This is a genomic window from Streptomyces sp. NPDC001914 (assembly GCF_042891215.1).
In the GTDB taxonomy this organism is placed as follows: domain Bacteria; phylum Actinomycetota; class Actinomycetes; order Streptomycetales; family Streptomycetaceae; genus Streptomyces.
Genome location: NZ_JBIASW010000005.1, coordinates 521,248 through 576,718, shown reverse-complemented (window position 1 = coordinate 576,718; position 55,471 = coordinate 521,248). Strand labels below are relative to the sequence as shown.

At 71.8% G+C, this 55,471-nt stretch carries 56 protein-coding genes (1 of these 56 cut by a window edge); 20 read left to right on the top strand and 36 right to left on the bottom strand.

What is annotated here, in order from left to right; translation table 11 throughout:
- On the bottom strand, positions 1–144 hold the 5' portion of the coding sequence (locus ACFYYF_RS18150; RefSeq protein ID WP_103552418.1) for an ATP-dependent Clp protease ATP-binding subunit. The gene continues 2,382 nt to the left of window position 1, outside the view; the window shows 144 of its 2,526 coding nt (coding positions 1–144); it begins with the start codon at positions 142–144; its stop codon lies off the left edge, out of view.
- Positions 145–575: 431 nt separating this feature from the next.
- Here ACFYYF_RS18150 and ACFYYF_RS18145 point away from each other — a divergent pair, with 431 nt between their 5' ends.
- Positions 576–1,169, top strand: coding sequence for an SCO3374 family protein (locus ACFYYF_RS18145; protein WP_388776688.1), 594 nt, complete (start codon positions 576–578; stop codon positions 1,167–1,169).
- Here ACFYYF_RS18145 and ACFYYF_RS18140 read toward each other — a convergent pair.
- The 10 genes from ACFYYF_RS18140 to ACFYYF_RS18095 all read right to left on the bottom strand — a co-directional run bounded on the left by ACFYYF_RS18140 (position 1,148) and on the right by ACFYYF_RS18095 (position 9,692).
- Positions 1,148–1,483: an Lsr2 family protein gene (locus ACFYYF_RS18140; protein ID WP_361684743.1), complete on the bottom strand. Its 336-nt coding sequence runs from the start codon at positions 1,481–1,483 to the stop codon at positions 1,148–1,150. The genes ACFYYF_RS18145 and ACFYYF_RS18140 overlap by 22 nt on opposite strands.
- Positions 1,484–1,712: 229 nt before the next feature.
- Complete coding sequence (locus ACFYYF_RS18135) at positions 1,713–2,282, bottom strand: amino-acid N-acetyltransferase (RefSeq protein WP_361684745.1); 570 nt, start codon at positions 2,280–2,282, stop codon at positions 1,713–1,715.
- A 9-nt stretch (positions 2,283–2,291) separates the two neighbouring features.
- Positions 2,292–2,744: a BlaI/MecI/CopY family transcriptional regulator gene (locus tag ACFYYF_RS18130; protein ID WP_361684747.1), complete on the bottom strand. Its 453-nt coding sequence runs from the start codon at positions 2,742–2,744 to the stop codon at positions 2,292–2,294.
- Between the two features lie 153 nt (positions 2,745–2,897).
- Positions 2,898–3,083 (bottom strand): hypothetical protein, encoded by a 186-nt coding sequence (locus tag ACFYYF_RS18125; protein WP_388776684.1) that lies wholly within the window; start codon positions 3,081–3,083, stop codon positions 2,898–2,900.
- A 55-nt stretch (positions 3,084–3,138) separates the two neighbouring features.
- A complete protein-coding gene (locus ACFYYF_RS18120; protein ID WP_388776786.1) occupies positions 3,139–3,735 on the bottom strand; it encodes a hypothetical protein in 597 nt (198 codons plus the stop codon).
- A gap of 477 nt (positions 3,736–4,212) precedes the next feature.
- Positions 4,213–5,010 (bottom strand): type III pantothenate kinase, encoded by a 798-nt coding sequence (locus tag ACFYYF_RS18115; protein ID WP_361684753.1) that lies wholly within the window; start codon positions 5,008–5,010, stop codon positions 4,213–4,215.
- Positions 5,011–5,018: 8 nt separating this feature from the next.
- Complete coding sequence (gene nadC / locus ACFYYF_RS18110) at positions 5,019–5,996, bottom strand: carboxylating nicotinate-nucleotide diphosphorylase (protein ID WP_361684755.1); 978 nt, start codon at positions 5,994–5,996, stop codon at positions 5,019–5,021.
- Positions 5,997–6,001: 5 nt separating this feature from the next.
- On the bottom strand, positions 6,002–7,768 hold the full coding sequence (locus ACFYYF_RS18105; RefSeq protein ID WP_388776681.1) for an L-aspartate oxidase: 1,767 nt from the start codon (positions 7,766–7,768) through the stop codon (positions 6,002–6,004).
- Positions 7,765–8,757: a pantoate--beta-alanine ligase gene (gene panC / locus ACFYYF_RS18100; RefSeq protein ID WP_388776678.1), complete on the bottom strand. Its 993-nt coding sequence runs from the start codon at positions 8,755–8,757 to the stop codon at positions 7,765–7,767. The genes ACFYYF_RS18105 and panC overlap by 4 nt, the downstream gene beginning before the upstream one ends.
- Positions 8,754–9,692 (bottom strand): Rossmann-like and DUF2520 domain-containing protein, encoded by a 939-nt coding sequence (locus tag ACFYYF_RS18095; RefSeq protein ID WP_388776676.1) that lies wholly within the window; start codon positions 9,690–9,692, stop codon positions 8,754–8,756. The genes panC and ACFYYF_RS18095 overlap by 4 nt, the downstream gene beginning before the upstream one ends.
- 219 nt (positions 9,693–9,911) lie before the next feature.
- On the opposite strand from ACFYYF_RS18095, the gene ACFYYF_RS18090 reads away from it, so the two are divergent.
- Positions 9,912–11,207: a threonine aldolase family protein gene (locus ACFYYF_RS18090; RefSeq protein WP_388776674.1), complete on the top strand. Its 1,296-nt coding sequence runs from the start codon at positions 9,912–9,914 to the stop codon at positions 11,205–11,207.
- A 119-nt stretch (positions 11,208–11,326) separates the two neighbouring features.
- Here the strand turns inward: ACFYYF_RS18090 and ACFYYF_RS18085 are convergent, their stop codons facing one another.
- A complete protein-coding gene (locus ACFYYF_RS18085; protein ID WP_365479636.1) occupies positions 11,327–11,536 on the bottom strand; it encodes a hypothetical protein in 210 nt (69 codons plus the stop codon).
- Positions 11,537–11,693: 157 nt separating this feature from the next.
- Between ACFYYF_RS18085 and ACFYYF_RS18080 the strand changes: the two genes are divergently transcribed.
- On the top strand, positions 11,694–12,803 hold the full coding sequence (locus ACFYYF_RS18080) for a DUF5937 family protein (protein WP_361684767.1): 1,110 nt from the start codon (positions 11,694–11,696) through the stop codon (positions 12,801–12,803).
- Between the two features lie 363 nt (positions 12,804–13,166).
- On the opposite strand, the gene ACFYYF_RS18075 is transcribed toward ACFYYF_RS18080, so the two are convergent.
- Genes ACFYYF_RS18075 through ACFYYF_RS18065 form a run of 3 tightly spaced genes read right to left on the bottom strand, consistent with a single transcriptional unit; the run spans position 13,167 to position 15,768 of the window.
- Positions 13,167–13,799: an AAA family ATPase gene (locus ACFYYF_RS18075; RefSeq protein ID WP_388776671.1), complete on the bottom strand. Its 633-nt coding sequence runs from the start codon at positions 13,797–13,799 to the stop codon at positions 13,167–13,169.
- A 39-nt stretch (positions 13,800–13,838) separates the two neighbouring features.
- Entirely contained in the window at positions 13,839–14,510 is a 672-nt protein-coding gene (locus tag ACFYYF_RS18070; protein ID WP_361684771.1) for a response regulator transcription factor, read from the bottom strand.
- 52 nt (positions 14,511–14,562) lie between these two features.
- Entirely contained in the window at positions 14,563–15,768 is a 1,206-nt protein-coding gene (locus tag ACFYYF_RS18065; RefSeq protein WP_361684773.1) for a sensor histidine kinase, read from the bottom strand.
- A gap of 151 nt (positions 15,769–15,919) precedes the next feature.
- Here ACFYYF_RS18065 and ACFYYF_RS18060 point away from each other — a divergent pair, with 151 nt between their 5' ends.
- On the top strand, positions 15,920–17,053 hold the full coding sequence (locus ACFYYF_RS18060) for an SAM-dependent methyltransferase (RefSeq protein WP_388776665.1): 1,134 nt from the start codon (positions 15,920–15,922) through the stop codon (positions 17,051–17,053).
- Here ACFYYF_RS18060 and ACFYYF_RS18055 read toward each other — a convergent pair.
- Complete coding sequence (locus ACFYYF_RS18055; protein WP_388776662.1) at positions 17,018–18,169, bottom strand: NADH-quinone oxidoreductase subunit D; 1,152 nt, start codon at positions 18,167–18,169, stop codon at positions 17,018–17,020. The two genes, ACFYYF_RS18060 and ACFYYF_RS18055, sit on opposite strands and share 36 nt — an antisense overlap.
- Before the next feature lie 31 nt (positions 18,170–18,200).
- On the opposite strand from ACFYYF_RS18055, the gene ACFYYF_RS18050 reads away from it, so the two are divergent.
- Entirely contained in the window at positions 18,201–18,704 is a 504-nt protein-coding gene (locus tag ACFYYF_RS18050) for a PH domain-containing protein (RefSeq protein WP_388776659.1), read from the top strand.
- 104 nt (positions 18,705–18,808) lie between these two features.
- Positions 18,809–20,089, top strand: coding sequence for a PH domain-containing protein (locus ACFYYF_RS18045; protein WP_388776784.1), 1,281 nt, complete (start codon positions 18,809–18,811; stop codon positions 20,087–20,089).
- Between the two features lie 149 nt (positions 20,090–20,238).
- Here ACFYYF_RS18045 and ACFYYF_RS18040 read toward each other — a convergent pair whose 3' ends face one another.
- Both ACFYYF_RS18040 and ACFYYF_RS18035 read right to left on the bottom strand, forming a co-directional pair.
- Positions 20,239–22,005: a hypothetical protein gene (locus tag ACFYYF_RS18040; RefSeq protein ID WP_388776657.1), complete on the bottom strand. Its 1,767-nt coding sequence runs from the start codon at positions 22,003–22,005 to the stop codon at positions 20,239–20,241.
- A 328-nt stretch (positions 22,006–22,333) separates the two neighbouring features.
- Complete coding sequence (locus ACFYYF_RS18035; RefSeq protein ID WP_388776654.1) at positions 22,334–23,464, bottom strand: alpha/beta hydrolase-fold protein; 1,131 nt, start codon at positions 23,462–23,464, stop codon at positions 22,334–22,336.
- Positions 23,465–23,687: 223 nt separating this feature from the next.
- Between ACFYYF_RS18035 and ACFYYF_RS18030 the strand changes: the two genes are divergently transcribed.
- The 6 genes from ACFYYF_RS18030 (at position 23,688) to ACFYYF_RS18005 (ending at position 28,791) form a co-directional block, all read left to right on the top strand.
- Positions 23,688–25,493: a phosphatidylglycerol lysyltransferase domain-containing protein gene (locus tag ACFYYF_RS18030; protein ID WP_388776651.1), complete on the top strand. Its 1,806-nt coding sequence runs from the start codon at positions 23,688–23,690 to the stop codon at positions 25,491–25,493.
- 121 nt (positions 25,494–25,614) lie between these two features.
- Entirely contained in the window at positions 25,615–26,526 is a 912-nt protein-coding gene (gene folP, locus ACFYYF_RS18025; protein WP_388776648.1) for a dihydropteroate synthase, read from the top strand.
- Positions 26,523–27,017 (top strand): nuclear transport factor 2 family protein, encoded by a 495-nt coding sequence (locus ACFYYF_RS18020; RefSeq protein WP_361684789.1) that lies wholly within the window; start codon positions 26,523–26,525, stop codon positions 27,015–27,017. Before folP ends, ACFYYF_RS18020 begins: the two co-directional genes overlap by 4 nt.
- A 245-nt stretch (positions 27,018–27,262) precedes the next feature.
- Positions 27,263–27,622 (top strand): dihydroneopterin aldolase, encoded by a 360-nt coding sequence (gene folB, locus ACFYYF_RS18015; RefSeq protein ID WP_361684791.1) that lies wholly within the window; start codon positions 27,263–27,265, stop codon positions 27,620–27,622.
- Positions 27,619–28,230 (top strand): 2-amino-4-hydroxy-6-hydroxymethyldihydropteridine diphosphokinase, encoded by a 612-nt coding sequence (gene folK / locus ACFYYF_RS18010; RefSeq protein ID WP_361684793.1) that lies wholly within the window; start codon positions 27,619–27,621, stop codon positions 28,228–28,230. Before folB ends, folK begins: the two co-directional genes overlap by 4 nt.
- A gap of 72 nt (positions 28,231–28,302) precedes the next feature.
- A complete protein-coding gene (locus ACFYYF_RS18005) occupies positions 28,303–28,791 on the top strand; it encodes a DUF3180 domain-containing protein (RefSeq protein WP_361684795.1) in 489 nt (162 codons plus the stop codon).
- Between the two features lie 199 nt (positions 28,792–28,990).
- Here ACFYYF_RS18005 and folE read toward each other — a convergent pair whose 3' ends face one another.
- The 6 genes from folE to dacB form a co-directional block, all read right to left on the bottom strand.
- Entirely contained in the window at positions 28,991–29,596 is a 606-nt protein-coding gene (folE, locus tag ACFYYF_RS18000; RefSeq protein WP_361684797.1) for a GTP cyclohydrolase I FolE, read from the bottom strand.
- A 145-nt stretch (positions 29,597–29,741) separates the two neighbouring features.
- A complete protein-coding gene (gene ftsH / locus ACFYYF_RS17995) occupies positions 29,742–31,769 on the bottom strand; it encodes an ATP-dependent zinc metalloprotease FtsH (protein WP_361684902.1) in 2,028 nt (675 codons plus the stop codon).
- Between the two features lie 200 nt (positions 31,770–31,969).
- Positions 31,970–32,530 (bottom strand): hypoxanthine phosphoribosyltransferase, encoded by a 561-nt coding sequence (hpt, locus tag ACFYYF_RS17990; protein ID WP_359023416.1) that lies wholly within the window; start codon positions 32,528–32,530, stop codon positions 31,970–31,972.
- A 165-nt stretch (positions 32,531–32,695) separates the two neighbouring features.
- On the bottom strand, positions 32,696–33,859 hold the full coding sequence (gene tilS, locus ACFYYF_RS17985; protein ID WP_388776645.1) for a tRNA lysidine(34) synthetase TilS: 1,164 nt from the start codon (positions 33,857–33,859) through the stop codon (positions 32,696–32,698).
- A 194-nt stretch (positions 33,860–34,053) separates the two neighbouring features.
- Positions 34,054–35,202, bottom strand: coding sequence for a zinc-dependent metalloprotease (locus ACFYYF_RS17980; RefSeq protein WP_388776642.1), 1,149 nt, complete (start codon positions 35,200–35,202; stop codon positions 34,054–34,056).
- Between the two features lie 147 nt (positions 35,203–35,349).
- Positions 35,350–36,843: a D-alanyl-D-alanine carboxypeptidase/D-alanyl-D-alanine-endopeptidase gene (gene dacB / locus ACFYYF_RS17975; protein WP_388776639.1), complete on the bottom strand. Its 1,494-nt coding sequence runs from the start codon at positions 36,841–36,843 to the stop codon at positions 35,350–35,352.
- Positions 36,844–36,985: 142 nt separating this feature from the next.
- Between dacB and ACFYYF_RS17970 the strand changes: the two genes are divergently transcribed.
- Both ACFYYF_RS17970 and ACFYYF_RS17965 read left to right on the top strand, forming a co-directional pair.
- Entirely contained in the window at positions 36,986–37,477 is a 492-nt protein-coding gene (locus ACFYYF_RS17970) for an inorganic diphosphatase (RefSeq protein ID WP_037625961.1), read from the top strand.
- Positions 37,478–37,633: 156 nt separating this feature from the next.
- Positions 37,634–39,292, top strand: coding sequence for a threonine/serine exporter family protein (locus tag ACFYYF_RS17965; protein ID WP_388776637.1), 1,659 nt, complete (start codon positions 37,634–37,636; stop codon positions 39,290–39,292).
- Between the two features lie 85 nt (positions 39,293–39,377).
- Here ACFYYF_RS17965 and ACFYYF_RS17960 read toward each other — a convergent pair whose 3' ends face one another.
- On the bottom strand, positions 39,378–40,643 hold the full coding sequence (locus tag ACFYYF_RS17960; RefSeq protein ID WP_388776634.1) for a VTT domain-containing protein: 1,266 nt from the start codon (positions 40,641–40,643) through the stop codon (positions 39,378–39,380).
- A 140-nt stretch (positions 40,644–40,783) separates the two neighbouring features.
- Here ACFYYF_RS17960 and ACFYYF_RS17955 point away from each other — a divergent pair, with 140 nt between their 5' ends.
- A complete protein-coding gene (locus ACFYYF_RS17955) occupies positions 40,784–41,149 on the top strand; it encodes a YbjQ family protein (RefSeq protein ID WP_361684809.1) in 366 nt (121 codons plus the stop codon).
- A 58-nt stretch (positions 41,150–41,207) separates the two neighbouring features.
- Here ACFYYF_RS17955 and ACFYYF_RS17950 read toward each other — a convergent pair whose 3' ends face one another.
- Positions 41,208–41,975 (bottom strand): MerR family transcriptional regulator, encoded by a 768-nt coding sequence (locus ACFYYF_RS17950; protein WP_388776631.1) that lies wholly within the window; start codon positions 41,973–41,975, stop codon positions 41,208–41,210.
- Positions 41,976–42,112: 137 nt separating this feature from the next.
- Here ACFYYF_RS17950 and ACFYYF_RS17945 point away from each other — a divergent pair, with 137 nt between their 5' ends.
- Together ACFYYF_RS17945 and ACFYYF_RS17940 are read left to right on the top strand one after the other, a co-directional pair.
- Positions 42,113–43,399 carry an ion channel protein gene (locus ACFYYF_RS17945; RefSeq protein WP_388776628.1) on the top strand — a complete coding sequence of 429 codons (1,287 nt, stop codon included), beginning with the start codon at positions 42,113–42,115 and terminating at the stop codon, positions 43,397–43,399.
- Between the two features lie 67 nt (positions 43,400–43,466).
- Positions 43,467–44,873: a glutamate decarboxylase gene (locus tag ACFYYF_RS17940; protein ID WP_361684815.1), complete on the top strand. Its 1,407-nt coding sequence runs from the start codon at positions 43,467–43,469 to the stop codon at positions 44,871–44,873.
- A gap of 52 nt (positions 44,874–44,925) precedes the next feature.
- On the opposite strand, the gene ACFYYF_RS17935 is transcribed toward ACFYYF_RS17940, so the two are convergent.
- The 6 genes from ACFYYF_RS17935 to ACFYYF_RS17910 all read right to left on the bottom strand — a co-directional run bounded on the left by ACFYYF_RS17935 (position 44,926) and on the right by ACFYYF_RS17910 (position 50,716).
- Positions 44,926–45,654, bottom strand: a complete 729-nt coding sequence (locus ACFYYF_RS17935; protein ID WP_388776781.1) for an ABC transporter permease — start codon at positions 45,652–45,654, stop codon at positions 44,926–44,928.
- A gap of 113 nt (positions 45,655–45,767) precedes the next feature.
- A complete protein-coding gene (locus ACFYYF_RS17930; protein ID WP_388776626.1) occupies positions 45,768–46,721 on the bottom strand; it encodes an ATP-binding cassette domain-containing protein in 954 nt (317 codons plus the stop codon).
- 224 nt (positions 46,722–46,945) lie between these two features.
- The gene (locus tag ACFYYF_RS17925) at positions 46,946–47,587 is read right to left on the bottom strand and encodes a PadR family transcriptional regulator (RefSeq protein WP_361684819.1); all 642 of its coding nucleotides are present in this window, start codon (positions 47,585–47,587) and stop codon (positions 46,946–46,948) included.
- A 25-nt stretch (positions 47,588–47,612) separates the two neighbouring features.
- Entirely contained in the window at positions 47,613–48,161 is a 549-nt protein-coding gene (locus ACFYYF_RS17920; RefSeq protein ID WP_388776624.1) for a DinB family protein, read from the bottom strand.
- Positions 48,162–48,295: 134 nt separating this feature from the next.
- Positions 48,296–49,756, bottom strand: coding sequence for an aldehyde dehydrogenase family protein (locus tag ACFYYF_RS17915; RefSeq protein WP_388776622.1), 1,461 nt, complete (start codon positions 49,754–49,756; stop codon positions 48,296–48,298).
- A 135-nt stretch (positions 49,757–49,891) separates the two neighbouring features.
- A complete protein-coding gene (locus ACFYYF_RS17910) occupies positions 49,892–50,716 on the bottom strand; it encodes a helix-turn-helix transcriptional regulator (RefSeq protein WP_361684906.1) in 825 nt (274 codons plus the stop codon).
- Between the two features lie 338 nt (positions 50,717–51,054).
- On the opposite strand from ACFYYF_RS17910, the gene ACFYYF_RS17905 reads away from it, so the two are divergent.
- Complete coding sequence (locus tag ACFYYF_RS17905; RefSeq protein WP_388776619.1) at positions 51,055–51,576, top strand: ATP-binding protein; 522 nt, start codon at positions 51,055–51,057, stop codon at positions 51,574–51,576.
- 136 nt (positions 51,577–51,712) lie between these two features.
- On the opposite strand, the gene ACFYYF_RS17900 is transcribed toward ACFYYF_RS17905, so the two are convergent.
- The 4 genes from ACFYYF_RS17900 to ACFYYF_RS17885 form a co-directional block, all read right to left on the bottom strand.
- Positions 51,713–51,997 (bottom strand): DUF397 domain-containing protein, encoded by a 285-nt coding sequence (locus ACFYYF_RS17900; protein ID WP_388776617.1) that lies wholly within the window; start codon positions 51,995–51,997, stop codon positions 51,713–51,715.
- Between the two features lie 206 nt (positions 51,998–52,203).
- Positions 52,204–52,710: an SRPBCC domain-containing protein gene (locus ACFYYF_RS17895; protein ID WP_388776614.1), complete on the bottom strand. Its 507-nt coding sequence runs from the start codon at positions 52,708–52,710 to the stop codon at positions 52,204–52,206.
- Positions 52,707–53,114: an ArsR/SmtB family transcription factor gene (locus ACFYYF_RS17890; RefSeq protein WP_388776611.1), complete on the bottom strand. Its 408-nt coding sequence runs from the start codon at positions 53,112–53,114 to the stop codon at positions 52,707–52,709. The genes ACFYYF_RS17895 and ACFYYF_RS17890 overlap by 4 nt, the downstream gene beginning before the upstream one ends.
- 314 nt (positions 53,115–53,428) lie before the next feature.
- The gene (locus ACFYYF_RS17885; RefSeq protein WP_365479563.1) at positions 53,429–53,815 is read right to left on the bottom strand and encodes a VOC family protein; all 387 of its coding nucleotides are present in this window, start codon (positions 53,813–53,815) and stop codon (positions 53,429–53,431) included.
- Between the two features lie 196 nt (positions 53,816–54,011).
- Here ACFYYF_RS17885 and ACFYYF_RS17880 point away from each other — a divergent pair, with 196 nt between their 5' ends.
- A complete protein-coding gene (locus ACFYYF_RS17880; protein ID WP_388776607.1) occupies positions 54,012–54,518 on the top strand; it encodes a hypothetical protein in 507 nt (168 codons plus the stop codon).
- A gap of 272 nt (positions 54,519–54,790) precedes the next feature.
- Complete coding sequence (locus tag ACFYYF_RS17875) at positions 54,791–55,348, top strand: DUF4232 domain-containing protein (RefSeq protein ID WP_388776604.1); 558 nt, start codon at positions 54,791–54,793, stop codon at positions 55,346–55,348.
- The last annotated feature ends 123 nt before the right edge of the window (positions 55,349–55,471 follow it).

Sequence of the window (55,471 nt, the reverse complement as noted above, 5' to 3'; positions counted from 1 at the left end):
GGCCTTAGCGGCGACACCCTCACCCTCGTGGATCAGGCCCAGGAGGATGTGCTCGGTGCCGATGTAGTTGTGGTTGAGCATCCGGGCTTCTTCCTGAGCCAGGACGACAACCCGCCGCGCGCGGTCGGTGAACCTCTCGAACATCGTTAATCGCTCCTCAGAGCGGTCAGGCAGTAAGGGGACGCTCCCCTCCCTGTCCTTCCGCAGCTTAGTCCCGCAAGCGGGGACCGCTCATTCCAACTGCCGACACCGTCCTTGGCCTCCTGACCCCGAACGCCGACATCTGCTCCAACCTGATGGTGCGAGACGATGTTCCCGCAGGCCAGGCAGATACCCTCTCCCGCTGTACGCCGATGGCGAACGTGAGATGCCCGAGCCCTGCGTGTCGCCCCTCCCCACTAGGCATGTCTTACCCGCGCGCACTGACAGTCCATGCCGCGCGCACCGTTTCCCTCCGCTACGGGCGAACATCCATGCCCGGCGAAACGCTCCCGCACGCCCCTTCACAAGGAACTCTGTGCGGTTGCGTGAACACCCAGCGTAACTCCGGGGGTCTTTTGACGGTTGCTCCTTGCATGGTTCCCACCGTCCCCGCCCCCCGTCGGCCGTCCGATCCGGGTGATCCGGTCGATCCGGTGTGCCGGTGGTACGAGAACGAACTGGGCTGGGCGGCAGTGCCCGGGCCGCCGGTACGGCTGGTCACGGGGCTGCGCTTCGACGTCCTGGAGGTGCCGGCGGAGGCGGGATTCCCGGCGCTGCGGCATCTGGGACCGGCTTCCCCGGTGGTGCTTCACGGGGAGCGGATGCGGCTGCTGGTGGCCGCGGGGAGCGCGGAGGAGCTGCCGGGGCTGCTCGACTGGCTGGAGTGGGGCGCTCTCGCGCTGGATCTCACGGCGATCGGCGCGGGCGGAAGCATCGAGGCTCCCCCGCCCACGGCCGGTCCGGAAACAGCCAGTGGCCCACGAGGGGCCGTCCGCTGGCTGCGGCCCCCGGAGCCCGGCCGCGCGGTGGAACCGGCGTTGCCGACACTGTCGGCGCTGGGCGGTGGGGCCGCCGGCGGGGGCGTTGGGGGCGCCCCCGATCTCGTACGACTGGTGCAGACGATGGCGACGCAGTGCCATCGGGTAAGACTGCGGCGAGCGCGTGCTCAGCCGTTGGCCTTCTCGTAGGCCTCGCGAATGGTCGCGGGAACACGGCCGCGGTCGTTGACCTCCAGGCCGTTCTCCTTTGCCCAGGCGCGGATGAGCGCGGTGTCCTGGGCGCCGCCGGAAGCGACGCGGGCCTTTCCGCGTCCGCCCGAAGCACGGCCACCGGTACGACGGCCACCCTTGACGTAGGCGTCGAGAAGGCCACGGAGCTTGTCCGCATTGGCGGTCGTGAGATCGATTTCGTACGTCTTGCCGTCCAGCGCGAACGTCACGGTCTCGTCCGCCTCGCCACCGTCGAGGTCGTCGACAAGAAGGACCTGAACCTTCTGTGCCACCGGATTTCCTTTCATCGATAACTTCAAGGGCAAGGAGGGCCCCGCGGCGTCCGCCGTTTCGCCGTCCCTTGTTATATGCAGTACTGCAGTACGTCGGAAAGCAAACCGCTTTTGCCGGAAAAACACAAACCCCTGGCAGGGACTCAGTGGACTCGGCCCGCCCGGAAACGTGCGCGTTTCGGACATAGGGAACGTGGGCAACGCACTCCGCCGGAATAGCCGGTCGCGATCACAGATGCAGAAGCATCCGACTGTTGCCCAAGGTGTTCGGTTTCACTCGTTCGAGACCGAGGAACTCCGCGACGCCCTCGTCATAGGAACGCAGGAGCTCGGCGTAGACATCGGTGTCGACGGGTGTCTCACCGATCTCCACGAAGCCGTGCTTCGCGAAGAAGCCGACTTCGAAGGTCAGACAGAAAACCCGCCGAACACCGAGCCAGCGGGCGGTCTGGAGCAACTTCTCCAGCAACTGATGACCGACGCCCAGGCCCTTGACCGTGGGGTTCACCGCGAGAGTGCGGACTTCCGCGAGGTCTTCCCACATCACGTGGAGGGCGCCGCAGCCGACCACCTCGGCGTTGTCGTCGCGTTCCGCGACCCAGAACTCCTGGATGTCCTCGTAAAGGGTGACGGTGGCTTTGTCGAGCAGGATACGGCGGCGCACGTTCGCGTCGAGGAGTCGGCGTACGGCCGGGACATCGCTGGTCCTGGCCCGCCGGACGGTGACGGCTTTTGCGCTGACTTCGGGATGCTCCGCCGGAAGCCCTGCCGGAACCTCCGCGGGATGCTCTGCTGACATGAGCGGACGCTATCGCCCGGAGGCGTCCCCGTCAGCGGCGGGGTTCTCCTCGGAGGGCTCGGGCGCCGGTGGCCTTTCGGCGGCTTCGGGGGCTCGCGGTTCCGGCCCTTGCACCATGCGTACGGCATCGCTGAGGGCCACGCGCTGTTCCGCGCTCATCATCCCGAAGAAGGCGACGAGAGCGGCCGCCGGGTTGTCGCTCTGCGACCAGGCGTCGTTCATCAGGGCCGCCGAGTAGGCGGCCCGTGTGGAGACCGCCTCATATCGATAGGCCCGGCCTTCCGCCTCGCGGCGGACCCAGCCCTTCTGATGGAGATTGTCCAAAACGGTCATCACCGTGGTGTAGGCGATGGACCGTTCCTGTTGAAGGTCTTCCAGGACTTCCCGAACGGTCACCGGGCGGTTCCACTTCCACACCCGCGTCATGACCGCGTCTTCGAGTTCTCCCAATGGGCGAGGCACAGTTCAGAACAATAGTGGGAGAGGGGCAACAAAAAGGGCGTACGACTCGAAGGACGCAGGAAACGTCCGAGTCGTACGCCGTGACGGCGGGGCCGGTGCGGTGCGGGCCCGCACCGGGGGATGCCGGCGGGAGCCGCGCGGGCCCCCCGGGGATCAGGCCCCGGAGTCCTTGGGGGCCGAGGTCTGCTGGGCGGACTCCACGCGCGCGAGCGCGGCGTCGACGGCCCCGTCCTCCTTGGCCTTGTTGGCCCCGCCCTGACTCTTCACGATCGTCACGATGAGCCCGATGAAGAACACGGCCATCACTACCGGGGGCACGAGCGCGGAGACGTAGTCCATGCCACCAGAGTAGCCAGCGGGCACCGTTGGGCTCAGCCGGGGTCCGTGACGGCGCCTAGCCCGCGGCGAGGTGCTGCGGCGGGTCCGCCGGAGGGGGGCCGGGCTTGCGCCGGGGCGGGAAGACCTCGCCCGGGGTGGGGATCGGCCGGTCCGGGCGGGGCGACCGGGCCGGCGGCTGGGGCTGCGGCCTCGGCTCGGGCCTCCTGTCGGGCTCCTCGGCCGCGCGGCCGCCGGGCAGGGCCAGCAGACGGGTGCGGGACGGGGGGACCGGGACGACCGCGCGGCCCGCGAGCCGGGCGCGCACGTCCTGCTCGGCGAGGACCCGGCAGCGCTCCAGGAGAGCGGCGGCCGCGGGGTTGCCGCGCAGCGCGCGCAGCGCCGCGAGGTCGTCGGGGTTCGGCCGGTATCCGGAGGCGAGGACTTCCTCCAGGAGGGCCAGATAGCCGGCGACGGTGCCCGGCAGGGCGGCCCGGTAGCGGGCGAGATCGGCCACCAGGAAGGCCCGGAGCCTGGCCCCCTCGTGGGCGGCCTCGTCGACGGACTCGGCGAGGCGGAGGCAGTCCTGGACGTCCTCGGCCGAGACGGGGCTGGGGTGCAGGGCGAGGGCGAGGGCACGGCGGAGCACACGCAGCTCCTCCGCACCGAACGCCATGCCGCCGTGGGATCCGTAGGGCGTGGGCATGGGGCGACGATACGTGCTAATCAGACAAAATCCGCATAGCGGAAGAAATGTGGCGCGTCCTGCTATGGCCGGGGGCGCGTCCTGCTGTGACCGGGGGCCGAGTGCCGGGCGCCCGGTACGGGGCCGAGTCCGGGACAGGGGCAGGGGCAGGATCCGGGGCAGGGCCCGGGTGCGGGTCCGGGTGCCGGGGCGGGGTGCGGGTGCCGGGTGCGGGTGCCGGGTCTGGGTCCGGGTGCCGGAGCCGGGTGCGGGTGCGGAAGCCGGGTGTGGGGCCAGGCGCCGGGCGCCGGGGTCAGAGGCCGGATCCGGGCGCCGGGGCCAGGTACTGGCTGGGGAATTCCGTTCGGGAATCCGGAAACGCGTCGGCCCCGGCGGAGCGGAAACGGAAAGGGCCCCGCGGACGCGGAGCCCCTTCGATGCCGGCTGCCCGCCGCACGCGGGCGGGTGTCACATGCGCGAGACGTTCCGCTCGTACACCAGACGCAGCCCGATCAGCGTCAGCCAGGGCTCGTGCTCGTCGATCACCGAGGACTCGCCGAGGACCATCGGGGCGAGTCCACCGGTGGCGATGACGGTGACGTCCTCGGGGTCGTCGGCGAGCTCGCGCGCCATCCGGTTCACGACCCCGTCGACCTGGCCCGCGAACCCGTAGATGATGCCGGACTGCATCGCCTCGACGGTGTTCTTGCCGATCACCGCACGCGGCCGGGCCACCTCGATCTTGCGGAGCTGCGCGCCCCTGACGCCGAGGGCCTCGACGGAGATCTCGATGCCGGGCGCGATGACACCGCCGATGTACTCGCCCCGCGCGCTGACCGCGTCGAAGGTGGTCGCCGTACCGAAGTCGACGACGATCGCCGGTCCTCCGTACAGCTCGACGGCCGCCACGGCGTTGATGATCCGGTCGGCGCCGACCTCCTTGGGGTTGTCCGTCAGGATCGGCACGCCCGTCTTGACCCCGGGTTCGACCAGCACGGCGGGGACATCGCCGTAGTAGCGCCGCGTCACCTCGCGCAGCTCGTGCAGCACGGACGGCACGGTCGCGCAGATCGCTATGCCGTCGATGCCGTCGCCGAGCTCCTCGCCGAGCAGCGGGTGCATGCCCATGAGGCCCTGGAGCAGCACGGCGAGTTCGTCGGCGGTGCGGCGCGAGTCGGTGGAGATCCGCCAGTGCTCGACGATCTCCTCGCCGTCGAAGAGACCGAGGACCGTGTGGGTGTTGCCCACGTCGATGGTCAGCAGCATGGCCGGGGTTACTCCGCCGCTCGCAGGTCGAGGCCGATGTCGAGGATCGGGGAGGAGTGCGTGAGCGCACCCACCGCGAGGAAGTCGACGCCCGTCTTGGCGTAGGCCGAGGCGTTGGCGAGGGTGAGCCGGCCGGACGCCTCCAGCAGGGCACGGCCGGCAACGAGGGCGACCGCCTCCTCGCACTCGACCGGGGTGAAGTTGTCGAGCAGGATCAGGTCGGCGCCCGCGTCCACGACGTCGCGCAGCTGGTGCAGGGTGTCGACCTCGACCTCGACGGGGACCTCGGGGAACATCTCCCGTACGGCCTTGAAGGCCTCGGCCACGCCGCCCGCGGCGACCACGTGGTTGTCCTTGACCAGCGCGGCGTCGGACAGCGACATGCGGTGGTTGACGCCGCCGCCGCAGCGCACCGCGAACTTCTCCAGGGAGCGCAGGCCCGGCGTGGTCTTGCGGGTGTCCCGCACACGCGTGCCGGTGCCCTCCAGGGCGTCCGCCCACGCGCGCGTGGCGGTCGCGATGCCGGACAGGCGGCACAGGAGGTTCAGGGCGCTGCGTTCGGCCGTGAGCAGGTCGCGGGTGCGCGTGGTGACGCTCAGCAGCTTCTGGCCGGCCTCGACCAGGTCGCCGTCCTCGACGTGCCGCTCGACCTCGAACTCGTCGGTGCAGACCACGGACAGGACGGCCTCGGCGACGCGCAGGCCCGCGACGACGCCCGCGTCCCGGGCGGTGAAGTCCCCGGTGGAGACGGCGTCCTCGGGGATGGTCGCGACGGTCGTCACGTCCACGCCGTGGTCGAGGTCCTCCTGGATCGCCACGTTCGCGATGTCCTCGACCTCCAGGGGGTCGAGCCCCGCGTCGGCGAGGAGCTGGGCCAGAGCGGGATCGAGACCGCACTCCAGGTACGCCTCGTCCATGTCTGCGCCGCAGCCGCAGCCGTCGCCGCAGCCGCCGCTCTCGGCGAGGGGAAGGTCGTGGGTGCTCACTTCGGTCACTGCTCCTGGGGACGGGACGGGGGCGCCGGGTGGGGCTGCCGGGATGTCGGGGGGAAGTCTGCGGTATCGGTGGTGCGCACGGCGAGGGTCCGGTCGGGATTCAGCCGTACGACGATGTGACGGCGCCACTCGTCGTCCCGGTCGGCGTGGTCCTCCCGCCAGTGGCAGCCGCGGGTCTCCTCGCGCAGCAGGGCGGCGGCGACCAGGACGCGGGCCACGCACAGAAGGTTGGTGGCCTCCCAGGTGTCGACGCCGGGCTCGGAGGTCTTGCCGTTCTCGTCGAGGGCGTCCCGCGCGTCGGTGTGCAGCCGCTGGAGCTGTTCCGCCGCGGCGGCGAGGGACTCGGCGGAGCGCAGCACTCCGGCGCCGCTCGTCATGATCCGCTGGATCGCGAAGCGGGTCTCGGGGGCGAGCAGCGGGTGCGCGGGCGTCTCGGGGTGCGGCACCGGCTGGGGCACGCGTGCGTGCAGGCCGTCCTCGGCGTGGCGCGCCGCGATGTCGGCGGCGATCCGCTCGGCGTAGACCAGGCCTTCCAGCAGCGAGTTGGAGGCGAGCCGGTTGGCGCCGTGGACGCCCGTGCAGGCGACCTCGCCGCACGCGTACAGGCCGGGGACCGTGGTGCGGCCCCGGGCGTCGGTGCGGACGCCGCCGGAGGCGTAGTGGGCGGCCGGGGCGACCGGGACGGGCTCGGTCACCGGGTCGATGCCGTTGGCGCGGCAGGCGGCGAGGATCGTGGGGAAGCGGTGCTCCCACATGGCGGCGCCGAAGTGCCGGGCGTCGAGGAACATGTGCTCGGCGTCCTGCTCCAGCATGCGGCGCGTGATGCCCTTGGCGACGATGTCCCGGGGCGCCAGTTCGGCCAGCTCGTGCTGTCCGACCATGAAGCGCACGCCGTCCGCGTCGACCAGGTGGGCGCCCTCGCCGCGTACCGCCTCGGAGACCAGCGGCTGCTGGCCCTCCGCGTCGGCGCCGAGGAAGAGCACGGTCGGGTGGAACTGGACGAATTCGAGGTCGGAGACCTCGGCGCCCGCGCGCAGGGCGAGGGCCACGCCGTCGCCGGTGGAGACGGACGGGTTGGTGGTCGCGGAGTAGACCTGGCCCATGCCGCCGGTCGCGAGGACCACGGCGGGGGCGTGGACGGCACCCACGCCGTCGTGCTGGCCCTCTCCCATGACGTGCAGGGTCACACCCGCGGTGCGGCCCTCCGCGTCCGTCAGGAGGTCCAGGACGAGGGCGTTCTCGACCGTGCGCAGGCCGCGCGCGCGGACCGCCTCGACGAGGGCCCGGGAGATCTCGGCCCCGGTCGCGTCGCCGCCCGCGTGCGCGATGCGGCGGCGGTGGTGGCCGCCCTCGCGGGTGAGTTCGAGGCCGCCCTCGGAGGTCTCGTCGAAGTGGGCGCCGGTCGCGATGAGCCGGCGGACGGCGTCCGGGCCCTCGGTGACGAGGATGCGCACGGCCTCCTCGTCGCACAGGCCCGCGCCCGCGACCAGGGTGTCGTCCAGGTGCTGCTCGGGGGTGTCGCCCTCGCCGAGCGCGGCGGCGATGCCGCCCTGCGCCCAGCGGGTGGAGCCGTCGTCGAGGCGGGCCTTGGTGACGACGACGGTCCGCAGCCCCGCGGCCTCGCAGCGCAGGGCGGCGGTGAGCCCGGCGACGCCGGAGCCGACGACCACGACGTCCGCGCTCAGGGCCCAGCCCGGGGCGGGCGCGTGCAGGCGTATGCCGGTTCCGGTGGCGGTGTCTGAACCTGTGCCTTTGCCGGTCACGAGGCGGCTCCGAAGGTGAGGGGAAGGTTGTCGATCAGCCGGGTCGTCCCGACCCGGGCGGCGACGGCGAGGACCGCCTCGCCGGTGAAGTCGTCCGGGACCTCGGTGAAGTCGTCCGGGTCGACGAGAGCGAGATAGTCCAGGACCAGCGGCGGCCGCAGGCGGGCCGCCTCGTCGAGGACCAGCCGGGCGGCCGAGCGGACCCCGCCCGGCCAGCCGGGGACGGCCTTGGCGACGGCGTGCGCGTCGGCCGCGGCCCGGGACTCGCCTATGGCGCTGAGGGCTTCGGCGCGCTCGCGCGTGGCCGGCACCTCCAGGGCCCGCGCGCGCAGTGCCTCCTGGGCGGCGTGCCGGTCCCGGCCGGCGAACAGGGCCTGGGAGAGGGCGAGCGCGGTGCGCCGCTCCTCGGCCGAGAGGTAGCGGTTGCGGCTGGAGAGGGCGAGCCCGTCCTCCTCGCGCACGGTGGGGACGCCGGTGATCTCCACGCCGAAGTTCAGGTCCCGTGCCATGCGCCGGATCAGGGCGAGCTGCTGGGCGTCCTTCTGGCCGAACAGGGCCACGTCGGGCCGGGTCAGGTGCAGCAGCTTGGCGACGACGGTGAGCATGCCGTCGAAGTGACCGGGCCGCACGGAACCCTCCAGGCGCTCGCCCATCGGTCCCGCGGAGATCCGGACCTGGGGCTCGCCGCCGGGGTAGACCTCGTCGACGGACGGCGCGAACACGACGTCCGCGCCCGCCTGTTCGGCGATCTTCAGGTCGGCGTCGAGCGTGCGGGGGTAGCGGTCGAGGTCCTCGCCCTGGCCGAACTGGAGGGGGTTCACGAAGACGGTGACGACCACCTCGCCGCCGTCGCCGACGATCTCGCGGGCGGTGCGGATCAAGGTGGCGTGGCCCTCGTGGAGGGCGCCCATGGTCATCACGACGGCTCTGCGGCCGGTCCTGGCCCGCGCGGACAGTTCGCCGGCGGTGCGCAGCAGGGCGGTGGTCATCGGGTGTCTCCCTCGGTCCCCTGGGTCGCGTCCGTCCCGGCGGCGAGTACCCCCAGGAGGTCCTCGGCGAGTTCGGGCTTGAGCAGTCCGTGGGCGAGCGCGCGGTCGGCGGTCGCGCGGGCCATCGCCAGATAGCCGGCGACGGTGCCCGGGGCGTGCCTGCGCAGTTCGGCGACGTGCGCGGCGACCGTGCCCGCGTCCCCGCGCGCGACGGGTCCGGTCAGGGCCGCGTCGCCCGACCTGAGCGCGTTGTCCAGGGCGGCGCCGAGGAGCGGGCCGAGCATGCGGTCGGGGGCCTCGACACCGGCGGTGCGCAGCAGTTCCATCGACTCGGCGACCAGGGTCACCAGGTGGTTGGCGCCGAGCGCGAGGGCCGCGTGGTAGAGCGGCCGGGACTCCTCGGCGATCCACTCGGGCTCGCCGCCCATCTCGATCACGAGGGCCTCGGCGGCGAGCCGGAGCTGCTCGGGGGCGGTGACGCCGAAGGAGCATCCGGCGAGCCGCTGGACGTCCACGGCGGTGCCCGTGAAGGTCATCGCGGGGTGCAGGGCCAGCGGCAGCGCGCCCGCCCTGAGGGCCGGGTCGAGCACGCGCGCGCCGTACCGTCCGGAGGTGTGCACCAGGAGCTGTCCCGGGCGGACGGCGCCCGTCTCGGCGAGTCCTTCGACGAGGCCGGGGAGCGCGTCGTCGGGAACGGTCAGCAGGACGAGGTCGGCGCGCTGGAGGACCTCGGCCGGGGACAACAGCGGGACGTCCGGCAGGAGCTGTGCGGCCCGCCGCCTGGAGGCGTCGGAGACACCGGAGACGGCCACCGGGCGGTGTCCGGCGAGCTGGAGCGCGGCGGCGAGCGCGGGTCCGACGCGGCCGGCGCCGACGACGCCGACGGTCAGCCGCGCGGGGCGGTCCTTGGGCTCTGGCTGGGGGTACGTACTCACGCGACGGCGGCCTTCCGTTCCAGTCCGCTCGGGGTACCGGACGATTTCTCGTCATGTTAACGCGATTGGTCCGGGGGGAGCCCGGCCGTCCACAGGCTGTGGGTTTCCGTGCGCCGCGACACCGCCGGGGTCCCGGGCCGGGTGACCGGGATTTCCACAGGTCACCGGCGTGCGGAATTGGAGGTGACCGGCCGGGTCCGCTCGGGACATGATCCTGGGATGAGCGATACGGCGGCACGAAGCGGTGCGGACAGCGGTACGGACCCCGCGGAGCGGGGCGGGAGCGGCCTCGCGGGGCAGGGCGGGAGCGGCCTCGCGGGGCAGGGCGGGAGCGACCCCGCGGGGCAGGGCGGGGAGGGGGCGGCGGGACTGGCCCCCAAGGAGCGGTTCGAGCGGCGCGTGGCGGCCTGGAAGGCGGCCGGGCGGGTCCTGTGGCGGCCCGGCTACCAGCTGACGCTCCGTGAGCGCCTGGCGTGGCTGAACGAGGGCGCCGGCGACGTGTCCGACCTCGACGGGCGGGTCGACATGTACGGCGACGGCCTCGTCGAGACCCTGGAGGAGCGGGTCGCCGAACTGCTGGGCACGGAGGCGGCGGTCTTCTTCCCGACCGGGACCATGGCCCAGCAGGTCGCCCTGCGCTGCTGGGCGGGCCGCACCGGGAACCCGACCGTGGCCCTGCACGCCCTCAGTCACCCCGAGGTCCATGAACGGCAGGCGTTCAGCCAGGTCAGCGGTCTGCGCCCGGTCCGTCTGACGGACGAGCCCCGGATGCCGACCGCCGAGGAGGTACGGGACTTCCCCGAGCCGTTCGGCGCGCTGCTGCTGGAGCTGCCTCTGCGGGACGCCGGTTTCGTCCTGCCCACCTGGGAGGAGCTCACCGAGGTCGTGGAGGCGGCCCGGGAGCGGGACGCGGTGGTCCACATCGACGGGGCCCGGCTGTGGGAGTGCGCCCCGCACTTCGGCCGTTCCCTGGAGGAGATCGCCGGTCTCGCGGACAGCGTGTACGTCTCGTTCTACAAGTCGCTCGGCGGGTTCGGCGGTGCCGCCGTCGCGGGACCGAGGACGCTCGTCGACGAGGCGAAGACCTGGCGGCACCGGTACGGCGGCATGATCATCCAGCAGTTCCCGACCGTCCTGTCGGCGCTGATCGGCCTGGAGCGGGAGCTGCCCCGGCTGCCGGAGTACGTCGCCCACGCGCGCGTGGTGGCCGGCGCCCTGCGCGAGGGCTTCACCGAGGCGGGGGTCCCCTGGGTCCGTGTCCACCCGGAGGAGCCGCACACCCACCAGTTCCAGGTCTGGCTGCCGTACGACCCGGACGTCCTCGGGGACGCGGCGCTGCGGCAGGTCGAGGAGACCGGGACGGGCCTGTTCGCCCAGGGCTGGAACCGGGGCGGCCCGGGACTCGCGTACACCGAGGTCACGGTGGCCGAACCGGGGCTGGAGTGGACGGCGGAGGACGTGAAGGCGGCGGCCCGCGCGTTCGTGGGCATGCTGCCGGACCGGAAAGCCTCGTAGGACGGGGGCTCGCGCGGCCCCGCATGGGACCGGGGCTCGTGCGGTCTCTCCTAGGACGCGAATCCTGGAAGGCGCGGCACGGGGTCCGGGCGGGGCGGGCCGGGCGGGCGCTGCGGGTCTCAGTGGGCCGGCCGCCCGTGCAGCCAGCGGGTCAGGGCTCCGCGCAGGCGGCCGTGGGCCGGACGTCCGGCCACGACGGCGCGGAACCGGCGGTGGTCACGCACCGCGCGCGCGGTCTCCCAGTCGTGGCTGCCGGGTGCCGGAGGAGCGGCCTCCCCGTGCTGCGAGGACCGGTAGCTGTCCAGGAAGTACTGCTGGGTGATGCTCATGACCGACCGCCTCTCGGGAGAGGGATGGGGTCCGAAGGCCCCGTGCGAACTGCCCGGTCGTCCCAGGTTGCGCCTGATCACAGCGGCTGTCGCTCCGATTGACGGCCGTCGTCAATCGGCGGCGGCCGCTGTCGGTGGCGGGGTGCACCATGGGGGCATGAGCGTGCACATCGACATCGGCGGCCTGCGGCCGGAGCGGGTCGCCGTCGTGCCCTCGCCGCTCGCCGAGCTGGGGATGGCGCTGCACGCACTGGCGGAACCGGGGCACCACCCCGGGCTGCAGGGCTGGACGACGGGGGTGACCGCCGGGCTCGACGCCCATCTCGCGGACCGGATGTGCGAGGCGGACTTCCTGTGGCGTACGACGTTCTCGGACCTGTTCCTGCCGTGCGCGGGCGTGCCGGGCGGGGCCTCGGTGCCGGGCGCGACGCTCGCCGAGGACCTGGATCTGCTGGACAAGCTGACCGACGAGCAGTTCGTGGACGCGGCCCTGGAGTTCACCTGCGCGCTGGCCTACGGGACCGAAGGGCCGCACGCCCTCTCCGATCCCGAGGTGCGGCGCCGCGCCGTGGATCTGGCCGCCTCGCGGGGACCGCAGCAGACGCGGTTCACGGAGCGGCTGCTGGTGGACCCGCCGGGCGTGCGGGCCTGGCTGCGGCAGTTCCTGGAGGACTGCGACGAGGCATTCTTCGCCGAGACCTGGTCCCGGCTGCGCCACCCGCTGGCCGCGGAGGCCCGCCACAAGACGGACCTGCTGCGGCACAAGGGACTGTCCGAGGCGCTGGCGTCCGTCTCCTCCGCCCTGTCCCTGGACGAGGCGGCGCGGATCATCACCGTCGACAAGCTGACCGAGGGGAACACGAGGGTCACGGCGGACGGCGGTCTGCTGCTGGTCCCCACCAGCCTCGGCCGTCCGCACCTGATGGTGCTGCACCGCTATCGGTGGCAGCCGGTGCTGCACTACCCGGTCAGCTCCCCCGAACTCGCCGCTCCGCCTTCCGTCGAGCAGCTCACCCTGCGGATGGCCGCCCTGTCGCACCCGGTCCGGATGCGGATCTGCCGTCACCTGGCCCGCAGCGCGTACACCACCGGCGAGCTCGCCCAGGTGCACGGCATGACCGCGCCGGAGATATCCCGGCATCTGAGCGTGCTCAAGAAGGCGGGTCTGATCACCACGCGGCGGCGCGGGCGCTATGTGCTGCATCAGCTGGACGTCGGTGTGGTGGCCCGGCTGGGCAGCGACTTCCTGGAGGGGATCCTGCGCTGAGGTGCGCCGCCCCGGGTTCGGTCCGGTGGGTGGGTCGGGGCCGCGCCGGTGCATCAGGCCGCCGCTGTCGGGCAGAGAAGTGACCGTTAGTGGCGACGGCCACCGATGTACCGGCACGTCCCCTTCCGCCGGATCCCGACTGCGGGTGCGAGATCCGTCCGCACGGGCAACGTTTCGGGCGTGGGGCAAAATCCAGCTCCGGCCGACGAAGCTTCCAACCCCTGCCGGGAACATCCAGCCCCGGCCAGCAAAAGTCCAGCCCCTCCGGCGATTGAGGAGCGGGGTCTGGGGCGGAGCCCCAGGCACGGGACGGGTAGGGGCGGAGGGGGCGAGAGACGGTGGTGGCGCTGGCCCGGGGGCCGGTCAGTCGAGGCGGATGTGGCGCACGCTCGTGCGTGCCCGCCGCAGGCGTCCGCGCAGGGCACCGTCACGGTTCGGCGCGAGCGTCAGCCCCGCGAGGACGGCTATCCGGTCGGCGGTCCTGGCGACCGTGGTCTCGTCGGTCCAGAGGTGCTCGGCGAACTCCGGCTCCCTCAGCCGCTCCAGGCAGTGGTCGAGCCGCCCCACGGCCCAGCTCTCGCGCCGCAACGGGGCGTTCTTCCCGGCGACATGGCCCACGAAATGCCCGAAGCCGCGTTCGCGCAGCCGCCGCAGGACGGTCTCGCGCTCGGCGAGCAGCGTGAAGTGCCGTACGTCGTGGCCCCGTTCACGCAGCAGCCCGACCGTCTCCGCGAAGTACACGGGGTTCGTGATCGTCATGGGGGCGATGACGACACCGTCCCGCTTGCCGAGCGCGAGGTCCAGCACCTCGACCACACCCCGCCGCCAGGACACCAAGTCCTGGAAGTCCCCGCGGAGTTCGGGCGGCAGCATGCGGTGCAGGCCGAAGCCGGCGTGTTCGGGGTCGCAGATGACGCTGCCGGGCAGCCGGCGCCGGATCTCGTGTGCGGTCTGTGTCTTGCCGCCCCCGAAGGGCCCGTTGATCCACAGGAGCATGCGCAGACCCTAGTGCGCGCCGGTCACGTCCCGGTCACGTCAGCCGAGGCCGCCCGCGCGGACGAGTCCCGTCTCGTAGGCGAGGACGACCACCTGGACCCGGTCGCGCAGGCCCAGCTTGGTGAGGATGCGCCCGACGTGGGTCTTCACGGTGGCCTCCGAGAGGACGAGACGAGCCGCGATCTCCCCGTTGGACAGGCCCTGCGCGACGAGGATCATGACCTCGCGCTCGCGCTCGGTGAGCCGTTCGAGGCCCTTGTGCTGGGGCTCCTTGCCGGCGTTGGGCAGCAGCGGCGCGAACCGGTCGAGCAGCCGCCGGGTGGTGGACGGCGCGACCACGGCGTCGCCGCTGTGCACGGAACGGATGGCGGCGAGCAGTTCGCCCGGCGGCACGTCCTTGAGCATGAAGCCGGAGGCGCCCGCCTTCAGTCCGGAGAACGCGTACTCGTCGAGGTCGAAGGTGGTCAGGATCAGCACCTTCGGCGGGTTCGGGTCGGAGCAGATGCGGCGGGTGGTCTCCACGCCGTCGAGCTTCGGCATGCGGACGTCCATGAGGACCACGTCGACCTCGGTGGCGGCCAGCACCTGCAGGGCCTCGACGCCGTCGCCCGCCTCGGCCACGACCTCCATGTCCGGCTGGGCGGCGAGCACCATCCGGAAGCCGGTGCGCAGCAGCACCTGGTCGTCGACGAGCATCACGCGGATCGCCATCGGGGGCCTTTCACTTCGTCAGGATCGTTGGGGGGTCGGGTGTGTACAGGTGTCAATGGGCCGCTTTGAGCGGCAGCAGGGCGCTGATGCGGAAACCCCCGCCGGGCCGCGGCCCCGCGTCCAGGGTGCCGCCGACCATGCCGACGCGCTCCCGCATGCCGATCAGGCCGTGGCCCTGCCCGTCGGCGCCGCCCTCCTCGTACAGCTCGTGGGGGGCTCCCTTGCCGTCGTCCTCGACGAGCAGACCGAGGCCGTCGTCGAAGTAGACCAGACGCACGCTCGCGCCCGCGTTCGGGCCTCCGTGCTTGCGGGTGTTGGTCAGCGCCTCCTGCACGATGCGGTACGCCGTGAGCTCCACGCCGCTGGGCAGCGGGCGCGGGGTGCCCTCCACCTTGAAGTCGACGGGCAGGCCCGAGGTGCGGCACTGCTCGATGAGGTCGTCGAGCTGTTCGACGTCGGGCTGCGGCACGTACTCGCCGACCTCCTGGTGCTCGCCGGTGCGCAGCACGCCGAGCAGCCGGCGCATCTCGGCGAGGGCCTGCCTGCCGGTCCCCGAGATGGTCTCCAGCGCCTTCCTGGCCTGCTCCGGGGCGGTGTCCATGACGTACGCGGCGCCGTCGGCCTGAACCACCATCACCGAGACGTTGTGCGCGACGACGTCGTGCAGCTCGCGCGCGATCCGGGCGCGCTCGGCGGCGACCGCGACCTTGGCCTGCGCCTCGCGCTCCTTCTCCAGGCGGGCGGCGCGCTCCTCCAGCTGCGCGAGGTAGGCGCGGCGGGTGCGGATCGAGTCGCCGAGCACCCAGGCGAGCGCGAACGGGACCGTCTGGAAGATCGCTATGAAGACGCCGCCGGGCCCGCTGGCCTCGGTGGCGGGCCAGCGGAGCTGCGCGACGGTGCCCGCGCACAGGCCGCCGATCAGCGCGAGCCGGGAGGCCCAGCGGGCTCCGTTCGCGGCGACCGTGTAGATGATCACCAGCATCGCGAAGTCCTCGGGCGCCGAGGGGACGTCCAGGACGAGCTGTGCGAGGCCCGCGGCCACGGCCAGGAGCAGCATCTTCTCGGGCATGCGGCGGCGCAGCGCGACGACCGTGCTCAGCGCGAGCGCGATGGGGACCGCCACGGCGGTCGACCGCGGCCCCTCCGCGGCGCCGTTGACGTTGCTGATGCTCACCAGGGAGATCCCGAGCAGGGCGACGGCCCAGAAGCTGTCGACCCATGTCGGGTACCTGCGGAGAAGGTCATAGAGGCGCTGCACGTAACCCAGAGTAGAAAGGCGTGCGGTGTGCCCGGGTCAACCGGAGGACCGATCCGGGACCGCTCCTCGTACTCCCCAAGGTGGATGCCCCCCGCTCCGGGGCACCGGGAAGCGGCCTGAGAGGCCCTGGGGCGTGGCCTAGCCTGGGCCGGTGGACGGTGCGGCGGCGGGTGAGTGGCGTGGATGGCGCGAGGCGACGGAGGAGGCGCTGTACGGGCCCCGCGGTTTCTATCGCCGGCCCGAGGGACCGGCGGGGCACTTCCGGACCTCGGTGCACGCCTCCCCGCTGTTCGCGGGCGCCGTGGCGCGCCTGCTGTGCCGTCTCGACGCGGCGCTCGGCCGCCCGGACCCGCTCGCCTTCGTCGACATGGCGGCCGGCCGCGGCGAGCTGGTGACCGGCGTCCTGGCCGCCCTCCCCGCCGATGTGGCCGGGCGGGTGCGCGCGTACGCCGTCGAGCGTGCGGACCGGCCGGACGGCCTGGACCGGCGGATCTCGTGGCTCGGCGAGCCGCCGAAGGGGGTCACCGGGCTGCTGTTCGCCAACGAGTGGCTGGACAACGTGCCCGTGGACGTCGCCGAGATCGGCCCGGACGGAACGCCGCGGAGGGTCCTCGTCCGCGCCGACGGAACCGAACGCCTGGGAGAGCCGGTCACCGGCGAGGACGCCCGGTGGCTGCGGACCTGGTGGTGGCCCCGGCCGGAGGACGGCCCCGCGGCGCGAGCACCGGAAGCACCCCACCCACCGGGGGCGGACGCGGCCTCCGGGGCGCCCCTGGTGTCCGCCGGGGGCGCGCGGGCCGAGATCGGGGTTCCCCGGGACCTCGCCTGGGCCTCCGCCGTGGCCGCGCTCGACCGGGGGCTCGCCGTCGCCGCCGACTACGCGCACTTCGCGGGCGCACGGCCGCCCTTCGGGACCCTCACCGGCTTCCGGGAGGGGCGCGGGACGGCACCGGTGCCGGACGGCTCGTGCGACATCACCGCGCATGTGGCGCTCGACGCGTGCGCGCTGCCCGGGGGCCGCGTGGTGACCCAGCGCGCGGCGCTGCGAGCGCTGGGCGTGAGCGGCGCCCGCCCCCCGCTCGCCCTCGCGTCCACGGACCCCGCCGGCTATGTGCGCGCCCTCGCGGGAGCCGGGCAGGCGGCGGAACTCACCGCGCCGGGCGGGCTGGGCGACTTCGGCTGGCTGCTCCAGCCCGTCGGCTTCCCCGACGGGCTCCGCGACTCCCCCGACGCCGTCCTGCGCGAGGCCCTACTTGTCGATGTCCCCGACCACGAAGAACAGTGACCCGAGGATCGCCACCATGTCGGCGACCAGCGTCCCGGGCAGCAGTTCGGTGAGCGCCTGGATGTTGTTGAAGGACGCGGACCGCAGCTTCAGCCGGTACGGGGTCTTCTCGCCCTTGCTGACGAGGTAGTAGCCGTTGATGCCGAGGGGGTTCTCGGTCCAGGCGTACGTGTGTCCCTCGGGCGCCTTCAGGACCTTCGGCAGACGCTGGTTGACCGGGCCGGGCGGCAGCTCGGCCAGCCGGTCCAGACAGGCGTCCGCGAGGTCGAGGGAGTTGTGCGTCTGCTCCAGAAGGCACTCGAAGCGCGCCAGGCAGTCGCCCTCCTCGCGCGTGACGACCTTCAGGGTGTCCTGGAGGTCCCCGTAGGCGAGGTAGGGCTCGTCGCGGCGCAGGTCGAAGTCGACGCCGGAGGCGCGCGCGATGGGGCCGCTCACCCCGTACGCGTGCACGGCCCCCGCGGTGAGCACGCCGACACCGCGGGTTCGCCCCCGGAAGATCTCGTTGCCGAGCACCAGGTCGTCGTACACGCCCATCCGCGCGCGCAGGGCGGCGACGCAGGCACGCGCGCGGCCGGCCCATCCGGCCGGAAGGTCCTCCTTGAGCCCGCCGACGCGGTTGAACATGTAGTGCATGCGCCCGCCGGAGATCTCCTCCATGACGTGCTGGAGCTCCTCGCGCTCCGTGAAGGCGTAGAAGATCGGCGTGATCCCGCCCAGCTCCAGGGGGTAGGAGCCGAGGAACATCAGGTGGTTGAGGACCCGGTTGAGCTCCGCGAGCAGCGTGCGCGTCCACACCGCGCGCGCGGGGACCTCCATGCCGAGCATCCGCTCCACGGCGAGGACGACACCCAGCTCGTTCGAGAAGGCCGACAGCCAGTCGTGGCGGTTGGCGAGCATGATGATCTGGCGGTAGTCGCGCGCCTCGAAGAGCTTCTCGGCACCGCGGTGCATGTAGCCGATGACCGGCTCCGCGTGCTGGATCCGCTCGCCGTCGAGTACGAGCCGCAGTCGCAGCACGCCATGGGTCGAAGGGTGCTGGGGGCCGATGTTGAGCACCATGTCGGTGCTCTCGGCCGCGCCGCCGATGCCGACCATGGTCTCCGTCGTGGGAGTCATGGCCACAGTCTCTCGTACGTACGCTTGCTCCATGGAGACGGGGAGCGCGCGGACCGAGGAGAGCGTGCCGGGGGAGCCGGTCTGGACCGGACTGCCTCCGGGGCTGCTGCGGATGCGACGGCTGTTGCTGGTGGTGTGGCTGGGGCTCCTGACGATCGCCACCGGCCTGCTGCTCGCCCTGTTCGCCGGTCCTGGCTGGGCGGCCTTCGCCCTGCTGCCGCTCGCCCTCGCCGCGTGGGGCTGGCCCATGCTGGGGCGCAACTGGCGCTCCTGGCGGTACGCGGAACGCGCGGACGACCTGCTGATCAGCCGGGGGGTGCTGTGGCGTGAGGAGACCGTGGTGCCGTACGGGCGCATGCAACTCGTCGAGGTGACCTCCGGGCCCCTGGAGCGCCACTTCGGGCTCGCCAGCGTGCAGCTCCACACGGCCGCCGCGGCCACCGACGCGTGCATCCCGGGGCTCGACCCGGCCGAGGCCGAGCGGCTGCGGGACCGGCTGACCGAACTGGGCGAGGCCCGGTCGGCGGGCCTGTGAGCACGGCCTCCCCGGACTCCTCGGGGCCCCCGTCCGGCGCGTCCGGCGCCCTCCCCGGCGCGACGGCCGCTCCGGGCGACGGCGCTTCCGTACCGAAGGAGCCGCTGTCCGAGCGGCGGCTGCACCCGGTGACCCCGTTCCGGCGGGCCTGGGCGCCGGTCGCCGTCCTCGCCGGCTGGGCCGTCCACGACCCGGGCCAGGCGCAGGAGCAGGTCTCCCGGCTCACGACCACCGCGCTGCTCCTGGGGCTCGCGGTGGTGGTCCCGGGCGCCGCGCTCTACGGCTTCCTGAGCTGGTGGTTCACCCACTTCGCGGTGACCGACACCGAACTGCGCATCCGTACGGGCCTGGTGTTCCGCCGCACCGCGCACATCCGGCTGGAACGCCTCCAGGCCGTCGACATCACCCAGCCGCTGCTGGCCCGCGTCGCGGGCGTCGCGAAGCTCAAGCTCGACGTCGTCGGGGCCGACCAGAAGGACGAGCTGGCCTATCTGGGCGAGGGCGAGGCCCGCCGGCTGCGTGCCGAACTCCTCGCCCGCGCCGCCGGGTTCGCGCCCGAGTCCGCCCGCGAGGTCGGCGAGGCGCCGGTCCGGCGGCTGCTGCACGTCCCGCCCGCCGCCCTCGCCGTCTCCCTGCTCCTCACCGGTGCCACCTGGGCCTCCCTGGTCGCCGCGGTCGTCGTGCCGACGCTGCTGTGGTTCGCCACCCACAGCCTGTGGACGGTCCTCGCGACCGGACTGCCCCTGCTCGGCGCGGCGGGCGCGAGCAGCGTCGGGCGGTTCGTCGGCGAGTACGACTGGACGGTGGGCGAGTCGCCCGACGGCCTGCGCATCGACCACGGGCTCCTGGACCGTACGCACGAGACGGTGCCGCCCGGACGCGTGCAGACCGTGCGGATCGTCGAACCCCTCCTGTGGCGCGGCAGATGGGTGCGCGTCGAGCTGGACGTGGCCGGGTCGTCCAACTCGGTCCTCGTGCCCGTCGCTCCGCGCGAGGTCGCCGAGGCCGTGATCACCGCCGTGCTGCCCGGCGTGACCGTCCCCTCCTCGCTGGACCGGCCGCCGCGGCGGGCCGGCTGGTGCGTGCCGTTCTGGTGGCGCGGGTACGGACTCGCCGTCACCGGCACCGTGTTCGCCGCGCACCACGGGCTGCTGCGCCGCCGCCTCCACCTCGTCCCGCACGCCAAGGCGCAGAGCGTCCGGCTGACACAGGGACCCTGGCAGCGCTTCAAGGGGCTCGCCGACGTCCACATCGACGCCGGCGCCGGCCGGACCGTGACGGCGCGGCTGCGGGACGCCGACGAGGCCGCGGCGCTCCTGCAGGCGCAGGCGGACCGCTCCCGCACGGGCCGCCGGGAGGCCCGGCCGGACCGCTGGATGGCCTGAACCGCCCGGGTCCGGGGGACGGGAACGCGTCGGGGACGGGAACGCGTCGGGGACGGGAACGCGTCGGGGACGGGAACGCGTGAGGGCGGTGGCCCGGTGCCACCGCCCTCACGCGTTCACCCGTTCCGGCCCGCTCGGCGGGCCGTGGATCAGGAAGCGGCGCTCCGCAGTCCCGTCATGTCGATGTGCTCGGTCTCGTCGTGCTCGGTCAGGTCGATGACCTGGCGGCCGGCACCGTCCGCGGCCTCGCCCGCGGGCTCGGTCCGTGACGCGCCGGCCTCGGCCTCGTGCACGGCGAGCGCCTCCTGGCCGACCACGTCGGCGAGGTCCTCGTTCTGCACGGCCTCCACCGCGGCGGCGTCGGGCGCCTCCTTCTGCGTACCGAAGAAGTCGAACCCTCCCTCGACCGAGGGGCGCCGCACCGGCGCGGACTGCGGGACCACGGCCACCGCGGTCGGCACCGTGAAGTGCCCGGAGCGCTGGGCGGACTTGGCGGGCGGAAGCGCCGCCCGCGCCGGAGGCGCCGTCACGGCCCGGCGGGCCCTGTCGGGCGCGACGGCCGGCGACTCGGCGTCGGCGGCCGCGCGCTGATGCTCGCGGGCCGCCTCGGGCTTCCCCTGCGCCCCACCCGCCTCCGCGGCGGAGTCCGCGGACGGACCCGCCTCGGTGGCCGGAGCGCCCTTCGGGGCGGCCTCGCCGTTCGCGGCCGGCTCCTTGGTGGCGGCCGCGCCCTTCTGCAGCGCGGCGCGCTTCCGTGCCGCCGCGTCCCGCTGGACGGCCGCGTCCAGCGCGGACCCGCCCGGAGCGGGCATGTCGGTCAGGGACCCGGCGATCGCCGCGCGGGGCGCGGAAGCCTCGGCGGCGCCGGTGCCGGCGTCGCGGTCCGCGTCCGGCAGCGCGAGCGCCACGGACGTCGAAGCCGTCCCGGCGCCGGCGCCCTCCGTCTGCGGGGCGTCGCCCGTTATCCGGCTCAGTGCCGCTCCGGCCCGCAGGAAGAGCGACGACCCGGCCGGGGAGAACACCTCGGGGGACCCGTCGGTCCCTGAACCGGTCTCCGCCTTCGCGTCCGCGTCCGCGTCGTCCTCGGCCTCCGGGGAGACCGGGTCGTCGTCGGGGGCCATGAAGGCCTCGATGGCATCCGCACCGCTCGTGGACGCGGGCGCCCCGCTCCCGGGACCCTCGGACGGTGCCGGCTTCCCGGACGCCTCGGACGGTGCCGGACCCTCGGACGCGTCCGGTCCCTCCGACGTCTCGTCCGTCCCGTCGATCCCGTCCGCCTCGTCCTCCTCGGGCGTCTCCGGCGCGTCCACCGCCACAGAGGTGTCCACGGAGTCCACGGAGTCCGGGGAGTCCGGAGTGGCGTCCGAGTCGGGCGCGGAGGCGTTCTGAGCCTCGGTCTCGTCCGGGGTCTCGATCTCGTCCGGAGCCGTCCGCGCGGCCGGCAGCGCCCGCGCCGGCACCGCGGCCTCTATGGCGAGCTTGCGGCGCCCCTCCAGGGCGGTGGCGCGCTCGGTCTCGGCCGTGGCGTACCGCCGCAGCAGCGCCGCGTGCTCGTTGCGCAGGCCGGCCAGCTCGGTGCGCTTGGCGCGCAGCTTCTGCTCCAGCTTGGCGCGCAGCTCGCGCGACTCGTCGAGGTCGGTCTCCAGTTCGGCGACCCGCTCCTCATGACGCCACTCGTCGCTCGCCCGCGCGCGCGTGAGGTCGGCGACCCGTTTGCCCGCCGCGGTGTCCCAGCGGCGCAGGACGACCGCGCTGACGACCGCCGTCGCCGCGGCACCCGCGGCCAGCACACGGAGCGCGAACGCGTCCGTGAACAGCCAGGGCCCTATGGCGCAGACGAGCGACACACCGGCGATCGCCGAAGAAGGCAGCACCCTGTGCAAGGGCGGGGAATGGCGGTGGCGTCCACGTGGCATGGCCAGAAACTTACCGCGCGTAGGCGAATCTTGGTGCCCCGCCCGGTAAAAACACAGTGTCCCCCGAGGCTTTGTCCTGTACCAAGCGCCTACAGGGCACACCGCTTGTCCCACAAAGCCCGTCCCGCCCCCGATCGCACCGGCCGGGCGATCAATTGCACGGGCTCCGGACAGTTCCCCAATCGTCATCTCCAGGGGTGCGGTATTCCGCCGGGGACGGCATTTCCCGGTGCCGGACAACCCCATTCGTCCACGGGGCGCGCTGACCCGCCCCAGGGCGGACAGGGCTTGGGCGGCCGGGCGGCGGCCGGGGCCGGCCCGGCCGGGCTCAGCGGTCGCTCAGGCGCCCGCTGAGCCACTGGAGGGCACCCGGGATCTCCCGCCGCCAGGTGTTGAAGTTGTGGCCGCCGCTGTCGAGGATGATCGACGAGATCCTGGTCGGCTTCTTCGATTTCACGAGCTCTATGAAGTCGAGCGTGTCCCTGTAGTTGGATTCGCCCGCCCTGCTGCTCGTGACGAGGAGCGAGGTGTCCGGAGCGGGCCTGTTCCTCAGGTACCAGCGCAGATCGGCGCTGTCGCGCAGGACCTTGTCGCCCCGGAAGAGGTCGCCCGTCGTACGGTCGATCGGCGCCTTGTAGTACGGCGACAGGCCGGCCCCCGCCGCGTACACCCCGGGGTGGTGCACGGCGAGTTTCAGCGCGCAGTACCCGCCCGTCGAGTCGCCGATGATGCCCCAGCTCCGGGGATTTCCGCCCACCCGGTAGTGCGCCGACACCGCCTCGGGCAGGTCCTTGGCGAAGAAGGACTCGGTCTGCGGACCGCCGGGGATGTCCACGCACTCGGTGTCCCGCGGCGGGGCGACGGTCGGCCGCAGCATCACCAGGATCATCGGCTGGCTCCTGCCCTCCTTGACCAAACGATTCGCCGTCTGCGGGAAATGCAGGGCCTTGACGAGCGCCTTGGCCGTGCCGGGATAGCCGGTCAGCACGGTGACCGCCGGGAACGTACGGGTGCGGTAGCGCGGCTGGAAGTACTCCGGCGGCAGATAGACGTACGCCGGTGTGGCGATCCGGGTCGTACGGCCGATGATGTCGATCTTCTGGAGCTGGCCGCCGGTCTGCGGCCGCGCACCGCCGTGGACGGCGACCTGCTCGGTGTCCACGACCTCGAGGGGCCCGCCGCCCGGGCCGCTCGCCCCGTCGTGGTCGACGACCACACCCTCGCCCCGCTCCCGGCCGAGGAGGTCCGCCCAGCTCGCGTAGAACCCGAACGCCTGGTTGGCGAACAGCCCGATCGAGGCGAACAGCATCACCTGGGTGACCAGCAGCAGCCCGACACGCCCGCTGACGGACCGCCAGGTACGCCTGGCGAGGCGGGGCCACCACCACACCGTGCCGACGAAAAGCAGTACGGCGAGCAGGATCACCACCGCCAGCGTCGTGTTGCTCGTGAGACCCATGGGGTGCACCGCCTGCGCTTTCCGTCCGGGTCCGTCCCGCCCATTGGCGAGGCCTTGCCCTGGACTTTCCTTGCCTTTTGAACCGGCTTTCCGGAAGGGAGTGAACCTGTCTCCCCAAGACACCGTCCTAGAGGGCGCAATGTCGCCGGATGCCGGAATGGCACCGGATTCAAGGTCTCTCGCGGAACCACGGGATGCGATGTCTGTCAGGGTAGATGGGGAAATGTCGGGTGGGGTTCCGAGCCGTGCAGGCCGGACGCGGCGCGTGCTCCGCGGTCCGAGCCCGGAGGCCGTCCCCGCCCTGATCGCCAGGGCCTGCACACTCGTGGGTCTCCTGGACGTCGCCGCGGGAGTCTTCCCGCGCTTCCGTCACAGCCGTATGCACGCCATGGCCGAGGTGCTGCCCGGCTCGTTCGGGCCCTTCGCCGCGGCGCTGTCGCTCAGCGCCGGCGTGCTCCTGCTGCTGCTCGCCCACGGGCTGCGGCGCCGCAAGCGCCGGGCGTGGCGCGCCGCGGTGCTGCTGCTGCCCGCGGGGGCCGCCGCGCAGTTCGCGTACCGCCACTCGGTGATCGGTGTCGTCATCTCCGCCGCGCTGCTCCTGCCGCTGCTGCGCCACCGCGACGAGTTCGCCGCGCTGCCCGATCCACGCAGCCGCTGGCGCGCGCTGGCCAACTTCGTTCTCATGGGCGCCGGTTCCCTCGTCCTCGGACTCGTCATCGTCAGCGTCCACGAAGACCGCATGATCGGCGACCCGAGCCTGGCCGACCGCATCAGTCACGTCCTGTACGGCCTGGTCGGCTTCGAGGGCCCCGTCGACTACGCCGGACCCACCTCCTGGACCGTCGCCTTCTCCCTCGGCGCGCTCGGCTGGCTCACCGCCGTCACCACCGTCTACCTGGCCTTCCGCCCCGAGCATCCCGCAGCCCGTCTCACCGAGGACGACGAGACCCGGCTGCGCGCCCTCCTGGAGCGGCACGGGGGCCGCGACTCCCTCGGCCACTTCGCGCTCCGCCGCGACAAGGCGGTCGTCTTCTCGCCCAGCGGCAAGGCGGCGGTCACCTACCGGGTCGTCTCCGGGGTGATGCTCGCCAGCGGTGACCCCATCGGCGACGTGGAGGCCTGGCCCGGCGCGATCGAGCGCTTCATGGACGAGGCCAGGGCGCACTCCTGGACGCCCGCCGTCATGGGCTGCTCCGAGACGGGCGGCGAGGTCTGGACGCGCGAGACCGGCCTCGACGCCCTCGAACTCGGCGACGAGGCGGTGGTGGACGCCGCGGATTTCTCCCTGTCCGGGCGCGCGATGCGAAACGTGCGCCAGATGGTCAAGCGCATCGAACGAGCCGGCTACGAGACCCGGGTACGGCGCATCCGTGACCTGGGCGAAGGCGAGCTGGAGCGGATACGGCGCGCGGCGGAGGACTGGCGCGGCACCGACACCGAACGCGGCTTCTCCATGGCGCTCGGCCGGATCGGTGACCCGTCCGACGGCGACTGTCTGATCGCCACGGCGCACAAGGCCGACGATCCGCCCGGCCCGTACGGCGATCTGAAGGCCGTCCTGCACTTCGTCCCCTGGGGCACGGACGGCGTGTCGCTCGACCTCATGCGCCGCGACCGCGCCGCCGACCCCGGCATGAACGAACTCCTCATCGTGGCCGCGCTCCAGGCGGCACCCCGCCTCGGCATCGAGCGGATCTCGCTCAACTTCGCGATGTTCCGCTCGGCGCTCGCACGCGGCGAGAAGATCGGCGCCGGACCCGTGCTGCGCGCCTGGCGCGGACTGCTCGTGTTCCTGTCGCGCTGGTTCCAGATCGAGTCGCTGTACAAGTTCAACGCCAAGTTCCGCCCGCGCTGGGAGCCGCGCTTCGTGGTCTACGCCTCCTCCCGCGACCTCCCCCGCATCGGTTTCGCCGCCATGCAGGCCGAGGGCTTCGTGAACCTCGCGCTGCCCCGGATCCTGCGCCGCCGCGCACCGTCCCCGCGCCCCTGCGCCCACGCGGTGCCGGAACGGGGGGTCAGGGCGGCCTAGGGCCTGTCCGACGGGCTCTAGGCCTGTCCGACGGGCCCTGGCCGGGAACGCGGGACCGGCGGAGGCGACGGGGGCCGTCAAGGGGCGCTGACGCCTCCCCCGGGGGGCCTAGGCTGGACGTATGAGTATCGAGCGCGGGCGCGGCCGAGTCGCGGGACTGCCGACGTGGGACCGCTGCGCGGTCATGGGGGTCGTGAACGTCACCCCCGATTCCTTCTCCGACGGCGGCCGCTGGTTCGACACGACGGCCGCGGTCAAGCACGGCCTCGGCCTGGTCGCCGAGGGCGCCGACCTCGTGGACGTGGGCGGCGAGTCCACCCGCCCCGGCGCCACGCGCGTGGACGAGGCCGAGGAGCTCAAACGGGTCATCCCTGTTGTCCGCGGCCTCGCCTCCGAGGGCGTCACCGTCTCCGTGGACACGATGCGCGCCTCCGTCGCCGAGCAGTCGCTCGCCGCGGGCGCCGCCCTCGTCAACGACGTCAGCGGCGGCCTCGCCGACCCCGCCATGATCCCGGCCGTGGCGGCCGCGGGCGCCCCCTTCGTGGTCATGCACTGGCGCGGCTTCCTGGCCGGGGGGAACGTCCAGGGGTCCTACGAGGATGTCGTCACCGAAGTCCTCGACGAACTCCGCGCGCGCGTGGAGGCCGTCCTGGCGGGCGGCATCGCCCCCGACCGCGTCGTCGTCGACCCCGGGCTCGGCTTCTCCAAGGACCCCGAGCACGATCTGGCCCTGCTCGCCCATCTCGACCGCCTCCGCGCCCTCGGCCATCCCCTGCTGGTCGCCGCCTCCCGCAAGCGTTTCCTCGGCCGTGTCCTGGCCGGCCCCGAGGGCGCCCCGCCGCCCGCGCGCGAGCGCGACGCCGCCACCGCCGCCGTCTCCGCGATAGCCGCCCAGCAGGGCGCCTGGGCGGTCCGCGTGCACGAGGTACGGGCCACCGCCGACGCCGTACGGGTCGCGCGCGCCGTCGAGGGCGCCCGGACCGGCGGGGCCGCGGACACCACGGGCGGTCCGGCCGCAGAGGGAGCCCGGTGAGCACACCGCGTACCGACGTCGAGCAGGTCGAACGCGCCAACACGGCGTACTACGAGGCGATGGAACGGGGTGACTTCGAGGAACTGACCTCGCTGTGGCTGGCCCCGCTGGACACGTCCGACGACGACTTCGAGGGTGCCGGCGCGGTCGTGTCCTGCGTCCACCCCGGCTGGCCCGTCCTGAACGGCCGCGGCGCCGTGCTCCGCTCGTACGCGCTGATCATGGCGAACACGGAGTACATCCAGTTCTTCCTCACCGATGTGCGCGTGTCCGTGTCCGGCGACACGGCCCTGGTGACCTGCACCGAGAACATCCTCAGCGGCGGTCCCGCCCCGGACGACAGCGACGAGCTCGGCCCGCTCGTGGGCCAGCTCGTCGTCGCCACGAACGTGTTCCGCCGCACCGACGACGGCTGGAAGCTCTGGTCCCACCACGCCTCCCCGGTGCTGGCCGAGTCCGGTGAGGAAGAGGACGAGGACACCGCCGGTTGAGTGGGATAAGGCCCCCCGGCACGGAAAGGTGATTGGAATCGCCGGTCCGGGGTAGGGGCGGCTACCAACCCGTGAGCCGCCGCGTTCCCCAGGGGAAACGCCCGGTGAAGCCTTGTGGCCCCACCGGGGCACCCGTCCCCGTGGGCGGGCGTTGTCAGTGCCCGCAGGTAGATTCGTTCGAGGCCCGTGCGCCGACCGCACTCGGCGCATGACGGCCCTCACCGACAATTGCAGGAGTGATTCGCGTGGATCGTGTCGCGCTGCGCGGCCTCAAGGCCCGCGGGCACCACGGCGTCTTCGAGAAGGAGCGCGAGGAGGGCCAGACCTTCATCGTGGACCTGACGCTGGGCCTGGACACCCGCCCGGCCGCGGCCGACGACGACCTGGCGAAGACCGTGCACTACGGCGTCGTGGCGGAAGAGGTCGTCGCCGTCGTCGAGGGCGAGCCGGTCGACCTCATCGAGACGCTCGCCGAGCGGATCGCCCGGACATGTCTCAAGCACGACGGCGTCCAGGAGGTCGAGGTCTGCGTCCACAAACCGGACGCGCCGATCACGGTCCCCTTCGACGACGTGACCGTCACGATCATCCGGAGCCGAGTATGACCACGTCCTTCACCGAGGGTCAGAGCGACCCGACCGTCCAGCCGGTGCCCGCCTCCGTGGTCGAACAGGTCGACGCCGCCGACACGACGCTGAGCAACCCCAAGCGCGCGGTGATCTCCCTCGGCTCGAACCTGGGCAACCGCCTGGAGAACCTCCAGGGTGCCGTCGACGCCCTGGAGGACACCCCGGGCGTCCGGGTCAAGGCCGTCTCGCCCGTCTACGAGACCGAGCCGTGGGGTGTCGAGCCGGGCAGCCAGCCCTCGTACTTCAACGCGGTCGTGGTGCTCAGGACCACGCTCCCGCCGTCCTCGCTCCTGGAGCGGGCCCACGCCGTCGAGGAGGCGTTCCACCGCGTACGGGACGAGCGCTGGGGCCCGCGGACGATCGACGTGGACATCGTGGCGTACGCCGATGTCGTCTCGGACGACCCGGTCCTGACCCTCCCTCACCCGCGGGCGCACGAGCGGGCCTTCGTCCTCGCCCCCTGGCACGACGTGGATCCCGAGGCGCAGCTCCCCGGCCGCGGCGCCGTCGCCGGGCTCCTCGACTCCCTCACCCGGGAGGGTGTCGCGGCCCGCGGCGACCTGGAACTCCGGCTGCCCGAGTAGTCGTTAAGGTCAAGACGACCACTGGCCGGCCCGACACGGGCCCCGGCCGCACGCGGCTATCGAAGGGGCAACGTGAAAGAGCTGCGGATCAGGACACTGGCTGCCGTCTTCGTGGTGGCCGGAGTGCTGTCCTGGGCGGGCGCCCGCCTGTGGAACGCGGTGGGCACGCTGCCCCGGGTCCCGCTGGCCGCCCCCATCGTCCTCGCCCTGATCGCGATCGTCCTCCTCGCGACGGCCCTGTCGCTGCGCTCCCGCCTCAAGGCCCAGCGCGAGCGCCGTCCCGGCGCCAAGGGGGTCGATCCGCTGATGGCCGCCCGCGCGGTCGTCTTCGGCCAGGCGAGCGCCCTGGTGGCCGCCCTGGTGGCGGGCATGTACGGCGGCACCGGCGTGTTCCTCCTGGGCTGGCTGGAGGACTCCGCCCGCCGTGACCAGGCGATCTACGCCGGCTTCTCCGTCCTCGCCGGAATCGGCGTGATAGCGGCCGCCTTCTTCCTGGAACGCGTCTGCAAGCTCCCCGAGGACGACGACGAACACCGGGGCGGCACGGCCCCGGTGGCGTAGCGGCACCGGGGCGCGAGGTCCGGCGGGGTCTGGTGAGGTCCAGCAGGGTCTAGCGGGTCCAGCAGGGTGCAGCGGAGTCCTGGCGGGGCGCCTAGCGGGGTCCTAGCAGTCCAGCAGGGGCCAGCGGGGGCTAGCGGCGCCCAGCAGGGTTCTAGCGAGTCCAGCAGGGCTAGCGGCGGCTAGCGGCGGCTAGCGGCGGCTAGCGGGCCATGATGAGGCTCATCGCCTCGTTGCGGGTCGCGGCGTCCCGCAGCTGTCCGCGCACCGCCGACGTGATGGTCTTCGCGCCGGGCTTGCGGATGCCCCGCATGGACATGCACATGTGCTCGCACTCGACGACCACGATCACGCCGCGCGGCTCCAGGATCTCCATCAGCGAGTCCGCGATCTGCGTCGTCAGCCGCTCCTGGACCTGGGGGCGCCGCGCGTAGACGTCGACGAGACGGGCCAGCTTCGACAGGCCGGTGATCTTGCCGCTCGTGGACGGGATGTAGCCGACGTGCGCGACACCCCTGAACGGGACAAGATGATGTTCACACGTGCTGAACACCTCGATGTCCTTCACGAGGACCATCTCGTCGTGGCCCAGGTCGAACGTCGTGGTCAGCACGTCCTCGGGCCGCTGCAGCAGGCCCGCGAATATCTCCTTGTACGCCCGCGCCACCCGCGCCGGAGTCTCCCGCAGGCCCTCTCGGTCCGGGTCCTCGCCGACCGCGATCAGGAGCTCTCGTACGGCGTTCTCGGCGCGCTTCTCGTCGAACTCGCCGATCTCGCCCTCGCCGTCCAGCGTCACGGGGTCGGTCATCTGGTCCTCGTTCCTGTGGAGCCTGCGCGTGCCTCGACGCGTCCAAAAGGTGCGGGCACACGAAAATGCCGCGTCCCCCAGGCTAGAACCTGGGGGGCGCGGCATGCATTCCGGGCCTGGTGAGGCCGCCCGGAGCCGAGCGGACTCAGCTGTCGGTGCGGTCCTCGGGGGCCTTCTCCGCCGCCGGGACGGATTCCGTCGCGGTGGCGATGGCCGCCGTCGAGCCGTTCGCCCCGTTCGTCAGCGACAGCTCCTTGGGGGAGAGCACCGGCGGGCGGGTGGACGGGGTTCGACGGGAGGAGCCGGTCCACGCGGGGCGGGCCGGGCGCTTCACGATGGGAGCGAAGATCTCGGCGATCTGCTCCTTGCTCAGCGTCTCCTTCTCCAGCAGCTGGAGCACGAGCTGGTCGAGCACGTCGCGGTTCTCGACCAGGATCTCCCAGGCCTCGTTGTGCGCGTTCTCGATGAGCTTCTTGACCTCTTCGTCGACGAGCGCGGCGACCTCTTCCGAGTAGTCGCGCGGGTGCGACATCTCCCGGCCCAGGAAGGGCTCGGTGTTGTCGCCGCCGAACTTGATCGCGCCGAGACGCTCGGTCATGCCGTACTGCGTGACCATCGCGCGAGCGGTGGCCGTGGCCTTCTCGATGTCGTTCGCGGCGCCGGTGGTCGGGTCGTGGAAGACGAGCTCCTCGGCAGCGCGGCCGCCCAGCATGTACGCGAGCTGGTCCAGCATCTCGTTGCGCGTGGTGGAGTACTTGTCCTCGTCCGGCAGGACCATCGTGTAGCCGAGGGCACGGCCGCGCGACAGGATCGTGATCTTGTGGACCGGGTCGGAGTTCGGGGAAGCCGCCGCGACCAGGGCGTGTCCGCCCTCGTGGTACGCGGTGATCTTCTTCTCCTTGTCCGACATGATCCGGGTCCGCTTCTGCGGGCCCGCGACCACACGGTCGATCGCCTCGTCCAGCATGCCGTTGTCGATCAGCTTCTGGTTGCTGCGCGCGGTGAGCAGCGCGGCTTCGTTCAGCACGTTCGCCAGGTCGGCACCGGTGAAGCCCGGAGTCCGGCGGGCCACCGCGGACAGGTCGACGTTCGGGGCGACCGGCTTGCCCTTCTGGTGGACCTTGAGGATCTCCAGACGGCCCTGCATGTCCGGACGGTCGACCGCGATCTGGCGGTCGAAGCGGCCGGGACGCAGGAGGGCCGGGTCGAGGATGTCGGGCCGGTTCGTGGCGGCGATCAGGATGACGCCGCCCTTCACGTCGAAGCCGTCCATCTCGACGAGGAGCTGGTTCAGCGTCTGCTCGCGCTCGTCGTGACCGCCGCCGAGGCCGGCGCCGCGGTGGCGGCCGACCGCGTCGATCTCGTCGACGAAGACGATCGCCGGAGCGTTCGCCTTGGCCTGCTCGAACAGGTCACGGACTCGCGAGGCACCGACACCGACGAACATCTCGACGAAGTCGGAACCGGAGATCGAGTAGAAGGGAACGCCCGCCTCGCCCGCGACGGCGCGCGCGAGGAGCGTCTTGCCCGTTCCGGGAGGCCCGTAGAGCAGGACGCCCTTGGGGATCTTCGCGCCGACGGCCTGGAACTTCGCCGGCTCCTGGAGGAACTCCTTGATCTCCTGGAGTTCCTCGACGGCCTCGTCCGAGCCCGCGACGTCCGCGAACGTCGTCTTCGGGGTGTCCTTGGTGATGAGCTTCGCCTTGGACTTCCCGAAGTTCATGACCCGGGAGCCGCCGCCCTGCATCTGGTTCATCAGGAACAGGAAGACGACCACGATGAGCACGAAGGGGAGCAGGGAGAGCAGGATCCCGACGAAGGCGTTCTGCTTGGTCGGCGAGACCGTGTAGCCGTCGGGGATCTGCTTGTTCTGGTACTTGTCCTGCAGGGTGTTGGCCAGGGCCACGCCCTGGTCGCCGATGTAGCTCGCCTGGATCTTCGAGCTGCCGTCAACCTTCTCGCCGTCCTTCAGCGAGACCTTGATGACCTGCTCGTCGCCAGTGGTGATCTTGGCTGACTCGACCTTGTTGTCATTGATCGCCTGGACGACCTGGCCGGTGTCCACCGTCTTGTAGCCGCCGGACGAACCGACGACCTGCATCAACACGACCACGGCAAGGACGGCCAGCACGATCCACATGACCGGCCCACGGAAGTATCGCTTCACGTCCATCCATACGGAGCGGTGCCGCCCCGTCCCTCCTGCCATAGTGAGTTTGATAAAGACTGTTCTTCGGACGGTACCCCAGCATTGTCACCCGAAGCCGCAGGGGACCGCTGGCAATCCCGTCCACGCATGCTCCAACGGCGCGAAACCCGCTGGGGTTCCCGATCCGTCCCACAAGGACTGAGCAGCCCTCAGGAAGAGGGCTCTCAGCCGCCGTAGACGTGGGGCGCGAGCGTACCGACGAACGGGAGGTTGCGGTACTTCTCGGCGTAGTCGAGGCCGTAGCCGATGACGAACTCGTTCGGGATGTCGAAGCCGACCCACTCGACGTCGATCGCGACCTTGGCCGCGTCCGGCTTGCGCAGCAGCGTGCACACCTTGAGCGAGGCGGGCTCGCGGGAGCCGAGGTTCGAGATCAGCCAGGACAGGGTCAGTCCCGAGTCGATGATGTCCTCGACGATCAGGACGTGCCTGCCCTTGATGTCGGTGTCCAGGTCCTTGAGGATCCGCACCACACCGGAGGACTGGGTGCCCGCGCCGTACGACGAGACGGCCATCCAGTCCATGGTGACGGGGGTGGACAGCGCACGCGCGAGGTCCGCCATGACCATCACGGCACCCTTGAGCACTCCGACGATCAGCAGATCCTTGCCCGCGTACTCCGCGTCGATCTTCGCGGCCAGCTCGGCCAGCTTCGCGTCGATCTCTTCCTTGGTGATGAGCACCGACTTGAGGTCGGTGCCCATGTCTTTCGCGTCCACCCGCATCACTTTCGGTCGTCCGTCCCACTTTTTTGGGCTCGTCACCTACAGGGCGCCATGTAACCGGCGACGGTCCCCTTCGGCACGCCCGCGCGGCCGTTCGGACCGCCCGCGCCCCGAATCGAGGGGTTCCGGGGAGCCGCGCGAGCGGCCCCGGTGCGTGGTCCGGTTTCAGCCTTGCCGAATCACCAGTCTGCCACCCTGGCGCTGGGCGACGACTTTGCCCGGGAGATTGATGGCCCCCTGGCCGCGCCATCCGGTGATCAGCCGGTCGATCTCCTCGATGTGCCGGGCGAACAGCGATCCGGCCGGAGCGCCCGCCTCGATGGCCGCGCGGCGCAGGATCCGGCGGCGTACGGCGGGCGGCAGGGCGTAGAGCTTGGCGCACTCCAGAAGGCCGGCCGCGTCCCGTACGGACGCCTCCGCCTGGCTGGCCCAGGCGTCGAGGGCGTCGGCGTCGTCCCGGGAGAGCTGGGCCGTACGGGCGAGAGCCTCGACGACTCCTTTGCCGAGGGCCTTCTCGAGGGCGGGCAGACCCTCGTGGCGGAGCCGGGAGCGGGTGTAGGCCGGATCGGCGTTGTGCGGGTCGTCCCAGACGGGCAGCGACTGGACCATGCACGCCTTGCGGGCGGTCTGCCGGTCCAGGTGCAGGAAGGGACGGCGGTAGCGGCCGTCGGCCCCCGAGACCGCGGCCATTCCGGAGAGGGAGCGGATGCCGGAGCCGCGGGCGAGGCCGAGCAGGACCGTCTCGGCCTGGTCGTCGCGGGTGTGGCCGAGCAGGATCGCGGTGGCGCCGTGGCGTTCGGCGGCGGAGTCCAGAGCGGCGTACCGGGCGTCGCGGGCGGCGGCCTCGGGGCCTCCGTCGCGGCCGACGGTGACGGCGATCGACTCGGCCGGGGAGAGCCCGAGCTCGGTGAGGCGCAGCACGACTTCGTCGGCGCGCAGGTCGGAGCCGGGCTGAAGACCGTGGTCGACGGTGATGCCACCGGCGCGGATGCCGAGTTTGGGGGCTTCGAAGGCGAGGGCGGAGGCGAGCGCCATGGAGTCGGCGCCGCCGGAGCAGGCGACGAGCACGAGCGGCGCCGGGGGGACGTCCTCGCCCGGCCGGGGCCGGGAGCTCGCGTGGGCCTGGTCGTGCGCGGCGCGTGCGGGCGCGGCGACGCTGCGCCGCGTTCCGGGGGCGGGGACGCGTTCCGGGTCGGGCGCGCAGGGGCGCGCGGCACCGCGTGCGGGCGTGCGCCGGGTGTCGTGGGCGGGCGGTTGCTCGGTCAGGATGTCGTGGAGTACGCGGCGGACCGCCAGGCGTATCGCCGCGACCGCAGGATGGGGACCCATGTCCGGTTCCCTTCATGAAGTTTTCGGGGGGTTAGCCCCGGGGATCTGTCACTCAGAGTGTGTAGATGGTGACAGAACCGGGGCGTTCCCCGAGCATTGCACGCCTACCCATGCTCCACGGTCCCTCGGACGGGTGATAGCAGGAGCGTTTGCCTGCCATCGGCCGGATTCGTTTCACGACCGTCCCGCCGGGTTCACGACTCCGCCTTGCGGTGCACCCGCGCGACCCAGTCCGCCGGTTTGGCGATCTCCGCCTTGGTCGGGAGCGTGTTCGGAGAGGTCCACACACGGTTGAAGCCGTCCATGCCGACCTCGTCGACGACGGCCCGTACGAACCGCTCGCCGTCCCTGTACTGCCGGAGCTTGGCGTCCAGGCCGAGCAGTTTGCGCAGGGCCATGTCCAGGCGGGAGGCTCCCTTGGCGCGGCGCTGCTGGAACTTCTCGCGGATCTCGGCGACGGAGGGGACCACGGCGGGTCCGACGCCGTCCATCACGAAGTCGGCGTGTCCCTCCAGGAGGGACATCACGGCGGTGAGCCGGCCGAGGATCTCGCGCTGGGCGGGTGTCTGCACGATTTCCACGAGGGAACGTCCGCCGTCGTCCTCCTCGGTGTCGGGGCGGGAGCCGGAGAGCGACTGGGCGGCCTCCCTGACGCGCTCCAGGACGGTCATGGGGTCGACCTCGGTCTCCGCCAAGAACGACTGGATTTCGCCCTCCAGGTGGTCGCGCAGCCAGGGCACGGCCGAGAACTGGGTGCGGTGCGTCTCCTCGTGGAGGCACACCCACAGGCGGAAGTCGTGCGGCTGGACGTCGAGTTCGCGCTCCACGTGCACGATGTTCGGGGCGACCAGCAGGAGCCTGCCGCCGCCCTTGCCGGTGGCGGAGGGCGATCCGGCGGGAAGGTCCCGGGTCGCGGGCGCGAACGTCTCGTACTGCCCGAGGACCCTCGACGACAGGAACGACAGCAGCATGCCCAGCTCGACGCCGGTGACCTTGCCGCCGACGGCGCCGAGGACGGCTCCGCCCGGGGAGCTCCCGCGCCGTTCCTGCATCTTGTCCAGCAGGGGCCTGAGGATCTCCCGGAACCCGGCGACGTTCGCCCGGACCCAGCCGGGGCGGTCGACGACGAGGACGGGGGTGTCGTGGAGCACGTCATCACCCATCCGGGTGAAGCCCCTGACGTGCTCCTCCGAGGCCTTCGCGTGCCGGCGCAGCTCGGCGACGATGGCCCTGGCCTCGTCGCGGCTCACCTCCGGGCCCGGCCGTACGAGCCGGGTCGCGGTCGCCACCGCGAGATTCCAGTCGACCATCCCAGTAGATGCAGCACCACCGATGCTCGTCATGCGTCAACCGTACGTGAGCGGGTCCCGCTGCGGTGAGGGTCCGGCGCCGTCCGCGTCGCCGCCGAGGGGCCGTTGGTGCTTCTGGTTCTCAGGGGCCGGGAGAGGTCGGGAGGGGCCGGGTTCGCGGCCCCCGAGGGCGGGACACGTCTAGTGGCAGCCGCACGCCACCAGTGCCGTGGCCGCGTGGTCCAGCGCCGCCCGGGCCTCCACGGCATTCGGGGGGTTGGCGGCGTCGGAGGTCAGGAAGGCGAAGGCCAGGAGGCGGCCGTCCTTGTCGACGACGGTGCCGGCGAGGGTGTTGACCCCGGTCAGGGTGCCCGTCTTGGCGCGGACGACCCCGGTCGCGGTGGGGGCGTCGGTGTAGCGGGTGCTGAGGGTGCCGGTGAAGCCGGCGACGGGCAGGCCGGTGAGGACCGGGCGGAGTTCGGGGTGGGCCGGGTCGCCGGCCGCGGCCAGCAGCGCGGCGAGCAGGTCGGCGGAGAGCCTGTCGGCACGGTTCAGGCCGCTGCCGTCCGCGAACTGCGCCCCGGTCAGCGGGAGTCCGAGCTTCTTGAGCTGGGCGCGGATCGCCTTCGCGTCGCCGTCGAAGCTCGCCTTCTCGCCGGACGCGAGGGCGACCTGACGGGCCAGGGCCTCGGCGATGTCGTTGTCACTGTTGGTCAGCATCCGCTCGACCAGGGCGGACAGCGGCGGCGAGGAGACGGAGGCAAGGGCCTGGGAGCGGCTCGTCGCCTTCGAGGGGCCGGGCGCGGCCGCGGTGATGCCGTGGTCGTGCAGCAGGTCGGCGAACTTCCGCGCGGCGTCCGCGGCCGGGTCCGGGGCCCGCCCGGCGGTCCCGCTGGTCGAGCGGTCCAGGCGACCCTCGTCCACCATCAGCGGGGTGACCGCCGCGATGTTGTCGTTGACCCCGATGGGGTGAAGGGCGGGGCCGGAGTACAGCGAGGTGTCGTAGGAGAGCGTCACGTGATCCATGTGACGGGCCTTCAGGGCGGTGGCCGTCTTCCGGGCGAGGGAGTCCAGGTCGGCCCACCCGTCCGTGGGCTTGCGGGCCGTCAGCGTGGGGTCGCCGCCGCCGACGAGCACGACCTCCTTGGTGTCGGGCTCCAGGACCGTACGCGTCTCGATGCGGTGGTCGGGACCGAGCGCCGTGAGGGCGGCGACGGCGGTCGCGATCTTCGTGGTGGAGGCCGGTGTCTGGACCTGCTCGGCGCCCTTGCCGTAGAGCCGCTCGCCGGTGGCCACGTCGATCACGACGGCGGTGCGGGCCGAGCCGAGGACGGGGTTGGCCAGCAGCGGGTCGAGAACGTCCGCGAGGGCCTTCCCGGTGGGCGCGGACCCGTTGCTCGTCCGGCCGCCGAGCCCGGCGAGCACCGTGGCGGCGCTGGGGGCGGGCCGGGGGGAGGTTCGGTGCGTACCGGACTTACGTGCGTGATGTGTGCCACCCTCGGGCGTCCGCGATGCGGCCCAGTCCCGCTCGGCCGTACGCTGACCGGTGGAGTCCCAGGGACCGGCCACGGTCACCGCGCCGGCCGCGAGTGCCAGGCCGGCGGTCGCGGCGACGGCTGTGAGCTGCGGCGTCGTCAACCGCCCGGCACGCGGCCGCACGGCTTGGGTGACCCGCGCCACATGCGGTCTCACCATCCGCGCGACCCGCACCACATGCGGTCTCGCGGCCCGCCAAGCCCTCAGCTCTGGCACGACCACCAGCCCCTTTCGCGATCACCCACCTGCGTGAGGGACACTTAATCACCAGAACTATGTGCTGATCATGGAGGAGCCACCGGTGGAGTTCGACGTCACGATCGAGATTCCGAAGGGTTCACGGAACAAGTACGAGGTGGACCACGAGACCGGTCGGATCCGTCTGGACCGTCGACTCTTCACCTCGACCAGCTACCCGGCCGACTACGGCTTCGTCGAGAACACCCTCGGCGAGGACGGCGACCCGCTGGACGCGCTGGTCATCCTGGACGAGCCGACCTTCCCGGGCTGCCTCATCCAGTGCCGCGCGATCGGCATGTTCCGTATGACGGACGAGGCCGGCGGCGACGACAAGCTGCTGTGCGTCCCGGCGCACGACCCGCGCGTGGAGCACCTGCGTGACATCCACCACGTGTCGGAGTTCGACCGCCTGGAGATCCAGCACTTCTTCGAGGTCTACAAGGACCTGGAGCCGGGCAAGTCCGTCGAGGGCGCCGACTGGGTCGGCCGCGCGGACGCCGAGGCCGAGATCGAGCGGTCCTACAAGCGCTTCAAGGACCAGGGCGGTCACTGACCTCCCTGCGGGCGGTCGCCGACCTCCCCACTCTTCCGAACGGGCCGCGTGATCCTCCTGGGGTCACGCGGCCCGTTCGTGTGTCCGTACGCATACTGAGGCATACGGAAGGCAAGAAGGACAACGACACAGACGGAAAAGGCGAGGCTGGAGTTGGTGGCGGACCCGGAAGCGGAAGACCGCAAGCCGCACTCGGACGAGGCGAGGAGTGCCTTCAGCCCGCCCACGGGTGTGGCGCCGCCGGGACCGGCGGCGGCCGACGACGAATCCTCGACGACGTCGGAGTTCGCGCTCCCCCAGGGCCTCGACGCACCGCAGACGGCCGGGCCGGAGCACGAGGGCTCGGCCTTCAGCACGCCGCACACCTACAGCGCCCGGCAAGCGCCTCCCGCGTTCACGCCCGCAACCGGGATCCCCATGGTCAGCCTGACCAAGGACGCGCCCTGGCAGGACCGCATGCGCACGATGCTGCGCATGCCGGTGACCGAGCGGCCCGCGCCGGAGCCCGTGCACAAGGAGGACGAGTCGGGGCCCGCCGTCCCGCGTGTCCTCGACCTGACCCTGCGCATCGGCGAGCTGCTCCTGGCGGGCGGCGAGGGCGCCGAGGACGTGGAGACGGCGATGTTCGCCGTGTGCCGCTCCTACGGCCTGGACCGCTGCGAGCCGAACGTCACCTTCACCCTGCTGTCGATCTCGCACCAGCCGTCCCTGGTGGACGACCCGGTGACGGCCTCACGGACGGTGCGCCGCCGGGGCACCGACTACACGCGCCTGGCGGCCGTCTACCGGCTCGTCGACGACCTGAGCGACCCGGAGACGGCGATCCCGCTGGAGGAGGCGTACAGGCGGCTCGCGGAGATGCGGCGCAACCGGCATCCCTACCCCGGCTGGGCGCTGACGGCCTCCGGCGGGCTGCTGGCCGGCGCGGCCTCGGTGCTCGTCGGCGGTGACGCGATCGTGTTCGTCGCCGCCGCGCTCGGCGCGATGCTCGGAGACCGCCTGGCCTGGCTGTGCGCGGGACGCGGGCTTCCGGAGTTCTACCAGTTCACGGCCGCCGCGATGCCGCCCGCCGCGATAGGGGTGGCGCTCACGGTGGCGCACGTCGACGTGAAGGCGTCCGCCGTGATCACCGGTGGGCTCTTCGCGCTGCTGCCGGGGCGGGCGCTCGTCGCCGGGGTGCAGGACGGACTGACCGGCTTCTACATCACCGCGTCCGCGCGGCTGCTCGAAGTCATGTACTTCTTCGTGGGCATCGTCGTCGGCGTCCTGGTGGTGCTCTATTTCGGCGTCAAGCTGGGCGCGCAGCTCGACCCGGACGCGGCGCTGAACATCTCCGAGCGGCCGCTGATCCAGATCGCCGCGTCGATGCTGCTGTCGCTCACCTTCGCGGTCCTGCTCCAGCAGGAACGTTCCACCGTCCTCGCCGTGACCCTCAACGGAGGCGTGGCCTGGTCGGTCTACGGGGCGATGCACTTCGCGGGCGGTATATCTCCGGTGGCCTCCACGGCCGTCGCGGCGGGCCTCGTGGGCCTCTTCGGGCAGCTGCTCAGCCGCTACCGGTTCGCCTCCGCGCTGCCCTACACGACGGCCGCGATCGGGCCGCTGCTGCCCGGTTCGGCGACCTACTTCGGACTGCTGTCGATCGCCCAGAACAACGTCGACAAGGGGCTGGTGTCGCTCACCAAGGCGGCGGCCCTGGCGATGGCCATCGCGATCGGCGTGAACCTGGGTTCGGAGATCTCGCGGCTGTTCCTGCGTCTGCCGGGCGGCTCCGCCGGCGGGCGGCGGGCCGCCAAGCGGACCCGCGGGTTCTGAGGCGCGGTCCCGGCGGGGGGCGGTACGGACGTCGGCCCGGTCGGTACGAAGATCGGCCCGGTCCCAGGAGGACCGGGCCGATGCCTCAGTTCTGCGCGGGGCCCTGGCCGTAGGGGTACTGGTCGGCGTCGTACTGACGGCGCGGGTGGCCCTGGGGGTGCTGCTGCGGGTGGGCCTGCCCCTGGTCGTAGCCCTGCTGGTACCCCTGGTCGTACTGCTGCTGGTCGTAGGCGTAGCCCTGGTCCGAGCCGTACGACTGCTGGTGCTGGGGCTGCTGGTACTGCTGCTGGGGCTGCCGCGGCCGGTGCTGGGACGGCTGGGGCTGGTACTGCTGCTGGGACGGGTACGGCTCACCCTGGCGGCCGTAGCCCTGGTGCTGGTTGCCGTAGCCCTGGTGCTGGTTCCCGTAGGACTGGCCGTGGCCCTGGTTCCCGTGCGACTGGTCCTGGCCCTGGTTCCCGTACGACTGGCCGTGCCCCTGGTTGCCGTACGACTGGTCCTGATCCTGGTTCCCGTACGACTGACCGTGACCCTGGTTCCCGTACGGACGGGCCTGGTTCCGGCCGCCGTACGGCGAGTCCTGGCCCTCGTGGACCGGCGGCACGCGCAGCGGCCTGGTCGCGTCGTCCATGACGGGCGCGGCGGGGCGGGTGCGGGCGGCCTCGGACGGAGCCGGGAAGGGGTCCTCCTGGAAGTCCTGCGGCTCCTGCGCCGGCTGCGGCGGGTTCTTCTTGGCCTGGGAGCGGGCGCGCAGGAACTCGATCACGATCGGGACCACCGAGACGAGCACGATCAGGATCAGGATCATCTCGATGTGCTTGTTGACGAACTCGATCTTGCCGAGCCAGGAGCCGAGCAGGGTGACGCCGGCGCCCCACAGGATGCCGCCGATGATGTTGAAGGTGAGGAAGGGGCGGTACCGCATGCCGCTGACGCCCGCGATGATCGGCGTGAATGTGCGCACGATGGGCACGAAGCGGGCCAGCACCAGGGACTTGGGGCCGTACTTCTCGAAGAACTCGTGGGCCTTGACCACGTTCTCCTGCTTGAACAGGCGGGAGTCCGGGCGGGTGAAGAGGGAGGGCCCGACCTTCTTGCCGAAGAGGTAACCCGCCTGGTCGCCGAGGATCGCGGCGAGACAGATCAGCGGGACCGCCGCCCACAGCGGGAAGTCCAGGGCGCCCGTGGCGATCAGCAGACCGCAGGTGAACAGCAGCGAGTCGCCCGGCAGGAAGAAGCCGATGAGCAGGCCGGACTCGGCGAAGACCACCAGCAGCAGGCCCCAGATGCCGAAATTGTCCAGGAGCGTGTTCGGATCCAGCCAGCTGGGACCGAGGGCGAGCGTCATCACGGGTCCGGGCTCCTGAGGGGTGAAGGGAGGTACGGCGGTCCTGTACGGCCGGTCAAAGCTATCAACGCAATGTGTCAACGCCAGGTTCCACCCGTGACTCCAGGATGCACTGTGCGCCGACTGGGACAAAGCTGTGGACCATGGGCATCGATGAATACGGCGGCGGTCAGCGTCCCCACGCGGACGTCCTGGTCGTGACGACGAACGACGTTCCCGGCCATCGCGTCGAGCAGGTCATCGGCGAGGTCTTCGGCCTCACGGTCCGCTCCCGCCATCTGGGCAGCCAGATCGGCGCGGGCCTGAAGTCGATGATCGGCGGTGAGCTCAAGGGGCTCACCAAGACACTGGTGGAGACCCGCAACCAGGCCATGGAGCGACTCGTCGAGCAGGCACGCGCGCGTGGCGCCAACGGCGTCCTCATGTTCCGCTTCGACGTCTCCGAGGCGGCGGACGTGGGCACGGAGGTCTGCGCCTACGGCACGGCCGTGGTCCTGGTGAAGGAGTAGGACCCGCGGCACCCGGCACCGGTGAGGGGCGCCCGCCTTCGCGGGCGCCCCTCACCGGTCAGGCCTCCCCGGGGTGCCGGGCGGCGTTCGCCGTGATCGCGTCCCTCAGGTGTTCGGCCAGCCCCGGCCGCATCGAGTCGTAGAACGCCTTGAACCGTTCGTCCGCGACGTACATCCCGCCGAGTCCCCGGTGGATCTCGTACGTGCACGTGTAGAACCACTTGGTGATGTGCTGCCGGTGTTCCTCGGCCATGTCCATGGCCCGCGGGCCGTCCGGCCGCTCCCCGTCCGCCATCAGGGCGTCGTACCGCTCGCCCCAGGAGGCCACCTCGGCCTGCATGCGCTTCCAGTCGTCCTTGGTGTAGCGGGCGGTGCGGCGCTGCGACTCGGCGTACGTCTCCGTACCGCCCCAGCGGCGTTCGGCCTCCTCGGCGTGCTCCTCGGGGTCCTTGTCCCCGAAGACCTCGAACTTCTCCTCGGGCGTGAGGTCGATACCCATCGTGCGTGCCTCCATGGCGTGCTCCACGGCCGCGGCCATCTTCTGCAGCTTCTCGATCCGGGCGGTCAGCAGGTCGTGCTGGCGGCGCAGATGCGCGCGCGGGTCCGCTTCCGGGTCGTCGAGCAGGGCGGCGACCTCCTCGAGCGGGAAGCCGAGTTCCCGGTAGAACAGGATCTGCTGCAGCCGGTCGAGATCGGCGTCGCTGTAACGCCGGTGGCCCGCGTGACTGCGTCCGCCCGGCGCGAGCAGACCGATCTCGTCGTAGTGGTGCAGCGTGCGCACCGTCACCCCGGCGAATCCGGCGACCTGGCCCACTGAGTAGCCCACTTCCGCTCCTTCCTCGGTACGCCCTCCACGATGGGTCCTGACGTGACGTGAGGTGCAAGCCCGCGGTGCCCGTTCGGGCCGGTCCGACCGACGACGCCCGGGATGTTATGTCCGATTCGCGCGTTTATGGTGAGCCCGTGACCGACGAAGCGGCTCCCCCGGGACCGGCCCCCACCCGGGCGACGCCCGCGCGGAGGCTGCTGCCCCTCTTCCTCCCCGCCGTGGTCGTCGGCGCGGTCTCGAGCCTTCTGTTCGTGGGCGTGAGCAAGCTCGCCGACCAGCTCAAGGACGTGCTGTGGACGGACCTGCCCGACGCGCTCGGCATCGGCGGATACTCCTCGCTCTGGATGATCGTCATGCTCACCACCACCGGCATCCTGGTCGGTCTGGTGGTGTGGAAGGCGCCGGGCCACGCGGGCCCCGATCCGGCCACGCTGGGGCTCCAGGCGGAACCGATGGCCCCCTACATCCTGCCCGGGCTGCTCGTGGCGGCCGCGCTGATGCTGGCGGGCGGTCCGAGCCTCGGCCCCGAGAACCCGATCATCGCCACCAACGTCGCGCTGGCGTTCTGGGCCGGCCGCCGGTTCGCCCCCGCGGCGCCCGGCGAACTGTGGGTGATGCTGGCCGAGGCGGGGACCATCGGCGCCCTGTTCGGCACGCCCGTCGCGGCGGCGCTGGTCATCTCCGAGGCGCTCGCCGGACGGCAGGTCAAGGGCATGCTGTGGGACAACCTCTTCGCACCGCTGACGGCCGCCTCGGTGGGCTCGATGCTGACGTCGCTGCTGGGACACGCGAGTTTCGACCTCGGTCTTCCCCCGCTCGGAAGCCCGGGCTGGGCCGATGTGCTGTCCGCGGTGGTGGTCGCCTCCGCCGCGGCGGTGCTCGGCATGGCCGGGGTCTACGCCTTCCCCCACGTCCACAAGGCCTTCTCCCTGCTGCGCCATCCCATGGCGGCCCTGCCCGTCGGCGGGCTCGTCCTCGGCCTGCTGGGCTGCCTGGGCGGGCCACTGACGCTGTTCAAGGGCCTGGACCAGGTCGCCGAGATCGCCCACGACCCGGACGGCTGGTCGGCGGGCCGGTTCGCCCTGATGGCGGTGGTGAAGCTGGCCGCGCTCGTCGTCGCGGCGTCCTGCGGGTTCCGCGGCGGCCGGATCTTCCCCGCCGTCTTCGTCGGCGCCGCGTTCGGTCTGTGCGCCCATGCCCTGGTGCCGGCCGTCGATCCGTCGCTCGGACTGGCCGCGGGGGTCCTGGGCACGCTTCTCGCGATCACCCGGCAGGGCTGGGTGAGCCTGTTCACCGCCGCCGTCCTGGTGGCCTCGCCGTCGATCATCGCCCTGCTCTGCATCGCCTCCCTGCCCGCGTGGCTGCTGGTGACCGGGCGGCCGCAGATGCAGCTGCGCAAGGACGGAAGCGCGATCCGGTGAACCGCCGGGGCGCCCTCATCCGATGAAGAAATGGGACGCCCGTCCCGCCGACCGTTGGGAGAACCCCATGGCGCTGCACCAGGGCCAGCAGAAGCCCGACGCCCACCCGCACTCCGTCAACCCCTTCTACGGCGAGGCCAACCCGGTCAGCGGCATGGTCGAGGCACCGCCCAAGCACCGTCTCCCGGACGGCCCGCTGCCGCCGACGACCGCGCTCCAGCTCGTCCACGACGAGCTCATGCTGGACGGGAACTCCCGGCTGAACCTGGCCACCTTCGTCACCACCTGGATGGAGCCGCAGGCGGGCGTCCTGATGGCGGAGTGCCGGGACAAGAACATGATCGACAAGGACGAGTACCCCCGGACGGCCGAACTGGAGCGGCGCTGTGTGTCGATGCTCGCCGACCTGTGGAACGCGCCGGACCCGTCGGCCGCGGTGGGCTGTTCCACGACCGGGTCGAGCGAGGCGTGCATGCTCGCCGGCATGGCGCTGAAGCGGCGCTGGGCCCTGCGCAACGCGGACCGCTACCCGGGCGCCCGGCCCAACCTGGTCATGGGCGTGAACGTCCAGGTGTGCTGGGAGAAGTTCTGCAACTTCTGGGAGGTCGAGGCCCGCCAGATCCCCATGGAGGGCGACCGGTTCCATCTCGACCCCGAGGCGGCCGCCGCGCTGTGCGACGAGAACACGATCGGGGTCGTCGGCATCCTGGGCTCGACCTTCGACGGGTCCTACGAACCGATCGAGGAGCTGTGCGCGGCGCTGGACCGGCTCCAGGAACGCACGGGACTCGACATCCCGGTCCACGTCGACGGCGCGTCCGGCGCGATGATCGCGCCGTTCCTGGACGAGGACCTGGTCTGGGACTTCCGCCTGCCCAGGGTGTCCTCGATCAACACCTCGGGCCACAAGTACGGCCTGGTCTACCCGGGCGTGGGCTGGGCCCTGTGGCGGACGGCGGCCGAGCTCCCGGAGGAACTGGTGTTCCGGGTGAACTATCTGGGCGGCGACATGCCGACCTTCGCGCTCAACTTCTCCCGCCCCGGAGCCCAGGTCGTCGCGCAGTACTACACGTTCCTGCGGCTGGGCCGGGAGGGCTACCGCGCCGTGCAGCAGACGACCAGGGACGTGGCGCGCGCCCTCGCCGAGCGCGTGGACTGCCTGGGCGACTTCCGGCTCATCACCCGAGGGGACCAGCTGCCGGTGTTCGCCTTCACGACGGCGCCCGAGGTGACGGCGTTCGACGTGTTCGACGTGTCCCGGAGGATGCGCGAGAGCGGCTGGCTGCTGCCCGCGTACACCTTCCCCGAGAACCGCGAGGACCTGTCCGTGCTGCGGGTGGTGTGCCGCAACGGCTTCTCCTCCGACCTCGCCGACCTCTTCATCGAGGACCTGACCCGCCTGCTGCCCGAGCTGCGCCGCCAGCCCCACCCGCTGACCCACGACAGGGAGGCGGCGACGGGCTTCCACCACTGAGGCCCGGCCGGGCCGCCTTCCGGAGCAGGCGGCCCGGGGAGGGGCGTTTCCGTCAGCGGCTCAGGCGGGCGAACCGGCGTACCGCCAGGGGGAAGAAGAGCGCGAGCAGGGCCAGGGGCCACAGGATCGCGGGGGCGATGTGACCCGGCTCGCCGCCCGGTCCGCCGAACAGTTCGCGGACGGCCGTCGCGGTCTGGGACATGGGGTTCCAGCCGACGACCGTGCCCAGCCAGCCGGGCATGGAGCCGGGGGAGGCGAAGACGTTGGACAGGAAGCCGACGGGCCAGACCAGGATCTGCACGGCCTGCACCAGCTCGGGCTTCCCGGCCACCATCGCCAGGTGGATGCCGATCCACAGCATGGCGAAGCGCAGGAGCAGGAGCAGCCCCATCGCTCCGAGGAACGCGCCGGGAGTGCTGTCGGGGCGCCAGCCGATCGCGTACCCGACCCCGGTCAGTACGGCCAGGCTCGCCGCCGACTGGACCATGTCGGCGGCCGAACGGCCCACGAGGACGGCCCCGTTGGCCATCGGCAGGGAGCGGAAGCGGTCGATGACGCCCTTGCCGAGGTCCTGGGTGACGGCCAGCATCGTGCCCTCCAGGCCGAACGCCATGGTCAGGGCGAGCATGCCCGGCACCAGGTAGTCGACGTACTCGCCCTCGACGCCCTGGCCGCCGCCGACCAGGTAGCCGAACATCAGGAGCAGCATCACGGGGAAGACCAGGCCGACCGCCGCCTGGACGGGCTGCCGTGCCCAGCGGGCGAATTCACGGCGGGTCATGGTCCAGCAGTCGGACAGCAGGCGACCTCCCGGGCGGAGTTCGCGCGGCCCGCCGGTTCCTCCCGGTCGCCCGGGTCCCCGGTTCCCTTCGCGGACGGTGTCGTACGTCGTGCTCACACGGCCTCCTTGGCTCGTGACGCGTCTCCGGTGAGGTGCAGGAAGACCTCGTCGAGCGTCGGGCGCCGCAGCGCGATGTCTTCCGCTTCAATGCCGGCCTCCTCCAGGGCGCGGACGACCGCGGCGAGGGCCGCCATGCGGTCGGTGACCGGAGCGCTGAGCAGCCGGCGGTCCGCGTCGACCGAGACCCCCTCCCCCGCGAACGGCAGCAGGGCCACGGCGGCGCCTAGCAGACCCGCATCGCGCAGCACCACGTCGATGCGGTCCCCGCCCGTCCGGGACTTCAGTTCGTCGGCCGTGCCGTCCGCGATGACGTGTCCGCGGTCGACGACCGAGATGCGGTCGGCGAGCTGGTCCGCCTCCTCCAGGTACTGGGTGGTGAGCAGCACCGTCGTACCGCCGCCCACCAGGGAGCGCACCGCCGTCCACACCTCCGCCCGGCCGCGCGGGTCGAGTCCGGTCGTCGGCTCGTCCAGGAACAGCACCTCGGGGTCGGTGATGAGCGACGCGGCCAGGTCCAGGCGGCGCCGCATGCCGCCGCTGTAGTCGCGGACCGCCTTGCGGCCGGTGCCGGCGAGACCGAAGCGCTCCAGGAGTTCACCGGCCCGCGTCCGCGCGGCGCGGGAGCCCAGGTGGTGCAGGCGTCCGAACATCTCCAGGTTCTGCCGGCCGCCGAGCTCCTCGTCGAGGGCGGCGTGCTGGCCGAGCAGGCCGATGCGGGACCGCACCCGGCGGGCCTCGCGCACCACGTCGTGCCCGGCGACCTCCACCCGGCCGCCGTCCGGGCGCAGAAGCGTCGACAGGACCCGGACCAGGGTCGTCTTGCCCGCTCCGTTGGGTCCGAGCACCGCGTGCACCGTGCCGCGCCCGACCAGGAGGTCCAGTCCGTCCAGCGCGTGATGCTCCCCGTACCGCTTGCGTACGTCTTCGACGACGATCGCCCCGGTCATCCCGCTCCCTTCGTTCCGGCCCGCTTCCGGGCCGGTCCGCGGCCGTTCTCAGCCGCCCTCGACGCCAGTAATCAAACTTGACTACCGACACACGCCAACGGAGGGTAAGGCCGGTCATGGGATTAGTCAAACTTGATGAGTGGTGGAATCGAGTCTTGATGAGTGGCGGAATCGAGCGGCGAGGCCGAGTGGTGGGATCCGTGCTCCGTGCCGACCTTCGCCGGTCAGCGCGCGTCCTCCGGGTGGCGCTCCCCCGTCGCGTACGGGTTCTCCTGGTCGTCACGCAGGACCCCGACGAACGGCTCGCCCTCCCCGGCGAAGGTGTAGGCGCCCCCCTCGACGCGGGCGATCAGACCGCGGGTCCACGCCGCGTCGGCGTCGGCGGAGTGGACCCAGAGGTCCATGATCTCGCCGATGTGCCCGAGCTGGGCGGGGCCGTCCTCGGGCACGTAGTGCTCGGTGACGGCCGCACGCCACTGCTCGATCCCGCGGATCCGCTCCTCGAGGAGGGCCACCGCCTCGTCCCTCGGCAGGTCGACGATGAAGCCGATGCCTGCCGAGCGGACGTCCATCTTCTGGTCGTACGACGTCAGGGACTCGCGCAGCAGCGCCAGGAACTCCTCGGTCCCCGCGGCCGTGAGCTCGTACTCGGTGCGCGGCGGCCCGCCGGCCGTGGACGGCGCGATCTCGTGGGCGTGCAGCAGTCCCTGCTTGGCCATCTGCTTGAGCGCGTGGTAGATCGAGCCGGGCTTGGCGTTGGACCACTCGTGCGCGCCCCAGTATTCGAGGTCGTTGCGCACCTGGTAGCCGTGGGCCCGCCCGTGCTGGCGGACCGCGCCGAGCACGAGGAGACGGATCGCTGACATGGCGTCCAGCCTAGGGGTGGTGCGGTCAGGCCCAGGAGGAGCCCTGCTCCAGCGCCACCAGCTCGAAGGCCGTCTTGCCGTCCAGGGACTCGCGGATGATGTCCGCGTGCCCGGCGTGCCGGGCCGTCTCGCGGATCAGGTGGAGGGCCAGCCAGCGCATCGAGACGCGGCCCTCGGGCGGGAACCAGGGGTCCGGCGGAAGCGCGAAGGTGTCATCCAGGCTCGGCACCGAGCGCAGGAAGGCCTCGGTCTCGGCGGCGACCTTCTCCCAGTGGGCGAGCTGCGAGGCGACCGTCTCGCCGTCGACGAGGACGAAGCACTCGTGCCAGTTCGACTCGTCCCGCTTGACGGCCGGCTGCTCGCCCTTGGCCCGCGCGATCCAGCCCTGCTCGACCTCGGCGACGTGCTTGAGCAGTCCGCCCAGGGACAGTTCACTGGCACTCGGCCGGCTCGCCGCCTGCTCCTCCGTCAGCCCGAGGAGCGACCGGCGGATGCCGCCGCGCTGCTCCTCGATGAACGCGAGCAGCGCCCCCCGCTCGTCGCCCCGCTCTTCCGCTCGCACATGCGTGACCATGACCGGCCGCCTCTCATCGGGTCCTTCCGACTGACACCGACGACGCTACGGACCCTTGCGGTCAGGTTCTGTCCGCAAGGGTCCGGGCGCGCTGAACGGTCACGCGAAGGCGTACCGGAGCACGCGAAGGCGTCTCAGAAGGGGAAGCGGCTCCGTCCGTGCTGCACCGAGATCCACTTCGTCGTGGTGAAGGCGTCGACCGTGGTCTCGCCGTTCAGGCGGCCGATGCCGGAGTGCTTCTCGCCGCCGAAGGGGACGAGGGGCTCGTCGTGGACGGTGCCGTCGTTGACGTGGAACATGCCGGTGTCGATCTGCTTGGCGAAGTTCACGCCGCGCTCGACGTCAGCCGTGTGGACGGCACCCGAGAGGCCGTACGGCGTGTCGTTGACGATCCGGACCGCCTCCTCCTCCCCGTCGAAGGGGACGAGGAAGACGACCGGGCCGAAGACCTCCTGGCGCAGCAGGTCCGAGTCGGCGGGGACACCGGTCAGGACGGAGGGCTCGACCAGGTTGTCCGTGGTGGTGCCGCGGACCAGGGCGGTGGCGCCCTCGGTGATCGCCTGCTCGACGACGCCCGACAGCGCGTCCGCCTGGGAGGCGTTGATGACCGGGCCGATGACCGTCTGCGGGTCCCTCGGGTCGCCGGTCTTCAGCGTCCTGACCTTGGCGACGAACTTCTCGGTGAACTCGGCCTCGATCGAGCGGTCCACGAGGACACGGTTGGCGGCCATGCAGACCTGGCCCTGGTGGACGTAGCGGCTGAAGACCGCCGCGTCGACCGCGTAGTCGATGTCCGCGTCCTCCAGGACCACCAGGGCGCTGTTGCCGCCCAGTTCGAGCACCGAGCGCTTGAAGTTCGCGGCGCAGACGGTGGCCACGTGCCGGCCGACCTTGTCGGAGCCGGTGAAGGAGATGACCTTCGGGACCGGGTGCTCGATGAAGGCGTCGCCGATCTCGGCGATGTCGGTGATGACGACGTTCAGGAGGCCGCCGGGCAGGCCCGCCTCCTCGAAGATCTTCGCGACCAGGGAGCCGCCGACGATCGGGGTGTTCTGGTGCGGCTTCAGGACCACGCCGTTGCCGAGCGCGAGCGCGGGGGCGACGGACTTGACCGACAGCAGGAAGGGGAAGTTGAAGGGACTGATGACGCCGACGACACCGACGGGGACGCGGTAGAGGCGGTTCTCCTTGCCGTCGACCGGCGAGGGGATGATCTTCCCTTCGGGGCGCAGCGCGAGCTGGACCGCCTCGCGCAGGAACTCCCGGACGAGGTGCAGCTCGAAGGCCGCCTTGAGGCGGGTGCCGCCGAGCTCGGCGATGATCACGTCGGTGATCTCCGCCTCGCGCTCGTCGATGACGGCGAGGGCCTTCTCGAAGACCGCGCGGCGCGCGTACGCGTTCGTCGCGCCCCACTGCTTCTGGGCGCGCTCGGCGGCGCGGTAGGCGTCATCGACCTCTTCGACCGTGGCTATCGTGATCGAGGCCAGCTTCTCGCCGTCGTACGGGTTGAAATCGATGATGTCCCAGGAGCCCGTTCCCGGGCGCCACTCGCCGTCGATGTACTGCTGGGCCAGGTCGGTGAAGTAGGACGACATGTGCTCCCTCAATCCCTGTGCTGCCGAGACAGTCCTTGGCCCGGGACAGCAGACATCCGATCACGGTCTGATCACATGTCATCGTACTTGTGTTTCAAGGGAGTTGAAGGAGACCAGAGAAGTCTGCGGCCACTCTCAGGAGAGCTGGAGCAGCCCGCGCAGCAGATCACGGCTCTCGGCCGGACCGGGGCTGTCCTGCTGGAGCTGCTTGAGCGCGCCCTCGTACTGGTTGACGTCCTCGCGCTTGTCCAGGTACAGCGCGCTGGTCAGCTGCTCCAGATAGACGACGTCCGACAGATCGGACTCGGGGAAGCTCAGGATGGTGAACGCGCCGCTCTCGCCCGAGTGCCCGCCGAAGCTGAACGGCATCACCTGGAGACGCACGTTGGGCCGCTCGGAGACCTCGATCAGGTGCTGGAGCTGTCCGCGCATCACCTCGCGGTCGCCGTACGGGCGGCGCAGCGCGGCCTCGTCGAGGACGATGTGGAACTCGGGGGCGTTCTCGGAGACGAGGTACTTCTGGCGCTCGAGGCGCAGGGCCACGCGCCGGTCGACGTCGGCCGCGGAGGCACCCTTCATGCCGCGCCGGACGACGGCGTGCGCGTACGCCTCGGTCTGGAGCAGGCCGTGCACGAACTGCACCTCGTACACCCGGATCAGGTGGGCCGCGCCCTCCAGGCCGACGTAGGTGGGGAACCAGCTGGGCAGGACGTCGGAGTAACTGTGCCACCAGCCGGCGACGTTGGCCTCCTTGGCGAGCGAGACGAGGGAGGTGCGCTCGGCCTCGTCCGTGATCCCGTAGAGCGTCAACAGGTCCTCGACGTCGCGGGTCTTGAAGCTCACCCTTCCCAACTCCATACGGCTGATCTTCGATTCGGAGGCGCGGATCGAGTAGCCGGCCGCTTCACGGGTGATGCCACGCGCCTCACGCAGGCGCCGCAGATGTGACCCCAGCAGCATGCGCCGCACCACCGAGCCGCTCGACTCACCAGCGCTCACGTTCGTCAGCCTCCCCAACCGTCTTCCAGACGCCGAAGTCTGCCACTAAAACACTTCAAGCAGTACTCGTTCAGTTACGGAAACGGAAAGCAGCCAAAGCAGAGGCACAGGAAAGGATCAGTGAAGCGTCGAGAACTGAGAATAAGGTGAAGGAAGAAATGAGCCAGAAGTAGCAGAGGAAGGTCCAATTCGGGCGCGTGCACGTGCATCTGCCCTTGCATCTGCTGTACGCATTCGGAACCATGGTCCCCGCGCCACCGCTGCATCGCAACGACCGCGAACACCCGGGAGTGCCTCGCATGGGGACGAATGGATCGACCATGCTCGAACCCTTACGGCAGGGACTTCCGCCTCTCGATCCCGCGGCCGTGTCCAGCGCCGCCTCGTGCGCCCTGCCCGCCCGCTACGAAGCGGTGCGCGAGGCCCGGCAGTTCACCCGCCAGACGTTGGACCAGTGGGAGATCGGCGACCGTTTCGACGACGTCTGTCTGGTCGTCTCCGAACTCGTCACCAACGCCCTGCGGCACGCGCTGCCCGCGGACACGCCCCGCAAGGACGACCAAGGGCCGCCCGTACGGCTGCACTTGATGAGGTGGACCTCACGACTGGTGTGCGCGGTGCGCGACCCCAGCCACGAGAGTCCCGTCGCCGGCGACTCGGACGACTTCGCGGCGGAGTCGGGGCGCGGCCTCTTCCTCGTCGACTCGTTCTCGGACAGTTGGGGCTGGCACCCGCTCGCCGGAACGCTCAGCGGCAAGGTCGTCTGGGCGCTGTTCCGGCTCGGAGTGCAGCCCGCGACGCCCGCGCTCTCCTCCGAATAGAGAACCGCGGCGCCTTCTGGCGCCGCGGTTCTACGCGCGTTACTGAACGCAGAGTGAAGTTCACCCTCGGATTACGCCACCCGTACCGTCGCCGCCTCGCGACCCACCGGTCCGGGACACCCCGTGATCACGGCCGTCAGCCCGCGATCAGGTGGTCGAACTCGCCGTCCTTGATGCCCAGAAGCATGGCTTCGATCTCGGCGCGCGTGTAGACGAGCGCGGGCCCCTCGGGGAACCGCGAGTTCCGCACGGCCACGTCACCGCCGGGCAGCCGCGCGAACTCCACGCAGGAACCCTGTGAGTTGCTGTGCCGGCTCTTCTGCCAGGCGACGCCGTCAAGCTCGGTCGCAGCCATGCCGTTGTACGCAAATTCAGCCATACCGTCGTACACGTCATCCACGTCGAACACGTCGTGGTCCACAGGTCGCTCCCCGGTCGTGCAGTGGCTGAGGTGGCCATAGGTGCAGTAGTCAACTGACTCGGATCATAGCTCTGTTCATGTGCAGATGCATGGGCAGATGCACGTGCACGCGGGGTGGTCCTGCGGTTACAGCTTTTACCGGCCTTTGACTACCGGCTGTCGCTCGCCCGACTACGGCCTGCACCTCACCGGAGTGCCCTACGGTCCTACATCCGGTCCAGCGCATTCCCCAGAGATCGCATCACATGCGACCTCCAGCCCCCGTCCATGATCTTCCGCGCCATCATCTGTGTGGGATCGTCCGGATCGAATCCCTCGTGTACTAGGAAGAGACGCGTGCCGCGCCCTTCCTGTTCCAGTGTCCAGGTAATGGTCCAGTCCGCGGGCCGCCGGGCGTCCGCGTCGGCCCAGCGGACGCTCAGCATCCGCTCGGGCTCGAAGGCGAGAACGCGCACGTCGACGGTGCCGGAGAAGTTCGCGTTCGGGCGCGGGACGGCCGTCAGCCTGTAGCGGTGGCCGACCTCCAGCCGGAAGTCCTCGGAGCCCGGCATCTGCCACTGGGCGAGCAGTCCGGGCTCGGTGAGCGCCCGCCAGACCTTGGCGGGCGGGTGCGGGAAGAACTGGGCGACACGGACGGTCGTGAGGTCGTCGTCGCCGTCAGCGGGGGCCGGGCTGCGGGGATCGGGGGTCGCGCCCTGCGGGTCGGAGGTCATGTCCCGGCATCGTCGGGCATGCGGTCCAGGAGGGCGCCGAGATCCTTCAGCCTGTCGCTCCAGAAACGCTCGTACGGATGGAGCCAGTCCTGGACGTCGGCGAGCGGGCCGGCCTCCAGGCGGTAGATGCGCTGCCGGCCCGCGCGCTCCTCGGACACGAGTCCGGCCTCCCGCAGCACCTTGAGGTGTTCCGAGAGGCTGGGGCGCCGCATGGCGAAGTGGTCGGCCAGCGCCTGGACCGGCTGCGGCCCCCGCTCCCGCAGCAGCCGCAGCACCTCACGCCGGGTGGAGTTGGCGAGCGCCGCGAAGAGCTGATCCTCTTGGGCGGAGGGGTCACCCTGTCGGGGCGGAGAGCCCGTGCCGGCTGGAGAACCTGTGCCGGCCGTCGAGCCAGTTCCGGTCATGGAGCCGGTGCCGACCGTTGAGGCAGTTCCGGCCGGAGAGTCGACGCCGGCCGTTGAGCCGGTTCCGGTCGTCGAGCCCGTTCGGGCCGTCGAGCCCGTTGCGGTCGCGGAGCGGGTTCCGACCGTCGAGCCGGCTCCGGCCGGAGAATCGGCGCCGGCGAGAGAGCCGGTTCCGGCGGGCGCACCAGCTCCGGCGGCCGCGGCGGCGGCTCCGCCGGGAAAGCCGACGGGCGCCCCCGTTTCGACGGGCACTCCGGCCGGGGCCCCCTGCCCGACTCCGGTCCCGGTCATGGCGCGCTCAGCACCCTTCGCTCCTACTCCGAGGCCGACTCCAGGGCCTTCTCCGTGATCAGCATCAGACCGTTGCCGTCGGGGTCCCGGAACGAGGCCATGCGACCCCAGGGAAGGTCGTCCGGACCCTCCACCCCGACTCCGGCGGCGGTGAGCCGCGCGCAGTCGGCGTCGACGTCGGTCGTCACCAACATGATCCCCCGGACCTCGCCGGGCGTGAAACCCCCCATCCCGGGACCCGAGAGCGTGAAGACGGTCTGCGCCCCCTTCGGCGCCACCTGGAGCCACCGGCCGGGCGGCATGTCCAGGTCGGCGGTGACCTCGAATCCGAGGACGTCCCGGTAGAAGCGAAGGGCCCGTTCCTGGTCGGCGACGGGAAGCGTGACGAAGGAGGCGTGAGTGACGTTCATGATGCGAGAATAGGTAGGAGATTCCCTACGCGTCAACCGTAGGGAATCTCCTACCTATTGCGCCCTCGCGCCCCCGCACCGTCGTACACCCGTGAGCAACCGCACCCCGCATCACCGGAGGGGGTCTCCGGGTCCTCCTGATAGCTTGCTGCGATCGTCCGGACGACCCGCATCCATCCCACCCTTGGGGGCTTCAGTGACTACGGCGACCTTCCCGTCCCGCCGCGCGCGTATCGCGGCGGTGGCCGCGGGACTGGCGGCGGCGGCCGTACTGACCGGCTGCAGCGGCGGGGGCGACGACTCCGGGGACCCGTCGGCGACCCCGAGCGCGTCCACGACGGACGGCGCCGGTACGGGCGGCGGCTCCGGCGGCACCCCCGCCGCGGGCGGCAAGCTCCAGGGAAGCTGGCTCACGACCGCCGACGGCAAGGCCGTGGTGCTCATGATCAACGGCAAGCAGGCCGGCCTCTTCGCGACCGGCGGCACGGTGTGCAGCGGCACCTCGTCCGAGGAGGCGAGCATGCGGATGATCCGCCTCGCCTGCACGGACGGCAGCAAGAAGCGCGCCGTCGGCATGGTCGACTCCGTCAGCGGTACGACGCTGACCGTCACCTGGGAGGGCGGCCTCGGCAAGGAGACGTACACGAAGAGCGAGGGCGGCAAGCTGCCGTCGGGCCTGCCGACGGCGAGCCTGGGCTCCTGATCGCCTGATCCGCCGATGGCCTGATCCGGCGACGACCTGATCCGGCGACGGCTTCATCCGGCGGTCGCTCGAACCGGCAATCGCTCGAACCGGCGATGGCCCGGCCACGCGAACCCGACGGGATCACGCGGCCGCCCCGACAAGGCGCGAACGTCCGCGGACAATATCGGGCGATACCGGTCCCGTGCGGGTGAACAGCGAGGGGCGCGCAACCTCGGTGGACCCGGGTGCGTGATGATCCATGCACAACGTCACGACCTCCAGGGGAACCCATGCGCGCTCTGCCCATCGCCGTCACCGTCCTCGCGGCGGCCCTCGCCCTGACCTCCTGCGACGGCGGCGGCTCCGGCAGCACCGGCGGTTCCGGGAAGTCCGGCGACGCGGCCGGATCGTCGGAGAAGGCGACCGCCGCGGCCTGCGCGATCGGCGACACCGGAATCCAGGTCGGCCCCGCGAACGCCGCCACGGCCGCCGGGGACACGGGCAACATCCCCGTCACCCTCACCAACAAGGGCGCCCGGTGCACCCTGACGGGCTTCCCCGGGCTCACCGTGGAGGGGGGCGGCGTCTCCGCCGCCATCGAGGCGGACAAGTCCGCGGCGCCGGAGCCGCTGACCCTCGCCGAGGGCGACACCGCGACCTTCACGATCACCTACGTACGGGGCGCGGACGGGGACGCCAAGACCCTCGCCGTGAAGACGCTGAAGATCGCCCTGCCCGGCGCCGACACCACGCAGAGCTTCCCGTGGTCGTACGGTCCGCTGGCCGGGAAGGGTTCGGCGAGCGAGCCGAACGCCTCGGTGACACCGTTCCAGCACGCGGGCGACTGACGTACGAGCGGCGCCCGGCGTTCTGACGGACGCGGCGCGGCTTTAGGGGACGCGGCGCGGTTCTAAGGGACCCGGCACGGCGCTGGCGGACATGGCGCGGTTCCAGGAGACCCGGCGCGGCTC

Coding starts and splice junctions, on each gene's coding strand:
- tilS (WP_388776645.1), bottom strand. CDS start 33,859: ATGGGTCCCCATCCTGCGGTCGCGGCGATACGCCTGGCGGTCCGCCGC.
- ACFYYF_RS18080 (WP_361684767.1), top strand. CDS start 11,694: ATGAGCGTGCACATCGACATCGGCGGCCTGCGGCCGGAGCGGGTCGCC.
- ACFYYF_RS18120 (WP_388776786.1), bottom strand. CDS start 3,735: ATGGCGTTCGGTGCGGAGGAGCTGCGTGTGCTCCGCCGTGCCCTCGCC.
- ACFYYF_RS18030 (WP_388776651.1), top strand. CDS start 23,688: ATGTCGGGTGGGGTTCCGAGCCGTGCAGGCCGGACGCGGCGCGTGCTC.
- ACFYYF_RS17905 (WP_388776619.1), top strand. CDS start 51,055: ATGGGGACGAATGGATCGACCATGCTCGAACCCTTACGGCAGGGACTT.
- ACFYYF_RS18125 (WP_388776684.1), bottom strand. CDS start 3,083: ATGGACTACGTCTCCGCGCTCGTGCCCCCGGTAGTGATGGCCGTGTTC.
- hpt (WP_359023416.1), bottom strand. CDS start 32,530: ATGCGGGTGGACGCGAAAGACATGGGCACCGACCTCAAGTCGGTGCTC.
- ACFYYF_RS18085 (WP_365479636.1), bottom strand. CDS start 11,536: ATGAGCATCACCCAGCAGTACTTCCTGGACAGCTACCGGTCCTCGCAG.
- ACFYYF_RS18115 (WP_361684753.1), bottom strand. CDS start 5,010: ATGCTGCTGACCATCGACGTGGGCAACACCCACACGGTCCTCGGTCTC.
- ACFYYF_RS18090 (WP_388776674.1), top strand. CDS start 9,912: ATGAGCGATACGGCGGCACGAAGCGGTGCGGACAGCGGTACGGACCCC.
- ACFYYF_RS17940 (WP_361684815.1), top strand. CDS start 43,467: ATGGCGCTGCACCAGGGCCAGCAGAAGCCCGACGCCCACCCGCACTCC.
- panC (WP_388776678.1), bottom strand. CDS start 8,757: ATGACCACCGCCCTGCTGCGCACCGCCGGCGAACTGTCCGCGCGGGCC.
- ACFYYF_RS17925 (WP_361684819.1), bottom strand. CDS start 47,587: ATGTCAGCGATCCGTCTCCTCGTGCTCGGCGCGGTCCGCCAGCACGGG.
- ACFYYF_RS17955 (WP_361684809.1), top strand. CDS start 40,784: ATGGGCATCGATGAATACGGCGGCGGTCAGCGTCCCCACGCGGACGTC.
- ACFYYF_RS17895 (WP_388776614.1), bottom strand. CDS start 52,710: ATGACCTCCGACCCGCAGGGCGCGACCCCCGATCCCCGCAGCCCGGCC.
- ACFYYF_RS17915 (WP_388776622.1), bottom strand. CDS start 49,756: ATGTCGTCCTACTTCACCGACCTGGCCCAGCAGTACATCGACGGCGAG.
- ACFYYF_RS17890 (WP_388776611.1), bottom strand. CDS start 53,114: ATGACCGGAACTGGCTCGACGGCCGGCACAGGTTCTCCAGCCGGCACG.
- dacB (WP_388776639.1), bottom strand. CDS start 36,843: ATGGTGAGACCGCATGTGGCGCGGGTCACCCAAGCCGTGCGGCCGCGT.
- ACFYYF_RS18035 (WP_388776654.1), bottom strand. CDS start 23,464: ATGGGTCTCACGAGCAACACGACGCTGGCGGTGGTGATCCTGCTCGCC.
- ACFYYF_RS18055 (WP_388776662.1), bottom strand. CDS start 18,169: ATGACTCCCACGACGGAGACCATGGTCGGCATCGGCGGCGCGGCCGAG.
- folK (WP_361684793.1), top strand. CDS start 27,619: ATGACCACGTCCTTCACCGAGGGTCAGAGCGACCCGACCGTCCAGCCG.
- folP (WP_388776648.1), top strand. CDS start 25,615: ATGAGTATCGAGCGCGGGCGCGGCCGAGTCGCGGGACTGCCGACGTGG.
- ACFYYF_RS17980 (WP_388776642.1), bottom strand. CDS start 35,202: ATGACGAGCATCGGTGGTGCTGCATCTACTGGGATGGTCGACTGGAAT.
- ACFYYF_RS18135 (WP_361684745.1), bottom strand. CDS start 2,282: ATGTCAGCAGAGCATCCCGCGGAGGTTCCGGCAGGGCTTCCGGCGGAG.
- ACFYYF_RS17875 (WP_388776604.1), top strand. CDS start 54,791: ATGCGCGCTCTGCCCATCGCCGTCACCGTCCTCGCGGCGGCCCTCGCC.
- ACFYYF_RS18070 (WP_361684771.1), bottom strand. CDS start 14,510: ATGGCGATCCGCGTGATGCTCGTCGACGACCAGGTGCTGCTGCGCACC.
- ACFYYF_RS18040 (WP_388776657.1), bottom strand. CDS start 22,005: ATGCCACGTGGACGCCACCGCCATTCCCCGCCCTTGCACAGGGTGCTG.
- ACFYYF_RS18075 (WP_388776671.1), bottom strand. CDS start 13,799: ATGCTCCTGTGGATCAACGGGCCCTTCGGGGGCGGCAAGACACAGACC.
- ACFYYF_RS17935 (WP_388776781.1), bottom strand. CDS start 45,654: ATGACCCGCCGTGAATTCGCCCGCTGGGCACGGCAGCCCGTCCAGGCG.
- ACFYYF_RS18050 (WP_388776659.1), top strand. CDS start 18,201: ATGGAGACGGGGAGCGCGCGGACCGAGGAGAGCGTGCCGGGGGAGCCG.
- ACFYYF_RS17910 (WP_361684906.1), bottom strand. CDS start 50,716: ATGCTGCTGGGGTCACATCTGCGGCGCCTGCGTGAGGCGCGTGGCATC.
- ACFYYF_RS17930 (WP_388776626.1), bottom strand. CDS start 46,721: ATGACCGGGGCGATCGTCGTCGAAGACGTACGCAAGCGGTACGGGGAG.
- folE (WP_361684797.1), bottom strand. CDS start 29,596: ATGACCGACCCCGTGACGCTGGACGGCGAGGGCGAGATCGGCGAGTTC.
- ACFYYF_RS17920 (WP_388776624.1), bottom strand. CDS start 48,161: ATGGTCACGCATGTGCGAGCGGAAGAGCGGGGCGACGAGCGGGGGGCG.
- ACFYYF_RS18145 (WP_388776688.1), top strand. CDS start 576: ATGGTTCCCACCGTCCCCGCCCCCCGTCGGCCGTCCGATCCGGGTGAT.
- ftsH (WP_361684902.1), bottom strand. CDS start 31,769: ATGGACGTGAAGCGATACTTCCGTGGGCCGGTCATGTGGATCGTGCTG.
- ACFYYF_RS17885 (WP_365479563.1), bottom strand. CDS start 53,815: ATGAACGTCACTCACGCCTCCTTCGTCACGCTTCCCGTCGCCGACCAG.